At 67.0% G+C, this 54417-nt stretch carries 62 protein-coding genes (2 of these 62 only partly in view); 26 read left to right on the top strand and 36 right to left on the bottom strand.

Annotation, left to right across the window (positions count from 1 at the left end):
• Positions 1–556 carry the 3' portion of a hypothetical protein gene (locus tag EAO27_RS04670; RefSeq protein WP_242777586.1) on the top strand. Its footprint begins 44 nt before the window's first position, so the window shows 556 of its 600 coding nt (coding positions 45–600); its start codon lies beyond the left edge, outside the window; it ends in the stop codon at positions 554–556.
• 59 nt (positions 557–615) lie between these two features.
• Here the strand turns inward: EAO27_RS04670 and EAO27_RS04665 are convergent, their stop codons facing one another.
• The 11 genes from EAO27_RS04665 to coxB all read right to left on the bottom strand — a co-directional run bounded on the left by EAO27_RS04665 (position 616) and on the right by coxB (position 9919).
• Complete coding sequence (locus EAO27_RS04665) at positions 616–987, bottom strand: PRC-barrel domain-containing protein (RefSeq protein ID WP_242777584.1); 372 nt, start codon at positions 985–987, stop codon at positions 616–618.
• Positions 988–1156: 169 nt separating this feature from the next.
• A complete protein-coding gene (locus EAO27_RS04660; RefSeq protein ID WP_242777581.1) occupies positions 1157–2047 on the bottom strand; it encodes a class I SAM-dependent methyltransferase in 891 nt (296 codons plus the stop codon).
• A complete protein-coding gene (gene thrC, locus EAO27_RS04655; protein ID WP_242777579.1) occupies positions 2040–3437 on the bottom strand; it encodes a threonine synthase in 1398 nt (465 codons plus the stop codon). Before thrC ends, EAO27_RS04660 begins: the two co-directional genes overlap by 8 nt.
• A 27-nt stretch (positions 3438–3464) precedes the next feature.
• Complete coding sequence (locus EAO27_RS04650; RefSeq protein WP_242777577.1) at positions 3465–4109, bottom strand: SURF1 family protein; 645 nt, start codon at positions 4107–4109, stop codon at positions 3465–3467.
• A complete protein-coding gene (locus EAO27_RS04645; RefSeq protein WP_242777575.1) occupies positions 4102–4497 on the bottom strand; it encodes a DUF983 domain-containing protein in 396 nt (131 codons plus the stop codon). The genes EAO27_RS04650 and EAO27_RS04645 overlap by 8 nt, the downstream gene beginning before the upstream one ends.
• Position 4498: 1 nt before the next feature.
• The gene (locus EAO27_RS04640; protein WP_242777573.1) at positions 4499–5374 is read right to left on the bottom strand and encodes a cytochrome c oxidase subunit 3; all 876 of its coding nucleotides are present in this window, start codon (positions 5372–5374) and stop codon (positions 4499–4501) included.
• 80 nt (positions 5375–5454) lie between these two features.
• The gene (locus tag EAO27_RS04635) at positions 5455–6003 is read right to left on the bottom strand and encodes a cytochrome c oxidase assembly protein (protein ID WP_242777571.1); all 549 of its coding nucleotides are present in this window, start codon (positions 6001–6003) and stop codon (positions 5455–5457) included.
• An 8-nt stretch (positions 6004–6011) separates the two neighbouring features.
• A complete protein-coding gene (locus EAO27_RS04630) occupies positions 6012–6161 on the bottom strand; it encodes a hypothetical protein (RefSeq protein WP_242777569.1) in 150 nt (49 codons plus the stop codon).
• On the bottom strand, positions 6158–7069 hold the full coding sequence (locus EAO27_RS04625) for a heme o synthase (RefSeq protein WP_242777567.1): 912 nt from the start codon (positions 7067–7069) through the stop codon (positions 6158–6160). The genes EAO27_RS04630 and EAO27_RS04625 overlap by 4 nt, the downstream gene beginning before the upstream one ends.
• A gap of 60 nt (positions 7070–7129) precedes the next feature.
• Positions 7130–8800 carry a cytochrome c oxidase subunit I gene (gene ctaD, locus EAO27_RS04620; RefSeq protein ID WP_242777565.1) on the bottom strand — a complete coding sequence of 557 codons (1671 nt, stop codon included), beginning with the start codon at positions 8798–8800 and terminating at the stop codon, positions 7130–7132.
• A 15-nt stretch (positions 8801–8815) separates the two neighbouring features.
• Entirely contained in the window at positions 8816–9919 is a 1104-nt protein-coding gene (coxB, locus tag EAO27_RS04615; protein WP_242777563.1) for a cytochrome c oxidase subunit II, read from the bottom strand.
• Between the two features lie 232 nt (positions 9920–10151).
• Between coxB and pyrE the strand changes: the two genes are divergently transcribed.
• The 5 genes from pyrE to EAO27_RS04590 are packed head-to-tail and all read left to right on the top strand — an operon-like array spanning position 10152 to position 13811.
• Positions 10152–10733, top strand: a complete 582-nt coding sequence (pyrE, locus tag EAO27_RS04610; RefSeq protein ID WP_242777561.1) for an orotate phosphoribosyltransferase — start codon at positions 10152–10154, stop codon at positions 10731–10733.
• Positions 10730–11461, top strand: coding sequence for a pyridoxine 5'-phosphate synthase (locus EAO27_RS04605; RefSeq protein ID WP_242777559.1), 732 nt, complete (start codon positions 10730–10732; stop codon positions 11459–11461). Before pyrE ends, EAO27_RS04605 begins: the two co-directional genes overlap by 4 nt.
• Positions 11458–11859 (top strand): holo-ACP synthase, encoded by a 402-nt coding sequence (acpS, locus tag EAO27_RS04600; RefSeq protein ID WP_242777558.1) that lies wholly within the window; start codon positions 11458–11460, stop codon positions 11857–11859. Before EAO27_RS04605 ends, acpS begins: the two co-directional genes overlap by 4 nt.
• Before the next feature lies 1 nt (position 11860).
• A complete protein-coding gene (gene lepB / locus EAO27_RS04595) occupies positions 11861–12718 on the top strand; it encodes a signal peptidase I (RefSeq protein ID WP_242777556.1) in 858 nt (285 codons plus the stop codon).
• A gap of 4 nt (positions 12719–12722) precedes the next feature.
• A complete protein-coding gene (locus EAO27_RS04590; RefSeq protein ID WP_242777554.1) occupies positions 12723–13811 on the top strand; it encodes an AI-2E family transporter in 1089 nt (362 codons plus the stop codon).
• Positions 13812–13915: 104 nt separating this feature from the next.
• Here the strand turns inward: EAO27_RS04590 and EAO27_RS04585 are convergent, their stop codons facing one another.
• The 4 genes from EAO27_RS04585 to EAO27_RS04570 form a co-directional block, all read right to left on the bottom strand.
• Positions 13916–14443 carry an FKBP-type peptidyl-prolyl cis-trans isomerase gene (locus EAO27_RS04585; RefSeq protein ID WP_242777552.1) on the bottom strand — a complete coding sequence of 176 codons (528 nt, stop codon included), beginning with the start codon at positions 14441–14443 and terminating at the stop codon, positions 13916–13918.
• Positions 14444–14619: 176 nt separating this feature from the next.
• Positions 14620–14826, bottom strand: a complete 207-nt coding sequence (gene rpsU / locus EAO27_RS04580) for a 30S ribosomal protein S21 (RefSeq protein WP_003047635.1) — start codon at positions 14824–14826, stop codon at positions 14620–14622.
• A gap of 185 nt (positions 14827–15011) precedes the next feature.
• Positions 15012–15587, bottom strand: a complete 576-nt coding sequence (locus EAO27_RS04575; RefSeq protein WP_242777550.1) for a hypothetical protein — start codon at positions 15585–15587, stop codon at positions 15012–15014.
• Positions 15588–15638: 51 nt separating this feature from the next.
• On the bottom strand, positions 15639–17552 hold the full coding sequence (locus EAO27_RS04570; protein WP_242777548.1) for a YadA-like family protein: 1914 nt from the start codon (positions 17550–17552) through the stop codon (positions 15639–15641).
• Between the two features lie 342 nt (positions 17553–17894).
• Here EAO27_RS04570 and EAO27_RS04565 point away from each other — a divergent pair, with 342 nt between their 5' ends.
• The 4 genes from EAO27_RS04565 (at position 17895) to EAO27_RS04550 (ending at position 21785) form a co-directional block, all read left to right on the top strand.
• Positions 17895–18662 carry a class II aldolase/adducin family protein gene (locus EAO27_RS04565; protein WP_242777546.1) on the top strand — a complete coding sequence of 256 codons (768 nt, stop codon included), beginning with the start codon at positions 17895–17897 and terminating at the stop codon, positions 18660–18662.
• A 150-nt stretch (positions 18663–18812) separates the two neighbouring features.
• A complete protein-coding gene (locus tag EAO27_RS04560) occupies positions 18813–19358 on the top strand; it encodes a (2Fe-2S)-binding protein (protein ID WP_242777544.1) in 546 nt (181 codons plus the stop codon).
• A 134-nt stretch (positions 19359–19492) separates the two neighbouring features.
• Complete coding sequence (locus tag EAO27_RS04555; RefSeq protein ID WP_242777542.1) at positions 19493–20395, top strand: RcnB family protein; 903 nt, start codon at positions 19493–19495, stop codon at positions 20393–20395.
• Positions 20396–20513: 118 nt separating this feature from the next.
• Positions 20514–21785, top strand: a complete 1272-nt coding sequence (locus EAO27_RS04550; protein ID WP_242777540.1) for an amidohydrolase family protein — start codon at positions 20514–20516, stop codon at positions 21783–21785.
• Positions 21786–21836: 51 nt separating this feature from the next.
• Here the strand turns inward: EAO27_RS04550 and EAO27_RS04545 are convergent, their stop codons facing one another.
• The gene (locus EAO27_RS04545; RefSeq protein WP_242777538.1) at positions 21837–24482 is read right to left on the bottom strand and encodes a GGDEF and EAL domain-containing protein; all 2646 of its coding nucleotides are present in this window, start codon (positions 24480–24482) and stop codon (positions 21837–21839) included.
• A 154-nt stretch (positions 24483–24636) separates the two neighbouring features.
• Here EAO27_RS04545 and EAO27_RS04540 point away from each other — a divergent pair, with 154 nt between their 5' ends.
• On the top strand, positions 24637–25677 hold the full coding sequence (locus EAO27_RS04540; protein ID WP_242777536.1) for a fatty acid desaturase family protein: 1041 nt from the start codon (positions 24637–24639) through the stop codon (positions 25675–25677).
• Here EAO27_RS04540 and EAO27_RS04535 read toward each other — a convergent pair.
• The 5 genes from EAO27_RS04535 to EAO27_RS04515 form a co-directional block, all read right to left on the bottom strand.
• Positions 25647–26444, bottom strand: coding sequence for a putative DNA-binding domain-containing protein (locus EAO27_RS04535; protein WP_242777534.1), 798 nt, complete (start codon positions 26442–26444; stop codon positions 25647–25649). The genes EAO27_RS04540 and EAO27_RS04535 overlap by 31 nt on opposite strands.
• Entirely contained in the window at positions 26437–27297 is an 861-nt protein-coding gene (locus tag EAO27_RS04530) for a DUF692 domain-containing protein (RefSeq protein WP_242777532.1), read from the bottom strand. The genes EAO27_RS04535 and EAO27_RS04530 overlap by 8 nt, the downstream gene beginning before the upstream one ends.
• Before the next feature lie 78 nt (positions 27298–27375).
• Positions 27376–27942, bottom strand: coding sequence for a hypothetical protein (locus EAO27_RS04525; protein ID WP_242777530.1), 567 nt, complete (start codon positions 27940–27942; stop codon positions 27376–27378).
• A gap of 195 nt (positions 27943–28137) precedes the next feature.
• Entirely contained in the window at positions 28138–28629 is a 492-nt protein-coding gene (locus tag EAO27_RS04520) for an asparaginase domain-containing protein (protein WP_242777528.1), read from the bottom strand.
• 153 nt (positions 28630–28782) lie between these two features.
• Positions 28783–30384, bottom strand: coding sequence for a lysine--tRNA ligase (locus tag EAO27_RS04515; protein WP_242777526.1), 1602 nt, complete (start codon positions 30382–30384; stop codon positions 28783–28785).
• 144 nt (positions 30385–30528) lie between these two features.
• On the opposite strand from EAO27_RS04515, the gene EAO27_RS04510 reads away from it, so the two are divergent.
• From EAO27_RS04510 to EAO27_RS04495, 4 genes are all read left to right on the top strand, one after another.
• A complete protein-coding gene (locus EAO27_RS04510; protein ID WP_242777524.1) occupies positions 30529–30900 on the top strand; it encodes a PilZ domain-containing protein in 372 nt (123 codons plus the stop codon).
• Positions 30901–31139: 239 nt separating this feature from the next.
• On the top strand, positions 31140–31499 hold the full coding sequence (locus EAO27_RS04505) for a hypothetical protein (protein ID WP_242777522.1): 360 nt from the start codon (positions 31140–31142) through the stop codon (positions 31497–31499).
• 97 nt (positions 31500–31596) lie between these two features.
• Entirely contained in the window at positions 31597–34341 is a 2745-nt protein-coding gene (locus tag EAO27_RS04500; protein WP_242777520.1) for an ATP-dependent DNA helicase, read from the top strand.
• Positions 34342–34399: 58 nt separating this feature from the next.
• The gene (locus EAO27_RS04495; protein WP_242777518.1) at positions 34400–34945 is read left to right on the top strand and encodes a histidine phosphatase family protein; all 546 of its coding nucleotides are present in this window, start codon (positions 34400–34402) and stop codon (positions 34943–34945) included.
• Positions 34946–35906: 961 nt separating this feature from the next.
• Here EAO27_RS04495 and EAO27_RS04490 read toward each other — a convergent pair.
• From EAO27_RS04490 to rpmF, 5 genes are all read right to left on the bottom strand, one after another.
• Positions 35907–36293, bottom strand: a complete 387-nt coding sequence (locus tag EAO27_RS04490; RefSeq protein WP_242777516.1) for a MerR family transcriptional regulator — start codon at positions 36291–36293, stop codon at positions 35907–35909.
• A 2-nt stretch (positions 36294–36295) separates the two neighbouring features.
• On the bottom strand, positions 36296–36589 hold the full coding sequence (locus EAO27_RS04485) for an integration host factor subunit alpha (protein WP_242777514.1): 294 nt from the start codon (positions 36587–36589) through the stop codon (positions 36296–36298).
• Positions 36590–36769: 180 nt separating this feature from the next.
• Positions 36770–37735 (bottom strand): beta-ketoacyl-ACP synthase III, encoded by a 966-nt coding sequence (locus EAO27_RS04480; protein ID WP_278190129.1) that lies wholly within the window; start codon positions 37733–37735, stop codon positions 36770–36772.
• Positions 37732–38766: a phosphate acyltransferase PlsX gene (plsX, locus tag EAO27_RS04475; protein WP_242777512.1), complete on the bottom strand. Its 1035-nt coding sequence runs from the start codon at positions 38764–38766 to the stop codon at positions 37732–37734. The genes EAO27_RS04480 and plsX overlap by 4 nt, the downstream gene beginning before the upstream one ends.
• Positions 38767–38788: 22 nt before the next feature.
• Complete coding sequence (gene rpmF, locus EAO27_RS04470; protein ID WP_011541714.1) at positions 38789–38968, bottom strand: 50S ribosomal protein L32; 180 nt, start codon at positions 38966–38968, stop codon at positions 38789–38791.
• Between the two features lie 413 nt (positions 38969–39381).
• Between rpmF and EAO27_RS04465 the strand changes: the two genes are divergently transcribed.
• Complete coding sequence (locus tag EAO27_RS04465; RefSeq protein ID WP_242777510.1) at positions 39382–39819, top strand: MAPEG family protein; 438 nt, start codon at positions 39382–39384, stop codon at positions 39817–39819.
• A gap of 36 nt (positions 39820–39855) precedes the next feature.
• Here the strand turns inward: EAO27_RS04465 and EAO27_RS04460 are convergent, their stop codons facing one another.
• On the bottom strand, positions 39856–40521 hold the full coding sequence (locus EAO27_RS04460) for an MBL fold metallo-hydrolase (protein ID WP_278190128.1): 666 nt from the start codon (positions 40519–40521) through the stop codon (positions 39856–39858).
• A gap of 137 nt (positions 40522–40658) precedes the next feature.
• Between EAO27_RS04460 and EAO27_RS04455 the strand changes: the two genes are divergently transcribed.
• The 3 genes from EAO27_RS04455 (at position 40659) to EAO27_RS04445 (ending at position 42479) form a co-directional block, all read left to right on the top strand.
• Positions 40659–41210 (top strand): GNAT family N-acetyltransferase, encoded by a 552-nt coding sequence (locus EAO27_RS04455; protein WP_242777509.1) that lies wholly within the window; start codon positions 40659–40661, stop codon positions 41208–41210.
• Positions 41207–41647, top strand: coding sequence for a DUF1330 domain-containing protein (locus tag EAO27_RS04450; protein ID WP_242777507.1), 441 nt, complete (start codon positions 41207–41209; stop codon positions 41645–41647). Before EAO27_RS04455 ends, EAO27_RS04450 begins: the two co-directional genes overlap by 4 nt.
• 85 nt (positions 41648–41732) lie before the next feature.
• Positions 41733–42479, top strand: a complete 747-nt coding sequence (locus EAO27_RS04445; RefSeq protein WP_242777505.1) for a hypothetical protein — start codon at positions 41733–41735, stop codon at positions 42477–42479.
• Between the two features lie 52 nt (positions 42480–42531).
• Here EAO27_RS04445 and EAO27_RS04440 read toward each other — a convergent pair whose 3' ends face one another.
• Together EAO27_RS04440 and lipA are read right to left on the bottom strand one after the other, a co-directional pair.
• Positions 42532–42987: a type II toxin-antitoxin system RatA family toxin gene (locus tag EAO27_RS04440; RefSeq protein ID WP_242777503.1), complete on the bottom strand. Its 456-nt coding sequence runs from the start codon at positions 42985–42987 to the stop codon at positions 42532–42534.
• Between the two features lie 8 nt (positions 42988–42995).
• Positions 42996–43928, bottom strand: coding sequence for a lipoyl synthase (gene lipA / locus EAO27_RS04435; RefSeq protein WP_242777501.1), 933 nt, complete (start codon positions 43926–43928; stop codon positions 42996–42998).
• Between the two features lie 62 nt (positions 43929–43990).
• On the opposite strand from lipA, the gene EAO27_RS04430 reads away from it, so the two are divergent.
• From EAO27_RS04430 to EAO27_RS04415, 4 genes are all read left to right on the top strand, one after another.
• Positions 43991–44629, top strand: coding sequence for a carbonic anhydrase (locus EAO27_RS04430; protein WP_242777499.1), 639 nt, complete (start codon positions 43991–43993; stop codon positions 44627–44629).
• A 13-nt stretch (positions 44630–44642) separates the two neighbouring features.
• The gene (locus tag EAO27_RS04425; RefSeq protein WP_242777497.1) at positions 44643–45224 is read left to right on the top strand and encodes a DUF2846 domain-containing protein; all 582 of its coding nucleotides are present in this window, start codon (positions 44643–44645) and stop codon (positions 45222–45224) included.
• 104 nt (positions 45225–45328) lie between these two features.
• Positions 45329–46045 carry a DUF899 family protein gene (locus tag EAO27_RS04420; RefSeq protein ID WP_242777495.1) on the top strand — a complete coding sequence of 239 codons (717 nt, stop codon included), beginning with the start codon at positions 45329–45331 and terminating at the stop codon, positions 46043–46045.
• 57 nt (positions 46046–46102) lie between these two features.
• The gene (locus tag EAO27_RS04415; protein WP_242777493.1) at positions 46103–46954 is read left to right on the top strand and encodes a TauD/TfdA family dioxygenase; all 852 of its coding nucleotides are present in this window, start codon (positions 46103–46105) and stop codon (positions 46952–46954) included.
• Between the two features lie 22 nt (positions 46955–46976).
• Here the strand turns inward: EAO27_RS04415 and EAO27_RS04410 are convergent, their stop codons facing one another.
• The 3 genes from EAO27_RS04410 to EAO27_RS04400 all read right to left on the bottom strand — a co-directional run bounded on the left by EAO27_RS04410 (position 46977) and on the right by EAO27_RS04400 (position 49454).
• Positions 46977–47690: an SDR family oxidoreductase gene (locus tag EAO27_RS04410; RefSeq protein ID WP_242777491.1), complete on the bottom strand. Its 714-nt coding sequence runs from the start codon at positions 47688–47690 to the stop codon at positions 46977–46979.
• 89 nt (positions 47691–47779) lie between these two features.
• On the bottom strand, positions 47780–48430 hold the full coding sequence (locus EAO27_RS04405) for a lysoplasmalogenase (RefSeq protein WP_242777489.1): 651 nt from the start codon (positions 48428–48430) through the stop codon (positions 47780–47782).
• A 37-nt stretch (positions 48431–48467) separates the two neighbouring features.
• Positions 48468–49454 (bottom strand): hypothetical protein, encoded by a 987-nt coding sequence (locus EAO27_RS04400; protein WP_242777488.1) that lies wholly within the window; start codon positions 49452–49454, stop codon positions 48468–48470.
• Between the two features lie 58 nt (positions 49455–49512).
• On the opposite strand from EAO27_RS04400, the gene trmFO reads away from it, so the two are divergent.
• Positions 49513–50865: a methylenetetrahydrofolate--tRNA-(uracil(54)-C(5))-methyltransferase (FADH(2)-oxidizing) TrmFO gene (gene trmFO, locus EAO27_RS04395; RefSeq protein WP_242777486.1), complete on the top strand. Its 1353-nt coding sequence runs from the start codon at positions 49513–49515 to the stop codon at positions 50863–50865.
• Between the two features lie 143 nt (positions 50866–51008).
• Here trmFO and EAO27_RS04390 read toward each other — a convergent pair whose 3' ends face one another.
• Entirely contained in the window at positions 51009–51476 is a 468-nt protein-coding gene (locus EAO27_RS04390) for an EF-hand domain-containing protein (RefSeq protein ID WP_242777484.1), read from the bottom strand.
• Between the two features lie 136 nt (positions 51477–51612).
• On the opposite strand from EAO27_RS04390, the gene EAO27_RS04385 reads away from it, so the two are divergent.
• A complete protein-coding gene (locus tag EAO27_RS04385) occupies positions 51613–52518 on the top strand; it encodes a hydrogen peroxide-inducible genes activator (protein ID WP_242777482.1) in 906 nt (301 codons plus the stop codon).
• Positions 52519–52625: 107 nt separating this feature from the next.
• Here the strand turns inward: EAO27_RS04385 and EAO27_RS04380 are convergent, their stop codons facing one another.
• On the bottom strand, positions 52626–52808 hold the full coding sequence (locus EAO27_RS04380) for a CsbD family protein (RefSeq protein ID WP_242777480.1): 183 nt from the start codon (positions 52806–52808) through the stop codon (positions 52626–52628).
• 215 nt (positions 52809–53023) lie between these two features.
• On the opposite strand from EAO27_RS04380, the gene EAO27_RS04375 reads away from it, so the two are divergent.
• Positions 53024–53764 (top strand): pentapeptide repeat-containing protein, encoded by a 741-nt coding sequence (locus EAO27_RS04375; RefSeq protein ID WP_242777478.1) that lies wholly within the window; start codon positions 53024–53026, stop codon positions 53762–53764.
• A 48-nt stretch (positions 53765–53812) separates the two neighbouring features.
• On the opposite strand, the gene EAO27_RS04370 is transcribed toward EAO27_RS04375, so the two are convergent.
• Together EAO27_RS04370 and EAO27_RS04365 are read right to left on the bottom strand one after the other, a co-directional pair.
• Positions 53813–54349 carry a J domain-containing protein gene (locus tag EAO27_RS04370; protein ID WP_242777476.1) on the bottom strand — a complete coding sequence of 179 codons (537 nt, stop codon included), beginning with the start codon at positions 54347–54349 and terminating at the stop codon, positions 53813–53815.
• A 62-nt stretch (positions 54350–54411) separates the two neighbouring features.
• Positions 54412–54417, bottom strand: the 3' portion of a protein-coding gene (locus tag EAO27_RS04365; protein ID WP_242777474.1) for a polyphosphate kinase. It continues 780 nt past the right edge of the window; 6 of the gene's 786 nt are visible here — the last part of the coding sequence; its start codon lies beyond the right edge, outside the window — the gene reads right to left on this strand; it ends in the stop codon at positions 54412–54414.

Here is a 54417-nt window from a genome sequence, read left to right as displayed (position 1 = left end):
CACGCAACGGGAGGCCGTCATCGACATCGGGCAGGCACAGGATGAATTGCGCGCAGCATGGCAAGGCGGCGCACCGGGGGTCTTCGTGTCGGGGCTCGCGTGGCTCGCGGCCGACGCCGCCTGGTATGTCGGCGGACCGCTCTATGCCTTTGCTGCACTGGTCATCGGCGGCGTGCTGATCGTTCCGCTGGCTTTCGCGATCGCGCGCGCCTTCCGCGCGCCGAAGGCGACCAGGGGCAATCCGCTGAACGCGCTCGGCTTCGAGACCACCGTCCCGCTCTTTGCCGGACTGCTGATCGCCTTCGCGCTGCTGCCCTTTTCCGAAACCTTCGGCTTTGCGGCGCTCGCGGTCGTGGTCGGCGCGCGCTATTTCGCCTTCGCGACGCTCTATCGCGAGCGGCTCTACTGGCTGCTCGGCGCGCTGCTGTTCGCCATCGGTACGGGCTTCGCGATCAAGGAGGGCGCCCTGCCCTTTCACATCACACTGGCGGTGGGTGCCGCCGAGCTGATCCTCGCCGCGTGGCTGTTCACGCGGTGGAACGCGGCTCAAGGCTGAGGATCGGGGGCTGAGGATCGGGGACGGCGGCCTCCCGCGCGTCCCCGATACCCGACCGATCAGAGCATCGGATAGCTCAACCCGTAATAGCCATAGATGGTACGGCCATATTCGTCGGTATATTCCGGGCTGTCGTCGCGCGCATGGCGCGGCGCACCTTCGACCTGCTCTTTGGTCAGATTGACGACATAGCCACCCTTGTCGGTGTCATAGGTCAGCATATCCCACGGGATCGGATAATGATCGCTGCCGAGGCCGAACAGGCCACCGAACTGGAGCACGGCATAATCCGCCTTGCCCGAATATTTGTCGATCATGACATTGGCGATCGATCCGAGCTTTTCGTCCTGCGGGTTGTAGACCGCGGTGCCTTCCACCTTGTCCGATGCGATCAGGCGGTGGGTTTCGGTTCTTTCGAGGGTATCGGCCATGACAGTCGCTCCTGTAAGTCGGAGGCGGACCGCAGAGCCGGAGGAGCCGGCCGCGCCGCCCCCATGCCAGGACAACGGAAGACGCAGCGCGGGGTTGCTCCGCTCACCGCAGGGGATCGTCCGGCGGGCTTGAAAGAACGGTTGCGGTGTAATTTGACCCGGACGGACGCTAGCGGCTCCAGCGGGCGAAGATCGCGGTCGGGAGCAACAGCCCCCGCGCCTCTTCGCGCACCGCAAGCTCGCCGCATTCGACCTTGCCCGGCAGGTCGGCAAAAAGCTGCGCGAGCAGTTCGCCGATCGCCAGCGCCGACATGCGCACCGCATAGACGGTGAGGAACAAGGCGCGGCTGTCGGCATCGAGCAGCCGGCGGCAATCGGCGAGCAGCGGCGCGAGCCCTTCCTCGATCTGCCAGCGCTCGCCCCCCGGCCCGCGCCCGAACTTGGGCGGATCGAGCAGGATCGCATCATAGCGTTTCTCGCGCCGCACCTCGCGCGCGGTGAATTTGCCCGCATCGTCGACGATCCAGCGCACGGGCTTGTCGCCCATGCCCGCCAGCGCGGCGTTCTCGCGTGCCTGCGCCACCGATTTCTTCGAGGCGTCAACATGCGTCACCGCCGCCCCCGCGGCGGCAAGCGCCTGACTGCCAACCCCGGTGTAGCCGAAGAGGTTGAGGAAGGCGGGGTCGGGCTTGTCGGCGACCTGCCCGCGCAGCCAGTCCCACACCGGCGCCATGTCGGGGAAGAAACCGAGATGGCGAAAGGGCGTGCAGCTTGCGGTGAAGCGCGTCTCGCGCCAGCCGAGCGGCCAGCCATCCTGCGGCACGGGCTTGCTATAATACCAGCGCCCGCCGCCGTCGTCGTCCGATGCCGGAATGAACTCGCCGTCGGCCTTGTCCCACTCGTCCTGCGGCAGCGCGGGTGCCCACATCGCCTGCGGTTCGGGGCGGATGAAGCGGTACGGCCCATAGCGTTCGAGCTTGCGCCCGCTCCCGCTGTCGACCAGCCCGTAATCGTCCCATGCCTCGCCGACGAGCGTAACGAGGGGCTGGAGCTCAGCCACGCGCCGCTTCCGCGAGGATGAACGCCTTCACCGCATCATAGTCGCCGGGCAGCTTGGTGTAGCGCTCTTCGCGCTCGAAGAGATTGCCGAGGCGCGCGGGCAGCGCCGGGCGCACGCCGGTGGCGCGCTCGACCGCTTCGCGGAACTTTGCGGGGTGCGCGGTGGCGAGCGTCACGACGGGAATGTCGGCGTCGATCTCGAGCGCGCGCGCGGCGGCAAGCCCGACCGCGCTGTGCGGATCGATGACCTGCCCGCCCCTTTCCTGCGCCCAGCGCAGCGCGAGCGCCATCGAGTCGCCGTCGATGCTGGCGCTGGAGAACAGGTCGCGCGCACCCGCGAGCATGTCGACGGGGATCGTCATCGCGCGCTTCGCGTCGAATTCGCCCATCATCGCGGTGATCGCCGCGCCGTCGCGGCCCGACAGGTCGAAGAGCAGCCGTTCGAAATTGCTGCTGACCTGGATGTCCATGCTCGGCGTCGCCGTGGGGGTGACGCTGCCCGCGCTGTAATCGCCGCTGGTCAGCGCGCGGTGGAGGATGTCGTTGACGTTGGTCGCGACGACGAGGCGGGCGATCGGCAGCCCCATGCGCGCCGCGACATAGCCCGCGAAGACGTCGCCGAAATTGCCCGTGGGCACGCTGAACGCAACCGGGCGATCGGGCGCCCCGAGGCGGACCGCGGCATAGAAATAATAGACGACCTGCGCCATCAGCCGCGCCCAGTTGATGCTGTTCACCGCCGACAGCGTGATCTGGCTGCGCGCTTCCGCGTCGCCGAACAGCCGCTTCACCATCGCCTGCGCGTCGTCGAAGCTGCCGTCGATCGCGATATTGTGAACGTTGGGCGCCAGCACCGTCGTCATCTGGCGGCGCTGGACGTCGCTGACCCGGCCTTCGGGGTGGAGCATGAAGATCTGGATATGTTCGCGCCCGGCGACCGCCTCGATCGCCGCCGATCCGGTGTCGCCCGACGTCGCGCCGACGATCGTGATGTCGGTGTCGCCGCCGCTCAGGAATTTCTCGAACAGCTGGCCGAGCAGTTGCAACGCAACGTCCTTGAACGCCAGTGTCGGGCCGTGGAACAGTTCGAGCAGCCAGTGGCGATGGTCGAGCTGGACCAGCGGCGTCACCGCGTCGTGGCCGAAACGGCCATAGGCGGCCTTGCACAGGCCGCGCAATTCATCCTCGGTCAGCACGCCCGCGACGAACGGGGCCATCACCCGTACCGCGGTCTCGACATAGTCCAGCGCCGCGAGCGCGCGAATCTCGCCCTCGGCCATCTGCGGCCAGGCCGCGGGGACATAGAGCCCGCCGTCGCCGGCGAGCCCGGCGAGCGTCGCGGCACGAAAGTCGAGGGTCGGCGCGGAGCCGCGGGTGCTGATATATTGCATGACGGAAAAGCGCCTAGCGGCGCGCCGTCATCGCTGCAAGCGGCGGCGGACCGCGAGGATATAGATAATCAGCGCCGCCGCGGCGAAGAGGAACCATTGCCCGGCATAGGCGAGATGGTTGTTCGGCGTGTCGGCGGCCGACGGCACCGCGCTGGGGCGCAGCCCGGGAACGGGCACGTCGGCGACCAGCATCGCGCGCGCGGGCATCGCCCTCCCGGTCAGCCGCTCGACCAGCGTCGGCTGTTCGGGGCCGGGTACGATCGTCCCCTGCACGATGCCGCCCTTCCACACCGGCGGCTTGAAGTCGTCCGACGAACCGACGTCGACCAGCACTCCCGGGCCTTCGGCACCGGTGCGGCAGTCGGCTATCATGCGAAAGCCCGGCTGCCCCTTCCGGTCGCTGCCGCTGCGCGGGTCCCAGCGCACGGGTTCGAGGCAGGTGACGCTGCTCTTGCGATAGAGCATCGCGTCGGGCACCGGCGGCAGTTCGGGATAGGCGACCGTGGCCGACATCGCCATGTTGCGCTGAAAGAGCGCAATGAGCGCCTCTTTCTCCGCCTTGCGCTGGAGCTGCCAGACGCCGAGTGCAACCATCGTCGCGACCGCGGCGAGGACGAGGATCGTCGGGATCACCGGCCAGCGGCGCGCCGCCGGCGTTGCTGCATCATTCATCGCCCGTCTCCGTCTCTCGTCCCTCGGCCGCCTGCCGCTGATGCTCGCTCGCCAGCAGCGCTGCCTTGGCGAGCCTGAGACCGTAGATCACCGCCGCGACGGTGAGCGGCACCCACAGGATCACATGCACCCAGAGGGGCGGGTTGAGCGCGAAGTCGAGCAGCAGCGCCGCGACGATCAGCAGCGCGCCGATGATCATCGTCAGAAAAGCCGCGGGGCCGTCGCCGACATTGTAGCGCCCGGTATCGAGCCCGCACGCAGGGCACCGGTCGCGAAACCGCGCTGCGCCCTCGAACAGCCCCGGTGCCCCGCATTCGGGACAGAGTGCAAAAAGGGCAGCACGCCAGATTGGCGGCTGCCCTTTTTGATTCGGGTTGGTCGCGGCCAACTCAGTGCGCGGCGACAGGTGCGCCCCAGCCGCCCCAGACGTAGACGACGGCGAAGAGGAACAGCCACACCACGTCGACGAAGTGCCAGTACCAGGCGGCCGCTTCGAAGCCGAAATGCTGCTTCGGGGTGAAGTGACCCTTGTAGGTGCGGACGAGGCAGACGATCAGGAAGATCGTGCCGACAAGGACGTGGAAACCGTGGAAGCCCGTCGCCATGTAGAAGGCCGAGCTATAGTTGCTCTGGCCGAAGGGGAACGGCGCGACGCCATATTCATAGGCCTGGATCGTCGAGAAGACCACGCCGAGGATGATGGTCGCCCACAGACCCTTTTTGAGGCCTTCGCGGTCGCCGTGGATCAGCGCGTGGTGCGCCCAGGTGATCGTGGTGCCCGAGCAGAGCAGGATCAGCGTGTTGAGCAGCGGCAGCGAAAAGGCGTCGATCACTTCGAGCCCCTTCGGCGGCCACATGGTGATCGCGTTGGCGCCGTCCTGTCCGAAGAGCGACGTCACGCCCTCGGGCGTGATTTCGATCGGCACCGGGAACAGCGAGAAGTCGAACCACGCCCAGAACCAGCCGACGAAGAACATGACTTCGGACGCGATGAACAGGATCATGCCGTAACGCATGTGCAGTTGCACCACCGGGGTGTGATCGCCGGCATGCGCCTCCGCGATCACGTCCGACCACCAGCTGAAGAAGGTGGCGATGACGCCCGCGACGCCGAGGCCGAAGACCCACTTGCCCGATGCGCCGAAATAATCGTCGTGCATCCACATGACGAGGCCAAAGAACATCACCATCGCCGCGATCGATCCGACCATCGGCCAGATACTGGGATTTACGAGGTGATAATCATGATTTTTGGCACCAGCCATATCGCTATTCCCGTTTTGCAGCCCCAGCATCGCGATTCCCCATCGCCAGCCGGTCCTTGATTAGACTCTTGATCGCGGCCTTAGCTCGCCTTTTTACCCTCGTCTACAGGGTGGAAGGTGTAGCTGAGCGTGATTTCCTGGATGTCGCGCGCGTCGGGGTCGTCCATGATCTTGGGATCGACGAAGAAGAGCACCGGCATGCGCATTTGCTGCCCCGGCTCCAGCCGTTGTTCGGTGAAGCAGAAGCACTGGATCTTGGTAAAATATTTGCCCGCGGCGTCGGGGGTGACGTTGAAGCTCGCCGTCCCGACCACCGCATTGGGCGAGTTGTTCTCGGCGATGAAGATCGCCATGTCGCGCGCACCGACGCTGACCGTGTCGCGCAGATGTTCGGGATAGAATTTCCACGGCAGCTTCGGCGAGACGTTGGCGTCGAAGCGGATCGACATCGTGTTGCTCAGCACCTGCGGCTCGGCCGCCGCGGCGACCGGATCGTAGCGCTGCGTCGTGCCGCCGAACCCGGTCACGCGGCAGAAGAGATCGTAGAGCGGCACCGCGGCAAAGCCGAGGCCAACCATCGAAAGCGCGAGCAGACCTGCCATGGTGGCGGTCTTCGCGTTGGGAGACATGCGCGACATCATTGGTAGATCTGCATCTTCGCGATAGTGATCAGGAAAAAGAGAATGGCGAGCCCGCCGAGCATCCACGCCATCATGTTGGCGCGGCTGCGCTGGCGGCGGCGATATTCCGCCTCGTCGAACGGTTCCTGCGGCGATTCGTCAGTCATAGGGGCCACCAATGGTCGGCGACGACCGCGCCGAACAGAATGAAGAGATAGGCGATCGAGAAGGCGAAGAGCCGCTTTTCGGGCTGCATCCGGTCGCCCTCGCCCGCGCGGCGCGTGCCGACCTGTGCCGACAGCAGCACGAAGACCGCCGACAGGATCGTCGCCGTCCAGCCGTAGAGCGCGCCGGTGTAGCCGAGCGGCCAGGGCGCGATCGCCGCGACCGCCATGATCAGCGCGTAGAAGAGGATCTGGCGCCGCGTCGAGGTTTCGCCCGCGACGACGGGCATCATCGGAATGCCCGCGGCGGCGTAATCCGAGCGCACGAACAGCGCGAGCGCCCAAAAATGCGGCGGCGTCCAAAGGAAGATGAGGAGGAACAGCAGCACCGGCAGCGGCGCGACACTGCCCGTCGCGGCGACCCAGCCGATCAGCGGCGGAAAGGCGCCGGCGGCGCCGCCGATGACGATATTCTGCGGCGTGCGCGGCTTGAGCCACATCGTGTAAACGAAGACGTAGAAGAGGATCGAGACGAGCAGCAGCAGCGCCGCCTGCCAGTTCGACGCGAACAGCATGAGGAAGACCGAGAAGGCGGCGAGTCCGACGCCGAACTGCAACGCGGTCTGCGGGTCGAGGCGACCGGCGGGCAGCGGACGCCCGGCGGTGCGCTTCATCTTGGCGTCGAGGCCAGCCTCATACCATTGGTTGAGAGCGCCCGACGCCCCTGCCCCCAGGGTGATCGCGAGAATCGAGGAAAAAGCGAGGATCGGGTTCACCGCACCCGGCGCCGCGAGCAGGCCGCAAAGCGCCGTGAACACGACGAGCGACATGACGCGCGGCTTGGTCAGCGCGAACAGGTCGCGCCAGTCGGCGGGAAGCGACGTTTCGCCATGGGTCAGGCTCTGCGCCATGATAACTCCGGCCGTACGGGAAGCGCCCCCCGCTGACGATCAGCGAGGGGCGGAATCCGGTCAGGCGATACGCGGCAGTTCGTTGAACTGGTGGAACGGCGGCGGGCTCGACAGCGTCCATTCGAGCGTCGTCGCGCCTTCGCCCCACGGATTGTCGGCGGCCTTCTTGCCGGCGACGAGCGACCACAGGATGTTCACGAAGAACACCAGCACGCCAACCGCCATGATGACATAGCCATAGGAGGAGATCAGGTGCCAGAAGGCATAGGCTTCCGGATAGTCGGGATAACGGCGCGGCATGCCCTGCTGGCCCAGGAAGTGCTGGGGGAAGAACAGGATGTTGACGCCGATGAAGAAGATCCAGAAGTGCAGCTGGCCAAGGAACTCGCTGTACATCCGGCCCGACATCTTCGGGAACCAGTAATAGAAGCCGGCGAAGAGCGAGAAGACCGCGCCCAGCGACAGCACATAGTGGAAGTGTGCAACGACGTAATAGGTGTCGTGCAGCGCGGTATCGACGCCGCCGTTGGCGAGCACGACGCCCGTCACGCCGCCGACGGTGAACATGAAGATGAAGCCGAGCGCCCAGACCATCGGGGTCTTGAAGGTCATCGAGCCGCCCCACATGGTGGCGATCCAGCTGAAAATCTTGATGCCGGTCGGAACCGCGATGACCATCGTCGCGGCGGTGAAGTACATCTTGAGGTTCACGCTCATGCCGACGGTGAACATGTGGTGCGCCCACACGATGAAGCCGACGACGCCGATCGCGACCATGGCATAGGCCATGCCGAGGTAGCCGAAGACCGGCTTCTTGCTGAAGGTCGAGATGATCTGGCTGACGATGCCGAAGCCCGGCAGAATCATGATGTACACTTCGGGGTGGCCGAAGAACCAGAAGAGGTGCTGGTAAAGCACAGGATCGCCGCCGCCCGTCGCATCATAGAAGGTGGTGCCGAAGTTGCGGTCGGTGATGAGCATGGTGATCGCGGCGGCGAGAACCGGCAGCGCGAGCAGCAGCAGGAAGGCGGTCACGAGCACCGACCACACGAACAGCGGCATCTTGTGCAGCGTCATGCCCGGAGCGCGCATGTTGAAGATGGTGGTGATGAAGTTGATCGCACCGAGAATCGACGCTGCACCCGCAAGGTGGAGCGAGAAGATCGCGAGATCGACCGCCGGACCCGCCGACCCGCTGGTCGACAGCGGCGCGTAGACCGTCCAGCCGGTGCCGGCGCCGAGGCCGCTGCCGCCCGGAACGAACATCGAGCTCACGAGCAGCACGAACGCAACCGTCGTGAGCCACAGGCTGATGTTGTTCAGACGCGGGAAGGCCATGTCGGGCGCGCCGATCATCAGCGGCACGAACCAGTTGCCGAAACCGCCGATCATCGCGGGCATGACCATGAAGAAGACCATGATCAGGCCGTGCGCGGTGATCATGACGTTCCAGAAATGCTTGCCCTGGACCTCGCCCGCGGCGGGGTCGAGAATCTGTGCCCAGCCGGTCAGATATTGCACGCCCGGCTCGGCGAGCTCGAGACGCATCATGCCCGACAGGATACCACCGACGATCCCCGCGATGATCGCGAAGATCAGGTAGAGGGTCCCGATGTCCTTGTGGTTCGTCGACATGAACCAGCGGACAAAGAAGCCCGGCGTGTCATGATCGTGATCATCGTGCACATGGCCGTGGCCGTGCGCGGGTGCAGTCGCTGCGATATCGGTCATCTATCGGACCCCTTGTTAATTCTTGGCGGCCGGCGCGGCGGCAGGCGCCGCCGCCGGAGCGGCTTCGGTCGTGGCGGCAGCCGGAGCAGCCGTCGCGGGAGCGGGTGCGGCGGCGGGAGCCGGCGCGGCGGCGTCCGCCTTGCCGGTGCCCGCGGGGTTGCCGCCCTTCGAGCGGACCCAGGCTTCCCACTTGTCGACCGGCAGCACTTCGACCGCGATCGGCATATAGCCGTGATCGACGCCGCAAAGCTCCGAGCACTGGCCGTAATAGACGCCGACCTTGTTGGCGGTGAAGGTCGTTTCGTTGGCGCGGCCGGGGACCGCGTCCATCTTGGTCCAGAAGGCGGGAACCGCAAAGCTGTGGATCACGTCGGCACCGGTGATGATCAGCTTCACCTGACGGCCGACCGGGACGACCATGCGGTTGTCGACGGCGAGGTGATAAGGCTCGCCCGCGGCCTTCGCCTGTTCTTCGGTCAGAATCTTCGAGACATATTCGCCGATGCCCTGGTCGGGATAGGCATAGCCCCAGTACCACTGGTATCCGGTGACCTTGATCGTCAGCGCGTCGGCCTTCGGCGGCTCGTACTGCGCGGCGAGCAGGCGGATCGACGGCACCGCGACGACCGCGAGGATCAGCACCGGGATCGCGGTCCAGATGATTTCGATAAAGGTGTTGTGCGTCGTCTTCGAGGGCACCGGGTTCGCCTTGGCCCGGTAGCGGACGACGACCCAGAGCAGCAGGCCGAGCACGAAGAGGGAGATCACCGTGATGATCGGCAGCAGGATATAGTGGTTGAAGCTGTAAGCCTGCTCGCCGATCGGGCTGACCTGCGGCTGGAAGTTGACCCCTGCGTCGACCGGCTGGCCGATGCCCGGCGTCGGCTTCATCGGCACATAGGTCGCGTCGCCCGCGGGAACCGCCGGAGCGGCCGCATCGGCGGCCGCGGTTGCCGGAGCCGCCGGGGCCGCCGCCGGAACAGCCGCATCGGCGGCAGCCGGAGCCGGATTCGCCGGGGCCGTCGCGGCGGGCGCCGCCGCGGGTGCCTGCGCCTGAACGGCGCCGACCGCGCCGAGCGACAAAGCCGCCGCGATTACAAGGGTTTTCAAGCTCTTCATAAGGATAGTGCCGCCCGTTGCCTGTTGTTATCTCGATGCCTCAACCCGCCGCTCCGAAGTGCCGGACATGCGTCGCGGCAGCCCTTCGGCGGGCTGAATCTCGCGGGCGCTATAGACCCGCTTGCCGCTTGCCTCAAGCATCTCTAACACTATTTTGCGGCTGGCAAATCTGCCCGCCCCAAACGCGACCGTTCCGTACGGACGGCTCCTTCTGCAAAAGACCCATTCTCCCATGACCGACGACGAAATCCTCGCCGAATTCCGCGCCGCGGACGCCCTGCTCCAGGGGCATTTCCTGCTCTCTTCGGGGCGGCACAGCGAATATTATCTCCAGTGCGCGCGCGTGCTGATGGACACCGAGCGCGCCGGCCGCCTCGCGATCGCCCTCGCCGCGAAACTGCCGCGCGACCTCAAGCAGGCGATCGACATCGTGGTCTCGCCCGCGATGGGGGGCGTCATCATCGGCCATGAAATGGGCCGCGCGCTCGGCAAGCCCGCGATCTTCGTCGAGCGTCCGACCGGGACCTTCGAACTGCGCCGCGGCTTCACGATCGCACCGGGCGCGAAGGTGCTGATGGTCGAGGATGTCGTCACCACCGGCCTGTCGTCGTGCGAAGCGATGGCCTGTGTCGCCGCGGCTGGGGGCGAAGTGGTCGCCGAAGCCGCGCTCGTCGACCGTTCGGCCGGAAAGGTCGAACTCGGCGTCCCCTTCTATCCGCTCGTCGCGATCAATTTCCCGACATATGACGCGGACGATCTGCCCGACCATCTCGCCGGGACCGCCGCGATCAAACCGGGGAGCCGGGCCGCTTGACCCGGCGCCTTCGCCTCGGGGTCAACATCGACCATGTCGCGACGATCCGCAACGCACGCGGCGGCGAGCATCCCGATCCGGTGCGTGCGGCCGAGATCGTCGCCGCGGTCGGCGGCGACGGCATCACCGCGCACCTGCGCGAGGACCGGCGCCACATCCGCGACGACGATCTTGCGCGCATCCAGGCCGCGACCGACCTGCCGCTCAACCTCGAAATGGCGGCGACCGACGAAATGCTCGCAATCGCGCTGCGCCATATGCCGCACGCGGCATGCATCGTCCCCGAAAAGCGCGAAGAGCGCACGACCGAGGGCGGGCTTGATGCCGCGGGGCAGCATAATCACCTCGCGCCGATCGTCGCCCGGCTGTCCGACGCGGGCATTCGCGTCAGCCTGTTCATCGAGCCCGACCCGCGCCAGATCGAGGCGGCGATGCGGCTGCGCGCGCCGGTGGTCGAGTTCCACACCGGCCGCTACGCGCACGTCGAGGGCGAGGAGCGCGCCGCCGAACTCCGCCGCATCGCCGACGCGGCCGCGCTCGCGTGGAAGAATGGTATCGAGCCGCACGCCGGGCACGGGCTCACCTATGACAATGTCATCCCCATCGCTGCGATCCCGCAACTCGCCGAACTCAACATCGGCCATTATCTTATCGGCGAGGCGATCTTTACAGGCCTCGAAGACGCGGTGCGCCAGATGCGCGACCTGATGGACGAGGCGCGCGGGTGATCATCGGCCTCGGCTCCGACCTGTGCAACATCGAGCGGATCCAGAATTCGCTCGACCGCTTTGGCGAACGTTTCGAGCAACGCGTCTTCACCGACGTCGAGCGCGCCAAGGCGGCGCGGCGGCCGTTCACCCGCGCAGGAACCTATGCCAAGCGCTTTGCCGCGAAAGAGGCTTTTTCAAAAGCCGTTGGCACCGGGTTCAAGCGCGGGGTGTTCATGAAGGACATCGGGGTCGTCAACGCGCCTTCGGGCGCGCCGACGCTGGCGCTGACCGGCGGCGCCGCCGAACGGCTGGCGGCGATGATCCCGGCGGGACACAGTGCGCACATCCATCTGACGCTGACCGACGACCATCCGTGGGCGCAGGCCTTCGTCATCATCGAAGCAATCAGGGACTGACATGGCGAAGGGCACAAGCAAGGACGAGGGCAGCTGGGGCAAATTGATCCGCGACATTGCGGTAATCCTGCTGCTCGTGCTGGGCATTCACAGCTGCGCGGCCAAGCCCTTCTATATTCCGTCCGATTCGATGATGCCGGTGCTGCGCAACGGCGACCGCCTGCTGGTGAGCAAATATCCCTATGGCTGGTCCTACGCCTCGGTCAGCTTCCACCTCGCGCCGAAGATCGAGGGCCGCCTGTTCGGCAAGCTTCCTGAGCGCGGCGACATCGTCGTGCTCGAGCATCCCGAAACGCGGGTCGACTATATCAAGCGCGTGATCGGCCTGCCCGGCGACACGATCGAGATGCGCCGCGGCGTGCTGATCATCAACGGCAAGCCGGTGAAGCGCGAACAGCAGCCCGACCTGCTGATCCCCGTCGACCCCAACACGCCCTCGCACGGCGACCGCGGCTTCAGCGCGCTCGATCGCTTTATCACGCGCGACACGCAGGGCCGCGAAACGCTGGCGCTGCCGATCGTGCGCGAAGCGCTCCCCGGCGGTGCGAGTTACGACACGATCGACATGGGCCCGACGAGCAACGACGAATATGGACCGAAGAAGGTGCCCGCGGACCATCTCTTCCTGATGGGCGACAACCGCGACGGCAGCGCCGACAGTCGCGTGCCCAGCGAGATGCTCGGCCTCGGCGGTCCGGTGCCTTTCGACACGATCGCGGGCCGCGCCGAAATCGTCACCTTCTCGACCGACGGCACCGCCCGATGGTATAATCCGCTGAGCTGGTTCCAGGCGCTTCGGTCGGGGCGCGCGGGAACCGATCTGCGCCCCGCGCGTCAGGAGACGAACAGCAGGGAGTGAGGCCATGGCGGAGAGCGACGCGAAAGCCAGGGCAAGCGCCGAAGCCCCCGGCCCGACCGAGATCCGCAGCCAGCTCGTCCGCACCGAATTGCTGAAGGCCAGCGCGTGGCTCGGCCTCGCGCTGCTGATCGGCATCTGCATCGTCCTGATCCAGCCGATCCTGCTGATCTTCGCCGGTATCGTCGTGGCCGCGATGCTCGATGGCGGCACGCGGCTGCTCGGGCGCATCCTTCCGATCGGACGCGGCTGGCGACTCGCGCTGGTCTGCCTTTCGCTCGTCGCCTTCCTCGGCTGGACGATATTGTTCGCCGGATCACAGATCGCCGACCAGGTCGCGACGCTGCAGACCGTCATCATGGCGCAGGTCGAACGCATCGCCGCCTGGGCCAGCGAGCACGGCATGGGTAATGTCCAGCTCGACGCCAAGACGATCACCGAAAATCTGGCCGGCACCGTCGGGCGCGTCACCGCCGCGGTCGGATCGGTGGTCGGCGCGCTGACCAGCCTGGTGATGATCGTCGTGCTGGGCATCTTCATCGCGATCGAACCGCGGCTCTACGAACGCGGGGTCGCGTGGATGCTGCCGCTGAAGAGCCGCGAGAATTTCTACATCACGACCGCGCGCATGGGGTTTACGCTTCGCCGGTTGATGGCGGGGCGACTGCTCGGCATGGCGGTCGAGGGGGTCGGAACATGGCTCGCGTGCCTTGCGGTCGGCATCCCGATGGCGGCGCTGATGGGGCTGCTCACCGGCCTGCTCGCCTTCATCCCCAATATCGGTGCGATCGTCTCGGGCATCCTGCTCGTGCTCGTCGGTTTCTCGGCAGGCACCGACACCGGCTTCTGGGCGATCGCCATCTATTTCGTCGTCCAGACCGTCGACGGCTACCTGATCGTGCCGATGGTCGCCAAGCAGACGGTCGACCTCGCCCCCGCGCTGGTGCTCGGCGCGCAGATCCTGCTCGGCGCGCTGCTCGGGCTGCTCGGCCTCGCGCTCGCCGACCCGATCGTCGCGATGATCAAGGTCGCGCTCGAACGCGAAGCCGAGCGCAACGCGCGATCGGGGACCGGAACCAGGGCGGGGGCCGCGTAAAGCCCGGCAGCCCGCAACCGGGGCGATTGCCAAACAAAAGAAAGCGGCGACAGGATCGATCGATCCTGCCGCCGCTTTCTTTTTCAAGTCTTGCGAATGCTGGCTCAGGGCTGCGGCGGAACCGCGCCCGGCGGCGGCGCCCCGGGCGCCCCCTGCTGCTGCATCATCATCTGCTGTTGCTGCATCATCTGCTGCATCGCACGAACTTCGGCTTCGGTCTTGAAGTCGATCAGTTCGACGTCGAAGTGCAGCGTGCTGCCGGCCGGGATCGGGCCATTGTCCCTGTCGCCATAGCCCAGCGCCGCCGGAATCACGATCTTGTACTTGCCGCCCTTCTTCATCCGCGTCAGCGCTTCGGAAAAGCCGGGAACGACCTGCGACACCTGCATCGGTGCCTGCTCGTTGGCGTCGAAGACGGTACCGTCGTCGAGCTTGCCTTCATATTTCACGAGCACGACATCGGCGCGCGTCGGGCTGTTGCCGGTGCCTTCCTTGACGACCTCGAAGCCGATGCGCGGGGTCGATTTGACCGCGAAGCCGATCGCCGCGACGATCAGCGCCGCAACGCCGAACCACATCAGCCACAACCCGCTCTTGCTCACCGGACGCAATGGAACCGTCGTCACGCTCATCGTCTGATCCTTCCCCTGCCCCCGCAAGATTTCCGGCGGAGCAAATATCGCGCTCGCCTATAGGCGGAGCGGCGCGGAGCGGTCCAGAGACATTCTGCGCCCCGGTGAAACGAAAAGGGGCGCCGCGTTGCCGCAGCGCCCCATTTTCGATCAGGATCCCGAACGGGATGGACGGCTTACTTGATGCCGTCGCGCTCCATCCGCTTGCGCTCCATCTTGCGGGCGCGGCGAACGGCGGCGGCGCGCTCGCGCGCACGCTTCTCGCTGGGCTTCTCGTAGTGACGGCGCAGCTTCATCTCGCGATACACGCCCTCACGCTGCAGCTTCTTCTTGAGCGCGCGAAGGGCCTGGTCGACATTATTGTCGCGAACGATGATCTGCATACGCCGTGTCGTCTCCTGTTCGTCAAACGGCCTACATCCCCGGCTCGTATCCGGTTCGCCATAGGTCGCCGATATTCGGGCAATAAAAAGAGCGCCGCAAGCAAGCGACGTTCCGATGGAGCGCCACTAGAGGGATTCGCGGCCGAATGCAAGCCCCTGCGCGGCGGCAGGGGCGCAAAACCGGCCTATTGCCCCCCGCGACGGCGCGCGTCGGGCACCTCTGGGGCGGCGCCCGGCTGCTGGGTCGCGAGCGGCAGCGGCGAGATTCCCACGCCGAACAGCCGCCACTTGCCGTTAAACCATTGAAATTCGAAATCGAAGGCAATCGCCGTCGGACGCAGGCCAAAGCTTCCGCGCACCCGGAGGACGTTCCCTGCCCCCACCTGCGCCGGTCCGTTGTACACGGGGGCAAGCAGCAGGCTGTTCGACAGGTCGACGCGATTCTCGCGCAGAGAGCCGAAGATCTGTGCCAGCCGCGCGGGATCGTTGGCGATCTGGAAGGCCGGCGAACTGATGTCGCGCAGCACCGAATAATTGCCCGACTGGTTGGCATGGTCGATCGCAGCGATCGTCGACCAGATCAGCTTCGCCAGTTCGAGGTCGCCCGGAACGGGCATCGCCGCAGCGGGCGGCGCGGCGGCAGCCCCGGTCTGCGCCTGCACCGGCCCGGCAAGCGCCAGCAGCGCAACGCCGGACAGCGAAAAGGCGGCCCGCTTCAAAGCGCGAGCCGAAAGAATGATGCTGTCCATAAATTCCATCATGAAAGGGCGATGCTCCCTTGGCAAGGAGCATCGCCCGTCTTCATTCGTGGCTTACCAGACGACCTGGAAGCCGCCGCGTGCGCCGATCTCGCCCGAGTCGAAGCCCGCGCCGACACCGGCCGAGAAGGTCGCCTTCTCGCTGATGCGCGCGGTCATCGCGATCGAGCCCGCGGTCCGGTCGTTATAATAACCGATACCGCCCGACATGCCGAACTTGGCGTCGGCGGGCAGCGCCGGGGTTTCCATCGACAGCGCCAGCGCGACGCCTTCGTTGGCGAGGCGCGCCTGGCGGCGGTTCTCGTCCGACTGCGCGAACAGCGTGCCAATCTGGCTGGTGTGCGTCGCGGTCAGCGTCTGCAGCGCAGCGATATTGGCGTTCTGCGTCGCGTTGACCCCCTGGATCGCCGTGATGGCGGCGCTGTTGGCGGCAACGCCCGCAGTGTTCGCCGCAATGGCGGTCCGCACCGTCGGGTCGCGGCCGACGACGCCGTTGGCATCGACGGTCATCACATCGGTCGCGCCGGTCTGCGCGGCGGTGCTGGCGGCGATGTCGCCGACGCGAACCGCGCTGCCCGCGCCGCCGAGTGCGACCTGGTTCGCCGCGGTCGCGGTGGCTCCGAAACCAAGCGCGGTCGAATTGTCGAACGCTGCATTGGCATTCTTGCCGACCGCCGTCGCGTTGACGCCGGCGGCATTCGCCTGATGACCGGCGGCAAGGCTGAGGTTGCCCGAGGCGACCGCCTGCCAGCCGAAGGCCTGCGCACCGCGGCCCGAGGCCACCGATTCGCCGCCGACGGCGGTCGAGTGGAAGCCCGAGGCAACCGCATTGTCGCCGACGGCGACGGCGTCCTCATCCGACGCGACGGCGAAATTGCCGATCGCGGTCGAGGTCAGACCCGACGCGCTCGCGCTTTTGCCGAACGCCGAGCTGTTATCGCCCGACGCGCTCGCCTGATGCCCCGACGCCACGCTCAGCGCGCCGGTAGCCGAAGCCTGCCAGCCGAACGCCTGCGCACCACGGCCCGAAGCCACCGATTCGGCGCCGACGGCGGTCGAATGGAAGCCCGAGGCATTGGCGAACTGGCCGAAAGCAGTGGCATCCTCATCCGTTGCCTGCGCGCCCGTTCCGATCGCCGAGGCGCCGGCGCCGCTCGCATTGGCGCTCACGCCAACGGCGATCGCTTCCGTCCCCGAAGCCGAGGAGTTCGAGCCGACGGCCGTCGACAGGTCGCCGGTCGCCGAGGCGAGTTCGCCGACCGCACTCGAGAACGCACCCGACGCAGTCGAGAAGGAACCGACCGCGGTGGACGCGAGACCGGTCGCCTGCGCGCTGCTGCCGTTGGCGACGCTGAACGACCCCGAGGCCACGGCGCCGGCGCCGGTTGCGGTGTCGTCCTGACCGGTGGCCTGCGCATTGTCACCCACTGCGACTGCGCGCGTTCCCGACGCCACCGCCTGACGCCCCGTCGCAACGCTGAAATCGCCCGAGGCGGCCGACTGCCAGCCGAACGCCTGCGCGCCGCGGCCCGAAGCCGCCGATTCCCCGCCAACGGCGGTCGAGTGAAAGCCCGTCGCTTGGGCGAGATCGCCGATCGCGACAGCATCTTCGTCCGTCGCCGATGCACCGCTGCCGATCGCGACGCTGGTCTGGCCGGTCGCGGTCGTGTTGCGGCCAACCGCAGTGCTGCGATTGTCGGCGGTCGCGTTCTGACCGACCGCGGTCGAACCGGTGTTCGTCGCCGATGCGTTCGAACCCACGGCGGTCGAACCGTTGCCGGTGACCGACGCATTCACGCCGCAGGCCAGCTGCGTATTGTTGCTGGATGACGCCCCGCCGTCGGTATCACCCGCCGAGGCGACGCCGTCGCCGTCGGTATCGAGCAAACATTCGGCCGCCTGCGCGGGCGCCGCCGCGAAAGCCGCATAGGCCGCCAGCGCCATCGCCGACGCGGACAGTTTTACCATATAACGCATTTCCCACACTCCCCATAAACACGGGCAGCAAGAGGGCTGCACCGTGAAATCCGATGCGCCGCATTACCGATATGGCGAGAATGGCCGGGTCGGACCACGCACAGACGCATGTCGGCGGACCACTTTGCCTCTGTTCGGACAAATGATGTGATCCCGCAGCTTCGACCCTGATTCGATGGTGGCCGCTAACGTCCCGCACGTCAACGCTTTATCGACATTCTCGACCAATTCGTCGCGCGTGACCCGCCGTGCGCAGCGGGATTGTGCCAGCCCCCGCGACTGTGGCATAGGTAGCGGAACGAAACCGACAGACCATGGACAGAGGATCAGGCGATGGCGACTCAGCTCAAGCGCAACAGCAAATATAGCGAAGCCGAATGGACCGCACGGCAGGAACTCGCCGCGTGTTACCGCATCTTTGCGATGATGGGCTGGGACGAGATGATCTTCAACCATATCACGGTGAAGCTGGAGGATCAGGAAGGCGCCTTTCTGATCAATCCCTATGGCATGCATTTCAGCGAAGTCACCGCGTCGAGCCTGATCAAGATCGACATCGACGGGAACAAGCTGGACGAGGACAATCCCTGGCACGTCAACAAGGCGGGCTTCGTCCAGCACAGCCTGTTCCACCGCGTCCTGCCCGACGCGCATGCGATCATTCACACCCACACCACCGCGACGATGGCGGTGTGCGGGCTCGAGGGTGGGTTGCAGCCGACGAACTTCTATGCCTGCAACTTCATGGGCCAGCTCGCCTATCATGACTTCGAAGGCATCACGGTGCGCGAGGAAGAAGGGGTGCGGCTCGTCGAGCATCTGGGTGACAAACGCATCCTGATGCTGCGCAACCATGGCCCCGTCGTGATGGGCAAGTCGCTGACCGACGCCTTCATCAAATATTGGGCGCTACAGCGCGCGTGCGAGATTCAGCTCGCGACGATGAGCATGGGAAAGCCGATCCTGATCAGCGACGACGTGGTCAAGGTCCACCAGCGCGACCTCTATATGGCGCAAATCCCTGGGCGTCAGTCGGGCAAGGCCGAATTCGACGCGATGGTACGCAAGGTCGACAAGATCGACACGAGCTGGCGCGATTGAAATCTTCACCGCGTCACTGCGAGCGCAGCCGACGAAGCAATCCGGAGCGGCGCAACGCCCGGGGGCCTTCGATCGCGTCGCTTCGCTCGCCGTGACCCGGTGGAAGAGGAGACGCGTGCTTTTGCATCGACCTTCGACTAGAGCGGCTGCATGACGCGCTTTTCGGTCAACGACCGCCCGGTCGAATATCGCATGGACCCCGAAACGCCCCTGCTGTGGGCGCTGCGCGATGCGTCGAACCTGACCGGCACCAAATATGGCTGCGGCACCGGCGAATGCGGCGCCTGCACCGTCGACATCGACGGCGAGGCGATCCGAAGTTGCCTCGTCACCATCGCCGAGTGCGAGGGACGTTTCGTCACGACGATCGAAGGCCTTGCCCGCGACCGCAGCCACCCGGTGCAGCAGGCGTGGGTGGCCGAACAGGTGCCGCAATGCGGCTTCTGCCAATCGGGTATGATCATGGCCGCCGCCGCCCTGCTGCGCACCAACAGCAGCCCCAGCGATGCCGAGATCGACGCGGCGATGACGAACATCTGCCGCTGCGGCACCTATCCGCGTATTCGCGGCGCGATCAGGCGCGCCGGGCGCGTCCTGCGCGGAGAAGAGCGGATCGCCGCCGCGCCGCCACCGGGTATCCGTCCGCAGGATGCCGCCGGCGCCGTGCCTGCGATGCGCGCCCCCCCGGAACGCTGACCATTGCCGTTCATCTAGCTGAACCGCAGGCAACATCGCGGTTCAGCGGTGACTCATCTTGTCCGCGGTAATTTTCCCTTCATCTTCCCGGTCGGCCGCCCGCCGCCCATGGGACCCGTGTTCGGAGAATGACGATGAAGAAGATTATCGGAGGGCTGCTGATCGCCGCGACGATGCTGACCCCGATCACGCCGGTGCTCGCACAAGCGCGCGAAGGCCAGCAATATGCCCAACGCGGTGACCGCGGGGATCGCGGCAATCGCGGCCCCAACGCCGACCGCAGCAACCGCGGCGGCGAACCGCGCGCGCAGCGCCAGCCGCGCACCGAGCGACCGCAGGTGCAACGCCAGCAAGGCCAGCAGCAACCGCGCCGCGACTGGTCCGGCAATCGTGACCGCGCCGCGCCGCAGGTGCGCCGCGACCGCAGCGGCGAGGTCCAGCGTCAGCAGGCGCAACGCCAGCAGTGGCAGCGCGACCGCAACCGCACCTATGATCGCAACCGCGACGGCCGGGTCGACCGCCAATGGGATCGCAACCGCAACGGTCAGGTCGATCGCCAATGGGACCGCAACCGCAACGGTCAGGTCGATCGCCGCTATGACCGTAACCGCAACGGCAACCTCGACCGACGCTGGGATCGCAACAACGACAACCGCGTCGACCGCCGCTGGGACCGCGATCGCAATGGCTATGTCGATCGCCGCTATCGCGACAACAACCGCGGCAATCACTGGAACCGCGACTGGCGCAGCGATCGCCGCTATGACTGGCGCAATTACCGCGACCGGAATCACAGCTATTACCGCCTGCCGCGCTATTACAACCCCTATCGCGGCCGTGGCTATTCGCGCTTCAGCATCGGCTTCACGCTCGGCTCGCTCTACTATGGCCAGCGTTACTGGATCAACGACCCCTGGTACTATCGCCTGCCGCCGGCCTACGGCAACTACCGCTGGATCCGCTACTATGACGACGCCCTGCTGGTCGACGTCTACTCGGGCCAGGTGGTCGACGTGATCTACGATTTCTTCTGGTAATTCCTTTCGGTTACCAGACGACAAACTGAAGGGGCCGGTTCGCCGGCCCCTCTTTTTATGCGCTTGCCCTCCCCCGCGTGCCGCGCCACCATGGCGCGACAAGACAGGGGAGAATTCCATGCGCAAACTGGGACTGGCCGCCGCGGCGACGCTGGCGCTGCTTGGCAGCGAGGCCGATGCCAAGACCACCGTCATCTACGCCGGCCGCGTGATCGTCGATCCCGACAAGCCGGCGCTCGGCGCCTCGACCGTGACCGTCACCGACGACCGCATCGTCTCGATCGACGCAGGCCGGACGCCAGCGCCCGCGGGCACCGAGGTCGTCGACCTCGGCGACAGGACACTGCTCCCCGGGCTGATCGACCTCCACGTCCATCTGACCGGCGATCCCGGGGGCGATTTCCGCAGCGAAGCGGTCGACCCCGACGAATGGGGTGTCGTCGTCGGCGTCAAAAACGCCGCGATCACGCTGCGCGCGGGCTTCACCACCGTGCGCGAGGCAGGATCGGCGCAATATAGTGCCTTCTCGCTGCGCCGCGGCACCACCGCCGGCTTCATCGAAGGACCGCGCATCATCGCCGCGGGCCCGGCACTGTCGATCGTCGGCGGGCACGGCGACGTCACCGGCTTTCGCGAGGACGTCCACGACGTGCTCGATCAAGGCTATACCTGCACCGGACCGGTCGAATGCGCCGAAAAGGTGCGCAAGGCCTCGCGCGCCGGCGCCGACATCATCAAGATCACCGCAACCGGCGGGGTCCTATCGCAGCAGGGTCGCGGGCTCGGCGGCCATTTCAGCAAGCCCGAACTCGAAAGCATCGCGACCACCGCGCATTCGCTCGGACTCAAGGTGATGGCACACGCCCACGGCGCGCGCGGAATCGAGGATGCAGCCGCGGCAGGGATCGACACGATCGATCATGGCACCTTTGCCGACGACGCGGCGCTCAAGGTGATGAAGGCCAAGGGCACCTATCTCGTCCCGACGCTGATGGCATTCGAGGGCGTTCGCGAGCGCCTCGGCAAGGGCATCTATACCCCGACGGTCGAGGAAAAGGTCCGCATGACAATGGGCATCGTCGGCCAGGCGGTCGGCAAGGCAAAGGCGCTCGGCGTCCCCGTCGCCTTCGGCACGGACGCCGGAGTGTTCGAGCACGGCCGCAATGGAGGGGAATTTGCGCTGCTCGTCAAGAACGGCCTGACCCCACGTGAAGCCGTCGCTGCCGCGACCACCGTGGCGGCGCGCGCGCTGTCGATGGAAAACGAGATCGGGCGCATCGCACCCGGCATGTCGGCCGACATGATCGCCGTGGCGGGCGATCCGCTGAGCGATGTCACGACGCTTGAAAAGGTCGACTGGGTGATGGCGCGCGGCCGCATCGCCGATTAGCTTTCGGCGGCGAAGGACGAGGCCCAACGGGTTTGGAACGAGGAGGAATCGTCAGGCGGCGCGGTCGATCCGCTGCGGCAATGTCGTGCCGGGACGCGGCGGCGGCACCCCGCCGATCAGCGCCGCGATCTCGACCGTTTCAGCAAAGCGGACGCCGACGCGGTGCTGCTCGGACCAGCGCGCCTCGGCGTCCAGCACCAGATCGGGTGCGAATTCGAGGCGGAATCCCGTCCCTTCGGGCACGTTCCACAGCCCCTCGATCAGCGCACCGCGCGTCGACACATTGCGCACGATCACTTCGTAGCGATGTCCGCCGCTTTCGGCGTGGATCGCGCGAAAGGTCCGGCTGCGCGGCTCGCGCGCGCTCTTGTACCCCTGTGCGATGGCGCGCCCCTCACCCGTACGGAGCAACGCCCTTGCTTCGGCAAGATCCATCGGCTTTCCATAGATATAACCCTGAACATGACTGCACCCCAGACCGCGGATCAGCTCGAGATCGTCGTGGGTCTCCACCCCCTCGGCAGTCGTCTCCATCCTGAGCGCGGCCGCGAGGCTGACGATCGAAGAGATGATCGCGGCATTCATGCCACCCGGATCGGCGGCGCCGCGCACGAAGCTCTGGTCGATCTTGATCTTGTCGAACGGCGCCTTTTTCAGATAGCCGAGCGCCGAATAGCCGGTGCCGAAATCGTCGAGCGCGAGCCGCACGCCGGTGCGCTTCAGTCGCTGGAACATCTCGAGATTCTCGGGACTTTCGTCGAGGAACACCCCCTCGGTAATCTCCAGTTCGAGCTGTTCGGGGCGGATGCCCGCCGCCGACACCGCACTCATGATCGTCGCGGGCAGCTTGTCGTTGGCAAACTGGCGCGGCGAGACGTTGACCGCGACGCGATACCCCGGCCCCAGCTGCGCGATCGCCGCGCAGGCCGAGCGGATGATCCATTCGCCGATCGGTACGATCAGGTTCGAATCCTCCGCCACCGGGATGAACTTCGACGGGCTGATCACGGCCTCGTTCCCCCGTTGCCAGCGGATCAGCGCCTCGAACCCCGTGATGCGCTCGCTCGCGACGTCGACGATCGGCTGATAGGCGAGCTTCAGCTCGTCCCTTGCCAGCGCTTCGCGCAGGGCATCCTCGATCGCCCTTCGCTCGCTCGCCTGATCGTGCATCGCATCGGCGAAGAAACGATAGACCCCGCGTCCCGCATCCTTGGCCGCATAGAGCGCGAGGTCGGCGTTGCGCACGAGCGCCGATGCGGACACGCCTGCTCCATCCGACACCGCGATGCCGATCGACGACCCGATGCGCACCTGCTCGCCTTCGATCGCAAAGGGCTGCGCAAGGCTGAGGATGATCGCATTGGCGATCGCGCCCAGCCGGTCGGGGTGAGTGACCTGCGGCAGCACGATCTGGAATTCATCGCCGCCGAGGCGCCCGACCTGCCCCGTGTCGCCGATGACCTGCGTCAACCGGCCTGCGACCTGCCGGAGCAGCTGGTCGCCGACCGGGTGACCGAGCGTGTCGTTGACAGCCTTGAAGCGATCGAGGTCCATCAGCAGCAGCGCGCAGGGCTGCGGCTGGCCGATGTGTCCCTTGAGCGCACGTTCGAGCAGGTCGGTGATGTGGAGCCGGTTGGCGAGCCCGGTGAGGACGTCGTAGCGCGCGAGCTGGTTGATCTCGCGCTCGGACTTTTTCTTTTCGGTGAGGTCGGTGCCACTGCCGCGAAAGCCCTGGAAATTGCCGAGCTCGTTGCTGATCGGATGGCCCGAGATCGACCACCAGCGTTCCTCGTCGGACAAGGCCGCCTGCACCGTCAGCTCCTTGAAGGGCGTGCGCGAGGACAGGCTGAAGCCGAGCGTGCGCTCCTCACTCTCGTCGTTGCCGACGCGCTTGCGGATGAGGTCGGTGAAAGGCTTGCCGATCAGCTCGCCCGACGTCCGGCCAAGCTTCGCAGCGACGGTCGGCGAAAGATAGACGAGGTGGCCGTGGCGGTCGGTTTCCCAGAACCAGCCGCGCCCGGCACGCTCGAAATCGCGGACGAGGTTGAGCGCGCGCTGCTGGTCGCTGACCAGCTTCCGCTGGGCACGCCGCGAACGCTGCTGATGCCGCGTATCCTCGCGCACCATCACGATCAGAAGCGCAAGAAAGATCATCGCAGCGAGCGCGAAAGGCACCGATCCCTTGCCGATCGCCCCGCCGAGCGCGGTGGCGCCCGCAAAGGCGAAGAAGGCGGGACGCGCGATCGCGACCGCCGCCGCCGCAACGAGGATCGCACCGACCCGGATCGCCGAAAAGGCATCGAGATAAGGCATGCCGTCGTCGAGCCCCGAGGTCGTGAACATCGCAATGCTGGTCGCCAGCGTTCCGGCGGCAATCAGCAGCATCGCGGCAAGACACCAGAGTCCGATGCGCCCCGGCGGACCGCGCCGCCGGGCGCGCGACAGCTGTCCCATCACCGTCAATATCAGGTCGCAGGCAATGCCGAAGCCGAGCAGCAGCCATTGCGACGGCCGGTCGAAAAAGCCGGGGAGCCCCGGAAAGAAGGCGCAGGCGAAATAGACGACGACACGACTGACGAGGACGTAGTGCCAGAGTTCGGCGACGCGCGTCAGGCGCGCGACGAATTCCGGCGAATCGAAAAGCGATTCATCGGCTTGCGCATCGCTGACCACCGGCCGCACTATGACCCGCTTCAACCCCAATCCCGCCATTCCCGTCATCTCGGTCTTCGTGCGATTCTGTGTCAGACAGTGGTTTCCAAAACCTTATCTCGCTCGCCCCGTAAAATCCCGCGATTGCTCCATAATGGGAGGGATTGGGTTTTTGTTCGAAACGGGTTATGCTCGCCATATGCCAGCCGTACGCCTCTTGCCGCCGAACCAGTTTTTCGACCGTGACGAATGGGCCTCGATCACGCGCGTGTCGCCGTGGCGCGGCATATGGCTCGTTGCGCATGGCTGGATCGTCAGTATCGCGGTGGTCGGCGTCGCGGCCTGGCTGGCGAATCCGCTCGGCTGGCTGGCAGCCGTCATCCTCGTCGGCGGGCGCCAGCTCGGCTTCGCCATCCTGATGCACGACGCGGCGCATGGCGCGCTGCACCCGAATCGCAAGGTCAATAATCTCCTCGGCGACTGGCTGACCGGCGCGGCGGTAGGATCGGACCTGATCGCCTACCGCACCTATCACCTCCAGCACCACAAATTCACCCAGCAAGCCGAAGATCCCGACCTCGCGCTCTCGAAACCCTTCCCCACCACCCGCGCCAGCCTGGGACGCAAGGTGCTGCGCGACCTGACCGGCCAGACTTTTTTCAAGCAGCGCGTCGCTCAGTTCGGCTTTGCCATCGTCGGGCTGAAGGCGATGCTGCGCGGCGAAAAGGCAGACCGGAAGGGCGCGAGCACGCGCGCCGGCACGCCGTTCAACAAACAGTCGGACGACGGCGTCACCGCGCCGACGGTCGATGCCGCAGGCGCGATCGCTGTGACGCGCGCGGTCGGGCGCTTTCTGATCGTGCAGGCTGTGCTGCTCGCGCTCTCACTCGCGTTTTACGGCTGGGCGCCGTATTTGTTGTGGTTGGGGGGACTGGTGACGACGTTCCAGCTTTACCTGCGGATCCGCAACATCGCCGAGCATGCGTGCACGACGACGGGCAGCGACGATCCGTTCAGCCACGCGCGCACGACGCGCGCCGGCTGGCTGGCGCGCGCGACGGTCGCGCCCTATTGGGTCAATTACCACGCCGAGCATCATCTGTTCATGGGCGTGCCCTGCTATCGCCTGCCCGCGGTGCACGCCGCGCTCGGGCGCGCGGGCAAGCACGGCGCGATGACGATCGCGCCAAGCTACGCCGCGGTGCTGCGTCAGGTGACCGCGGTCCCCGCCCCCGCCTGACCGGCGCGGCGCAGCAGCCCTTCGGCGAGCCAGCATCCGAGCCAGCCGCCCAGCGCCGCCATCGCCGCCGCCTCGCCCAGACGGCCGAGCACGGCTTCGCTGAGCCCGGTGAAGCTGGCGCCTGCCGCGACCAGCGCGAGCGCATCGGCCTCGTCGCCGGAGAGGCTGCGGAACTGCGGCTGGTCCGCGTGCCGCCAGACGAGGATCGTCGCGGGTTCGCCGAGGCGCGCCGCCGCAGGCGGTTCCTCGCCCGCCTCGAGCGCGTTCCAGATCGCCGCGATATTGAAGGAGACGCCCACGACCTGCGCCGACGGGACGAGCGCCAGCGGCGCGTCGATCCAGCCGTCGCCGAGCGCGCCGACGGCTGCGGCATCGAGCGGATCGGCATCGGGCGCATCGAAGGCGTCGCGCAACGCCCAGTCGAGCCGCGCCAGTTCGGCGAGTTCGCCGTCGCCCGGATAGCGAAGCGCGAGGAAATCGGCGAAACCACCGCCATAATAGCGCAGATTGCGCGTCGTCGACGGATGGGCATCGACGAAGGCGCCGGCGAGCCGTCCGAACTGCTCTTCGCCGAGATAAAGATGCAGCCGCTCGTAATGGTCGGCGAGAATGCCGGTGACGCTGGCGCGGTAATTGTTGCGGTAGATGTCGAGCCGCCGCGCCGCGCCGACGCGATTGTCGTCGACGATCAGCCGTTCGGCCGCCGCGTCGCCGCGCATCACCCCGGCAAGGAACAGCGCCTGCATATCGCGCAGCGCCTCAGCCATGCGCGGTCGCCGGGCTGCGCAGCGCTTCATCGGCCACGGCGCGCGCGCGGTCGAGTTCGCCGACGACCTCGGCGAGCGGCGGGATGTCGTCGTCGCGCTCGATCATCGTCGCGACCGGCCCGAACATCGCGATCGCGCGCGCATAGAGGTCCCACACGGCATCGCACACATCATGATCGTGGGTGTCGATGACATAGTCGCCCATGTCGCTGTGTCCCGCCAGATGCACCTGCTGGATGCGGCCCGCGGGCAACCCGGCGAGATAGTCGACCGGATCGAAGCCGTGATTGCGCGCGCTGACGTAGATATTGTTGACGTCGAGCAGCAGCAGGCAGTCGGCGCGTTCGGCCATGTCGGCGAGAAAATCCCATTCGGTGCGGTCCGACGAACGGAAGGTGACGTAACTCGACGGGTTTTCGATGAGGATGCGCCGGCCGAGACGGTCCTGCACGCGCGCGATATTGTCGACGACGCAGGCAAGCGCAGGGGCATCATAGGGCAGCGGCAGAAGGTCGTGCGTGTTGTGCGCGTTGAGCCCCGTCCAGCACAGATGGTCGGACACCCACAGCGGCTCGACGCGGTCGGCCAGCGCCTTGAGGTCGGCGAGATAGGCCATGTCGAGCGGCTCGTCCGAGCCGATCGACAGCGAAACGCCGTGCAGCGCGATCGGATAGTCGCAGCGGATGCGGTCGAGCATCGCCATCGGCCGGCCGCCGGGAACCATGTAATTTTCGGAGATGACCTCCAGCCACTCGACCCGCTGCGGGCCCGCGAGGAAGTCGGGATAGTGGACGGGGCGCAATCCCAGCCCGAAACCGGGCGAGGCGATGGTCCTGCAATCGGCGTCACGCATGGCCTGTTCCGTTCGAACGGGGACCCCGGCGGCCGCCTCGCGAACGCCGGGGTCCCCCTCGATCATCGATCGCCGCGCTCAGAGGCTCGCGATCGTCTTGAAGCCCGAAGCGCCGCAGCCGCCCCCGGCCTTGCAGCTGCTCGCGTCTTCCTTGGCGTCGGCCTTGCCCTTGCAGCTGTTGGCGTCGGTCTTTTTCGCGTCGGCCTTGCAGCCCGAAGCGCCCTTGCAGCTATTCGCGTCGGTCTTCGTCGCGTCGGCCTTGCAGCCCGAAGCGCCCTTGCAGCTGTTCGCATCGGTCTTCGTCGCGTCGGCCTTGCAGCCCGCGGCGCCCTTGCAGCTGTTCGCATCGGTCTTCTTCGCGTCGGCCTTGCAGCCCGAAGCGCCCTTGCAGCTGTTCGCGTCGGTCTTCTTGGCGTCGGCCTTGCAGCCCGAAGCCCCCTTGCAGCTGTTCGCGTCGGTTTTTGCCGCATCGGTTTTCGTCGCGTCGGTTTTGGCCGCATCGGTCTTCGCCGCGTCGCCCTTGCAGCTGTTGGCATCGTAATAGGCGCCGCCGGCGGCCGAAGCGTCGGCGGCAATCGCGGCGCTCGAAAGCGCGATGGCGGTCGCCGATGCGGCGATCAGCCCGGCAAGCTTGTTGCTGGTCATGAAATTTCCCTTCCCTTTGGTTGTCCAATCAAGGTGGAGCGGCGACTCACCGTTCCCCGGTCTTTTTTCACACGAGCCCGGGGCATAGTGGCATGATCGCGATCACAGGCGAAACAATATTCGGCCGGCCCCGCGAGCACAGGCCCGGGCCCGGCGAAGCGGCCTCACGATCAAGCGTCGTTCGGCCCGAAGGGGCTATTGCCCCTGCCCGTCCGAGCGAAACCGGCCCGCCGCGCGGTCCTTGGTCGTCGTCGCGGGGTCGAAGATCATGCCGTTCATCGCGACATAGACGCCCGGCGGCAGCGTCTGCACCGCGGCGAGCGCGAAACCGACGTTGAATTCGGCATCGCTCGCGCGCACCGACGCGGGCTGCATCGCGCCGGTCAGTACGATCGTCTTGCCCGCGATTCCCGCCAGCACGCGCCCGGTGACGACCATCGTGTCGGTGCCATGGGTGACGAGGATATGCGCCGCGTCGCTCGCCGCGACCGCAGCGCGGATCGTCTCGCGATCGGCGTCGTCGAGTTCGAGGCTGTCCTTGCGCATCAGCTGCGTGACGCGGTGCGCGACGTGGACATTGTTCTCGCGCAGCATGTCGGGGATCGCCGCGGGCCCGATCTGGAACTCGCTGAGCGCGTCGAAATAGACCTTGTCGATCGTTCCGCCGGTGGTGAAGATGTCGATCATTGCTTTCGTCCTGTCTGCCTGGGCATCCAACCCACCCCGTTCGCCCTGAGCTTGTCGAAGGGCCGTTCTTTCATTCCACGCGGCAAGAAGGACGGTGCTTCGACAAGCTCAGCACGAACGGAGCATGGGCAACTCCGTTCGGGCCGTATCGGCTTATGCCAAAGCCTCGGCAATCAGCCGCCGCGTATTGTCGATCCCGAACAGCGCGATGAAGCTGCCCATGCGCGGGCCCGCGCTCGACCCGAGCAGCGTTTCGTAGAGCGCCTTGAACCAGTCGCGCAGCGCGGCGAAGCCATAGGCTTCGTCCTTGCCGATCTCGTAGACGATATTCTGGATATCGTCGGCCGAGGCGTCCGCGGGCAGCGCCGCGAGCCGCTCGTCGAGCGTCCTCAGCGCCGCGCCCTCGCCGCCCTGCGGCTTGCGGCGCTTGAGCGTCGGCGCGACATAGTCGCGGTTATACGCCATCGCATTGTCGATCAGGCGATCGAGTTCGGGATATGTGGCGGCATCGGCGCCCTCGACATATTGGCCGAGATAGCGCCAGATCTGCTCCTTCGACGCGTCGGCGCCCATCACCCCGACAAGATTGAGCAGCAGGCCGAAGGTCACCGGCAGCGCCGCCGCCGGCACATCCTCGCCGCGCGCGACATGGACATGATGCACGGGGTTGCCGAGCTTCTTGTCGCCTTCCTGCGCCGGATAATTGCCGCGCATCTGGAGATATTCGTCGACCGCCTTGGGAATGACGCCGATGTGGAGCTGCTTCGCCGCCTTGGGCTCGCGGTACGCGAAAAAGGCGAGGCTTTCCTCGCTGCCGTACGAGAGCCATTGTTCGAGGCTGAGGCCATTGCCCTTCGACTTCGAAATCTTCTCGCCCTTTTCGTCGAGGAACATTTCGTAGATCAGACCTTCGGGCTTTTGCCCGCCCAGCGCGCGCGCGATCTTGCCCGACTGCGTGCCGCTGTCGGTCAGGTCCTTGCCGTACATTTCGTAATCGACGCCCAATGCGACCCAGCGCATCGCCCAGTCGACCTTCCATTGCAGCTTGGCGCCGCCGCCGAGGATCGAGTGGGTGATCGTCTCGCCCTCGTCCTCGAACGACACCAGCCCCTTGTCGGCGTCGACAACGGTCACCGGCACCTGCAGCACGATGCCCGACTTCGGGCTGACCGGCAGGACCGGCGAATAGGTGGCAGCGCGCTCGGCGCGCAGCGTCGGCAGCATGATGTCGAGGATGTCCTGATTGTGGCGCAGGACATTCTTCAGCGCCTCGTCGAAGGCGCCCGACCTGTAGCGCTCGGTCGAGCTGACGAATTCATAGTCGAAGCCGAAGCGGTCGAGAAATTCGCGCAGCATCGCATTGTTGTGATGCGCAAAGCTTTCATACTTGCCGAAGGGATCGGGGATCGCGGTCAGCGGCTTGCCGAGATGGCTCGCGAGCATCTCCTTGTTCGGGATATTGTCGGGGACCTTGCGCAGCCCGTCCATGTCGTCGCTGAACGCGACAAGGCGCGTCGGGGTGCCACCGGTCAGCGTCTCATAGGCGCGGCGGACCATCGTCGTGCGCAGCACTTCGTTGAAGGTGCCGATGTGCGGCAGGCCCGAGGGACCATAGCCGGTCTCGAACAGCACCGGATCGCCACCGGGCTTGCCCTGCGGATAGCGTTTGACCAGCTTGCGCGCTTCCTCGAACGGCCAGGCCTTGGACGTTTGCGCGGGTTGGCGCAGCGAAGGGTCGAGATGCAAGTCGGTCATGCCGCGCGCCATAGCGGCAAGCGGCGACGAATCGAAAGCCAAATTTGCGCAGCAGCCCCCGCCGGCGCGGCATCATCGCCGCGCGCGCCGTACCGGAAATCATGGTTACCGGAAATTTACCATGCCGGGCCTATGTCCGGGAGCATGACCAGCACCCCTTTCCGCAACCCGCGCCAGCACAAGCGCGCCGCCGTATCGATCGACGTCACCGTAAACGGCGTGCTCAACGTCGTCGAGGGGCGCATCACCGACCTGTCGGAGGGCGGCGCACGGATCGAGGGCGGCGCGATCCTGCCGGTGCGATCGCGCTGCGAGATCCATTATGCGGGGCAGACGGTCTATGCCACGGTGATGTGGGCCGAAATCGACCGCATGGGGGTGCGCTTCCCCTATGAGCTGGTCGACGGCCCGCTGTACAAGGCGCTCGAACGCGCGCGCGACGCCTGGCCCACCGAACCCGCGCAGATCTTTCGCACGATGCGGCCGGCGAGCTTCGGACGACGCGGGCTGAACTGAGTTCGCGCTGCCCGGCGTAAGCCCGGCGCCGCAAGGAAATCGCCACATATTGGTTCATTCCGGACCGGACCGCCCGGCCAGCCGGTCGAATCGTGCCGCTTTGCGCACAGACGCCCGGCGACCCGCCGGCTTCGCTCCACAGTGGTCCCCCTTCGGACGAGGACCGCCGCCGCCCGCCGCCCCGGTCCCCTATGCAGGCCTGCCCCGAACCGGGGCGGTCACTGCATGGGAGAGAGACGATGACGACCTATCATGAGTTCAGTGCGCAGGCGGTCCAGCAGGCGCTCGATACGGCGCGGATGCACAATGACACCGTCGGGCTGAAGGCGGCCGACGGTTCGCCCAACATCGCCGGCGGCGGCGAATTCGCGGTGCTCGCCGAATGCGTCAGCGTGACGGTGAGCGGCGGCCGCGTGTGCCTCAACCTGCCGCTCGGGATCGGCAGCGTGTGCATCCCGATCCCGATCTCCTTTCCCGACGGCACCGTCGCGCAGGCGTGCCTCAGCATCTGCACGACATGGGGCTTTCCGACCGGGGTCAAGGTCACCGTGTCGGTCGCCGGACAGACGATCGTCGAAAAGAGCTTCGGCAAATGCTGATCTGAGCGCGAACGGCGGCGATGCGCGGACCTCGCTTCGCCGCCATTTTCGTTCATGACCTGTTCCCGGCGGCGGCGAAATGCGATAGAGACCGCGCGTGCGCCCCGACACTCCGCCTCCCCCGACCCTGCCCGCGATCCATGCGAGCCATGTCGGCATCTGGCTGTCCGACGCGCGCGGCACGGCGCGGCGCGTCGATCGCGGCGAGGCGATCGCGGCGGTCGCGGCGACCCCGCACCTGTTCCTCAACGCGCCGCTGACCGGCGACCGGCTCGGCTACCCCGACCTGTCGGGGCTCGACCTGCTCGAGCTTTTCGCCTTCCTCTTCCCCGCGCGCTTCGCGGTGCCGACCCCGGCGGGCATGGCCGCCGCGCTGGGGCTGGCCGCGCCCGCGAACGAACCCGCGGTCGCCGCCTTCCTGCCGCAGATCGCGGCCGCGATACTCGCGTGCCTCGACGATCCCGCCTGGCCCGAACGCGAGGGCGCGTGGCACGGGATGCAGGCGCTGGCACGCCAGCGCTGGCCGTGGGCGCCGCTCGTCCAGCCGCGCCTGCCCGCGCCGGCGGGCGACGAACGCTGGCTGTTCGCGCGGCTGCCCGAATGGGAGGAAGCCCCGCCGCGCCCGCAGCCGCGGCAGGTGACGATCGCCGAGGCCGACGTCACCGCACGGCTCGCCCGGCTGACCGGCGACGGGGCCGAACAGCGCCCGGGGCAGCAGGATTATGCGCGCGCCGTCGCGGCGATCTTTGCCGCGCGCGAACGCCGCGACGCACCGCAGATGCTCGTCGCCGAGGCGGGGACCGGGATCGGCAAGACGCTCGGCTATCTCGCCCCCGCGAAACAATGGATCGACCAGTCGGCGGGGGCGGTGTGCATCTCGACCTTCACCAAGGCGCTGCAACGCCAGCTCGCGCGCGAGACCGAGAAACTCTATCCCGACCCCGCGATGCACCGCGAAAAGGTGGTGGTGCGCAAGGGGCGCGAAAACTATCTGTGCCTGCTCAACCTCGAGGATGCGCTGCAGGGCGGCTTTTCGGGGCGCGCCGCGATCCTCGCGCAGCTCGTCGCGCGCTGGGCGGCGTACAGCCGCGACGGCGACATGGTCGGCGGCGACCTGCCCGGCTGGCTGCCCGCGCTGTTCCGCCGCAACGGCACCACCGCGCTCACCGACCGGCGCGGCGAGTGCATCTATGCGGGCTGCCCGCATTTCCGCAAATGCTTCATCGAACGCTCGGCGCGCGCCGCGGGGCAGGCCGACATCGTCATCGCCAACCACGCGCTGACGATGGTCCAGGCGGCGCGCCCGCGCGATGGTGGCGCACCCGCGACGCGGCTGATCTTCGACGAGGGCCACCATCTGTGGGACGCCGCCGACAGCATGTTCGCCGCGGCGCTGACCGGGCAGGAGGCGATCGAGATCCGCCGCTGGGTGCTCGGCCCCGAGGGCAAGGCGCGCGGGCGGCGCCGCGGGCTCGCCGCAAGGCTCGCCGACGTCGCGAGCTATGACGAGGCGGGCGACAAGGCGATCCAGGCGGCGATCCACGCCGCGGGCGAGCTTCCCGGCGACGGCTGGCTCGGCCGGCTCGCCGAGGGGCAGCCGTGGGGCGCGGTCGAGGCGCTGCTCGCCGCAGTGCGCGGCCATGTCTATGCGCGCGGCACCGACCCGAAGAATGCCGACGCGGGCTATGGTCTCGAAACCGAACTCGCCGACCCCGACGCCGACCTCGTCGCCGCAGCCGCGGGCGCGGGCGATGCGGTCGAGGCGCTGCTGCGCCCGCTGATGGCGCTCGGCAAGCGGCTCGAGGCGCTGATCGAGGACCCGCCCGACTGGCTCGACGGACAGGCGCGCGCGCGCGTCGACGGCGCGCGGCACAGCCTCGGCAACCGCATCGACACGCTCGGCGCGTGGCTGTCGCTGCTCGGGCGCGTCGGCGGCCCCGCCGACCCCGATTTCGTCGACTGGCTCGCGGTGAACCGGATCGACGGGCGCGAGGTCGATGCCGGGCTGCATCGCCACTGGCTCGACCCCGCGCGGCCGGTCGCCGACATCGTCTATCGCCCCGCGCACGGCGTGCTCGTAACCTCGGCGACGCTGGGCCACGGCGGGCGCGGCGAAGGCGGCTGGCACGACGCCGACGTCCGCACCGGCGCGCGCCACATGGACGGCGGGGTGCAGCATTTCGCGGTGCCGAGCCCGTTCGACTATGCGCGCCAGTCGGAGGTGCTGATCGTCACCGACATCGCGCGCGGCGACCTGCCCGCGCTCGCGGGCGCCTACAGCCGGCTGATCGAGGCGTCGGGGGGCGGCGCGCTCGGGCTGTTCAGCGCGATCCGCCGCCTGCGCATCGTCCACGCGCGCATCGCCGACCGCCTCGCGCGCGCGGGCCTCCCGCTCTATGCCCAGCATGTCGACCCGCTCGACACCGGCACGCTCGTCGACATCTTCCGCGCCGACCCGCACGCCTCGCTGCTCGGCACCGATGCGCTGCGCGACGGGGTCGACGTCCCCGGCGATTCGCTGCGCCTCGTCGTCATGGAGGGCGTGCCCTGGCCGCGCCCGACGATCCTGCACGCGGCGCGGCGCGCCGCGCAGGGCGGCGCGCGCTACGACGACATGGTCATCCGCGGCCGCATCGCCCAGGCGTTCGGACGCCTGATCCGCCGCACCGACGATTATGGCCAGTTCGTGATGCTGTCACCCAGCGTGCCCTCGCGGCTGCTCTCGGCCTTTCCGGCCGGGACCCCGATCCGCCGCCTGCCGCTCGACGAGGCGGTCCATCACGTCCAGGCGGCGAATGTCGAAAGGCGCAAAAGCGCATATCCCGCCTTTTCACCGTCATGAGTTTGGGCCACAAGGCCTGCGAACACCGGGGATGGCGCGACACGCGCGGGGAGATGATTTGAAGACGCTGACGATCCTGCGCCATGCGAAATCGGGTTGGGACGCACAGGTCGAACGCGATTTCGACCGTCCGATCAACCCCCGCGGCCGGCGCGGCGCCGAACTGATCGGCCAATGGCTGAAGCGGCAGGGGCTGCCCGTCGAGCGCATCATCGCCTCGCCCGCGGTCCGCGTGACCGAAACGCTCGACCTGTTCCAGCCCGCCGCCGGGCTCGACGCGATCGAACCCCACTGGGACCGCCGCATCTATCTCGCCTCGGCGGCAACCCTCATCGACGTGATCCGCGACACCGGCAAGGACGCGACGCACCTGCTGATCGCCGGACATAATCCGGGGCTCGAGGACCTGATCCTCGAACTCGTCCCCGAAAGTGCCGGCGACGAACTGCGCGCGCGGGTCGAGGAAAAACTGCCGACGTCGGCGATGGCACGGCTCGAACTCGACATCGCCGACTGGCGCGACCTCGACACGCGGCAGGCGCGCTTCGCCCAGTTCATCCGTCCGCGCGACCTCGACCCGACGCTGGGCCCGGCGATCGACTGAATCCTGGCAGGCGACGGCGGCGCGAACGCGAGGCGCGGCGGCGGTTTTCGACCGGTTGACGACTTGGATCCTCCCTGTGGCCGCAGGCCATGGGGAGGTGGCAGCGCGCAGCGCTGACGGAGGGGCGAAGGACGCAGCGTTGCTGGCCCCTCCACCATCCGCTGCGCGGACGGTCCCCCTCCCCATCGCTGCGCGACAGGGAGGATCTGGATATCCACTAACGACCGTTAGTCGCCGCTAGAGATGTGCACCCCGGCGAAAGCCGGGGCCCAGAATGCCGACACGAACCCGGCGTGTTTCTGCAATGGACCCCGGCTTTCGCCGGGGCACACGGAGGGCTGGATTCGGTCATGTTCCGTCATCCCGGCGAAGGCCGGGATCCCGCCCTGCAAGCCATGATGCACCGGTGAGATCCCGGCCTTCGCCGGGATGACGACGGAAAAAGGACGCGGTCCGCTCCCCACCCCATGAGAGACAGACAATTCATTTCTTCGTGGTGGGATCGAGGATACCCGAAGGCTTACCCGGTCCAGGCGCTCGCACAGGATACGGATAGCCCTTCAAAACGAAGGCAAACGGTTTCTGGCCATCGCAGAATCTAATTGATGCCATTATTCGCAGCCCATCGGTTGCCACGACTCTTTCGTAGCGACGAAACCAACATTCCGGGTCATCGCGCCGCGGCCCAAATCCGGCCAGCGTCATGGCTCCTTGTAGTGCGTCGGGATCGTCAGCGTGGGCATCAAGCCATGCTTGAACGCCGCTCATTGCGTCGTTCCCAGGCACCAAGATGAGTCGTTCCAATTCATTACGGGGTGCCGCTATGGGCACCAATGCCGCCTGCTGAGCGAGGGCGGTCACGAGCAAAATGCTGGAGAGAGATATTGTCATATGTATCCCCAGATTCTGCGGCGTGTTTGTGGGCGCGGAGAGCGTAGACCGGGCGCGCCATGCGAACGGTTCAGACCAGCACTCCGATCGCCGCCGCGAGGCGCTGACGAAGCCGGATCAGCGCTTCGACGGGCACGCCCCCCTGCCCGGTCGCCGCGGTGCCGGGCGCATCGGCGGCGGCGGGTGCAGCCACCGGAGGCGCCGCGCCGTCGGCGAGCGCCTTGCGCGCGCCGTCGACCGTATAGCCCTCCACGTGCAGCAGCATGTGGATCCGCTCGGCGAGCGCGACATCCCCGGCCCGGTAATAACGACGGCGCCCCGAACGCTGCAGCGGCTTCAGTTCGGGAAAGCGCGTCTCCCAATAGCGCAGGACGTGCGTCGGCACGCCGATGCGGTCCGCCAGCTCGCCGATGGCGAGCATCGCGCCATCGGCCTTGGAGCCGTCGTTTTCTGCCATCGCTATCCGCCCGCGACCCGCCCGCGCATCGACTGGCTGGCACGGAAGGTCATTACCCGGCGCGGGAGGATCGGCACCTCGACGCCCGTCTTGGGATTGCGGCCGATGCGCTCCGCCTTGTCGCGCAGCACAAAGGTCCCGAACCCCGATATCTTTACATTCTGTCCCGCCGCGAGCGCGTCGGACATGTGCGCGAGAATCGATTCGACGATCGCCGCCGACTCGTTGCGCGACAGGCCAATCTGATGATTGATCCGGGCCGCAATATCCGCGCGGGTGAGCGTGCCTGCTGCCATAACCAGTCCCTCCCATGACAAAGCAAATCGCTATCGGGTCTCGCTGGTCCCCCACCAGTGCGAGTCCCGGACCCATATGTAACAAAAGCGAATTAATCCGCCAAACTGAAACGGATGGAGCGTGGAGTTCATGCGGTGGACGTTTGGCGCGCCCCGCGCCTCAGCGCGGAAGCGGCCGGATCAGACGCGCAGGACCGCGGCGCCCCAGGTGAAACCGCCGCCCATCGCCTCGAGCACGACGAGGTCGCCACGCTTGATGCGCCCGTCGCGGACCGCGAGGTCGAGCGCGAGCGGCACCGATGCCGCCGAGGTGTTGGCGTGCTGGTCGACCGTCAGCACGACGCGGTCGGCGGGCAGGCCCAGCTTCTTTGCGGTCGCGTCGATGATGCGCTTGTTCGCCTGGTGCGGGACAACCCAGTCGATCTGGTCGGCCGACAGGCCGACGTCGGCCATCACCTCGCCGAGCACCGAGGCAAGGTTGGTGACGGCGTGGCGGAAGACCTCGCGCCCCTGCATGCGGACATGGCCGACGGTGCCCGTGGTCGACGGCCCGCCGTCGACGTAGAGCATGTCGCAATATTGGCCCTCGGCATGGAGCCGCGTCGCGAGGATGCCGCGGTCGTCGTCGACCTCCTCGGCCGACAGCACCACCGCGCCGGCGCCGTCGCCGAAGAGGACGCAGGTCGTGCGATCCTCCCAGTCGAGGATGCGGCTGAAGGTTTCGCTGCCGATGACCAGTGCATGTTTGGCGGCGCCGGTGCGCAGCATCGAGTCGGCGACCGACACGGCGTAGAGGAAACCCGAACAGACCGCGGCGACGTCGAAGGCGATGCAGTCGGGGGCGCCGATCAGCGCCTGAACCTTGGTCGCGCTCGCGGGGAAGGTGTTGTCGGGGGTCGCGGTGGCGACGATGATCAGCCCGATATCGGACGGTTCGAGCCCCGCCGCCCCCAGCGCAGCCTTTGCGGCATCGGCGCCGAGCGTCGCGGTCGTCTCGTCGGGTTCGGCGATGTGGCGGAAACGGATGCCCGTCCGCTCGACGATCCATTCGTCGCTGGTATCGACGCGCGCCGCGAGTTCGGCGTTCGACACGCGCGTGCGCGGCAGCGCCGACCCGGTGCCGGCAAGGATGGCACGCAGCGTCATGCCGCGGTGTCCCGGCGGAAATTGGCAAGATCCTCGGTCACCTGACGCGTAATATCCTTTTCGACGAGTTCGGCGCACAGATGCACCGCATTGGCGACGCCCTTGGCATCGGCGCTGCCGTGGCTCTTGAGCACGACACCGTTGAGGCCGAGGAAGACCGCGCCATTGTGATTGTTCGGATCGAGATGGTGGCGCAGCAGTTCGGTCGCGGGGCGCGAGATCAGGAAACCGATCTTCGAACGCACCGACGACGTGAAGGCACGGCGCAGGAGGTCGGTGACGAAGCGCGCGGTGCCCTCGATCGTCTTGAGCGCGATATTGCCCGAAAAGCCGTCGTGAACGACGACATCGACGTCGCCGCGCGACAATTTGTCGCCTTCGATGAAACCGGTGAACTCCATCGGCAGATGCGTCGCGGTGCGCAGCAGCGCCGCCGCGTCGCGAATCTCGTCGGTGCCCTTGAGCTCTTCGGTGCCGATATTGAGCAGCGCGACGCGCGGGCGCTCGAGCCCCATCGCGGTGCGCGCATAGGCGGCGCCCATGACCGCGAACTGCGTCAGATTGTTGGCGTCGCACTCGGTATTCGCGCCGAGGTCGAGCATGACCACGTCGTTGTCGCCGAGCGACGGCAACAGCGCGGCGAGCGCCGGCCGGTCGATGCCGGGCATGGTGCGTAGCGCGACCTTGGCCATCGCCATCAGCGCGCCGGTGTTGCCCGCCGACAGCGCGCCGCCGGCATCACCGCGTTTCACCGCGTCGATCGCCAGCCCCATCGAGCTGTTGCGCGCCTTGCGCAGCGCCTGACTCGGCTTGTCCTCGCCCGAAACGACGCCGTCGGTGTGGATGATATCCGACGCCGCGCGCAGGTTCGGGTGGTTGTCGAGGGCAGCCTTGATCCGCTCCTCGTCGCCGACGAGGAGGAAACGCAGGCCGTCGTGGCGATGGCGTGCCATCGCCGCGCCGGCGATCATCACGCGCACGCCGACGTCACCGCCCATCGCATCGATCGCGATTCGCGGTGCCAGGCCCATCAAACTGCCCTTCGCTCGGGAATCAGGCGCCGACCGACACCACTTCACGGCCGTTGTAGTGGCCGCAAGCGTTGCAGAGGTTGTGCGGACGCTTCAGCTCGCCGCAATTGGGGCATTCCTGAAAGGCTTCGACCTTCAGGCTGTCGTGGCTGCGACGCATGCCGCGCTTCGAGGGCGAGGTTTTTCGCTTGGGGACGGCCATGATATTTCCTGCTTATTCAAATGTTTATACGAATCGGCAAACCCGGATTTGTCGCCCCCGTCGCCGGGAATGACTGGCCCGCCCGCCGCGCCGAAGATGGGTTCCTGCCCTGGATAAGGGCCGAAAATCTTCCGCCGGAAGGTGCCTCAACGCCAGAAGGTGTCGGGTGCCGGATCGGGCGCGGCTATAGCGTTTTTGCCCGCAAAGGCAAGCCCCGTGGCGCATGGCAAAATGGACGGGCGCGACTCCGCCGCGCACCGCACCGCGCCCCGGCGCCTTCGCTTCTGGCGGCGGTGCGACGGGTGCGGAACGGGTTCGCGGCCGGCGCCCGCGAAACGGCGGCTTGCCCTGCTTCCCCGGCGATGCCACATCTCCGCCGGGGCCGGACAACGGCCGGAAAGAGGGGAAGCAAAATGATCATGTTGCCGGTAAGCCTGACGATCGCCGCGGGGGCGGCGCTGCTCAACCTGTGGCTGTCGATGCGCGTCGGCCGGGTGCGGACCAAGGAAAAGGTCTTTATCGGCGACGGCGGCAACGAGATGGTGACGCGCCGGATGCGCGCGCACAGCAATTTCGTCGAAAACACCGCCTTCGTCCTGATCCTGCTCGCGCTCGTCGAACTCGGCGCCGGTCCGTCGACCTGGCTGTGGGCGATCGGAGCGCTCTATCTCGTCGGGCGCGTGCTGCACGCGATCGGCATGGACGGGATGATGTGGGGCCGCATGGCGGGCACGATCATCACCATGCTCACCCAGCTCGGCCTTGCGGGCTATGCGCTGTTCCTCGTCTATTCGACGCCGGTGGGAACCACCGCGACGCTCGTCGAGGAAACCGTGCTGGTCGACCGGTAAGCCCCCTCGCCCGTCCGCTCTGCGCCGGGCGCGCGGTCAGGCGCCCATCGCCATGTCGCTGACATAGGGATTGGTGCGCCGTTCGGTGCCGAACTTGCTGTGCGGGCCGTGCCCGGGCAGAAAGACGGTGTCGTCGCCGAGCGGCCACAATTTCTGCGTGATCGAATCGAGCAGCTGCTGGTGGTTGCCGCGCGGGAAGTCGGTGCGGCCGATCGAACCCTGGAACAAAACGTCGCCGACGATCGCGAGCTTCGACGGCTCGTGATAGAATACGACATGGCCGGGCGTGTGCCCCGGGCAATGGATGACGTCGATCGTCAGGTTGCCGACGCTCACCGTGTCGCCGTCGACCAGCCAGCGGTCGGGCTCGAAGGGCTCGCCCTCCATGCCGAAGCGCTCGCCCGCGGTCGCCAGCCCCTCGATCCAGAAGCGGTCGTCCTCGTGCGGTCCCTCGACGGGTACGCCGAGCTCCTTCGCGAACACTCCGGCGAGCCCGCAATGGTCCATATGGCCGTGGGTGACGAGGATCTTCTCGACCTCGACCCCGGTCTGGCGGACCGCCTCGCGCAGCTTGTCGAGGTCGCCGCCGGGATCAATGAAGGCCGCCTTGTTGGTCTCGGTGCACCAGAGGAGGGTGCAATTCTGCTGAAAGGCGGTGACGGGCACGATCGCGGCGCGCATCGGGGGATTGGGAGCGTTCATGGCGGGTGATGTGGGGAAAATCGGGGCGGTTGGCAAGGCCGGGCGGCCGCGGGCGAACGCGGCCCCGGCGGTTTGGCTTGCCCTGCCGCGCGTCATGCCGCAGAAGCGTCGCGCTGTCGCCAAGGGAGGGATTTGCGATGCTCAACGGCCCGTTGCTCGTCACCGAACGGCTGATCCTGCGCCCGCCCGCCGCCGAGGATTTCGACGCCTTCGCGGCCATGTGCACCGAAGAGGACACGATGCGCTTCATCGGCGGCACCTGTCCGCGCCCGCAGGCGTGGCGGATGTGGTGCACGCTCGCCGGCGCATGGCATATCCGCGGCTTCTCGATGTTCTCGGTGATCGAGCGCGACAGCGGCGAATGGGTCGGCCGGCTCGGCCCGTGGGAGCCCGACGGCTGGCCGGGGCTCGAGATCGGTTATGGCGTGCGCGCCAGATTTGCGGGCAAGGGCTATGCCTTCGAAGGCGTGGTCGCGGCGTGCGACTTTGCGGTCGACTTCCTCAAATGGCCGAGCCTGCTCCACACGATCGACCCCGCCAACACGCGCTCGCAGGCGCTGGCGAAGCGGCTCGGCGCGACGAACAGCGGTCCGACGCGGCTGCCCGAACCCTTTCACGAGGCCCCCGTCGAGGCATGGACGCAAAGCGCCGAGCAATGGCGCATCAACCGCAAGGGGTTCGCGGCATGACCGATCGCCATGTCGATCCCGAACGCGCGCAGTTCGACGCGTTCAAGGCGCTGCCGCGCGACCGCGTCATCCACATGCTCAACCTCGTCCGCTTCAGGGACAGGGCCGACTATGCCGACGATCACGAGCTCGCGGGCCAGGGGCTGAGCGGCGCCGAAGCCTATGCGCTCTATGGCCGCGACAGCGCCGCGACCTTTCGCCGCGTCGGCGGCCGCATCGTCTGGCGCGCGGCGATGGAGGCGATGGTGATCGGCCCCGACGGCGAACGCTGGGACGCGATGTTCATCGCCGAATATCCGACCGGCGGCGCCTTCATGGACATGGTCACCGACCCCGCCTACCGCCAGGCGGTGAAGCATCGCCAGGCGGCGGTCGAGACCTCGCGCCTGATCCGCTGCGCGCCGAATGCGTCTCAGGACGGGACAGGTTTCGCCTGACAAAGGCGGCGGATTAACGCTCTTTCTTTGCCCCTTTTTAACCAGGATCGGGCATCCCTGCGGATATGTTAAGGGAGTGTTAGCGATGATCTTGCGCGGAAAATGGCTGGTCGCGGGCCTGATGATGGCGGCGGCACCGCTCGCGGGGTGCCGTGACAATCCCAACGCCAAGGCCGAACTGTCGCCGCTCGACGACGGACTGACCAACGCCGATCCGGCGGTCAAAAGCTCGCTCGAAGACAAGATCATGGTCGATCCCAAGCTGACCGGGCAGGCCAACCAGAATGCCGTCACGCCGGGCAACAAGCCGGTCGATGGCGGCGTCCCCGGCATCGCCGGCGCCAAGGCGGCGACCGCGGCCGAAGCCGAAGCCGCGCTCAAGGCGGGCAAGCTGCTCGCCGCGCCCCGGGCGCTGCCCTTCGAGGCGGGCTGCGACGGCTGCGAGGCGAAGCGCCCGGTGACCATCGGCGCGCTGGCGAAGGAACAGGCGAAGGGCGCGTGCGACGGCAAGCTGACCTATGGCAATGACTGGGCGAACCGCCTGCCCCCGGCCTTCAAACTCTATCCGCGCGCGACGCTGCGCGAGGCCGCGGGCATCGCGGGCGGCCAGTGCAACATCCGCGTCGTCAATTTCCAGACCGCCGCGTCGCTGCAGGCAGTGCTCGACTATTATCACACCATGGCGGTGCGCGCGGGCTATTCGAGCGACCACCGGCTCAACGGCGACGAGCATATGCTCGGCGGCACCAAGGGCGAACTCGCCTATGTCGTGATGGCGCGCCGCGACGGCGGCATGACCGACGTCGACCTGGTGGCATCGGGCGGCCGCTGAACACCGGAATGGCCGGCAGCCCCCCCTCCGGGCGGCGGCCTCTATGCCCGGATCAGACCCGCGGCGGCAGAGACGCCATCGCGTACAGTTCGCCGGCGCGCGTTTCGAAAGCGGCGATCATCTTGCGCAGCGCCTTGTCGAACATCTGCCCCGCGAGCGCCTCGAACATCCGGTTGCGGAACGAGAAGTCGACCATGAAGTCGACGCGGCACCCGCCCTCTTCGAGCGGAACGAAATGCCATTCGTTGGTCAGGTGGCGCATCGGCCCGTCGATGTAGCTGACCGTCACGCTGTTTGGCCGGTCCTTGTGGACGCGGCATGAGAAACTCTCGCGCAGCCCCTTGAAGCCCACGATCATGTCCGCGACCGCCTCATGCTCGCTGTCGCTGCGGATGCGCAGCGCGACGACCCAGGGCAGGAAGTCGGGATAATGCGCGATGTCGGTGACGAGCGCGAACATCTGTTCGGCGCTGTACGGGAGGACGCGGCTTTCGTGGTGCCTCGGCAAGTCGGTCGTCAGCCTGCCGCGCGGGCAAGCTGCGCCTCGCGCGCCGCGCGCATCCGCTCGAAATCGTCGCCCGCGTGATAGCTCGAGCGGGTCAGCGGCGACGAAGCGACCTGCAGGAAACCCTTGGCGCGTGCGATCTGGGCATACGCGTCGAACGCCTGCGGGGTGACGAAGTCGATCACCTTGGCATGCTTCGGCGTCGGCTGGAGATACTGGCCCATCGTCATGAAATCGATGTCGGCGCTGCGCATGTCGTCCATCACCTGATGGACCTCCATGCGTTCCTCGCCCAGCCCGAGCATGACCCCCGACTTGGTGAAGATCGAGGGATCGCGGCGCTTGACGCTTTCGAGCAGGCGCAGCGACGCATAATAGCGGGCACCCGGACGGATAGTCGGATAGAGCCGCGGCACGGTTTCGAGATTGTGGTTATAGACGTCGGGGCGCGCATCGACGATCGCCGCGACCGCGCTTTCGGGCTTGTTGCGGAAGTCGGGGGTCAGGATCTCGATCGTCGTCTGCGGCGTTTCGCGGCGCAGCGCGTTGATCACCTTCACGAACTGGCTCGCGCCGCCATCGGGCAGGTCGTCGCGGTCGACCGAGGTGATGACGATGTGCGTCAGCCCCATCTTCGCCGCCGCGATCGCCGTATGTTCGGGTTCGAGCGGGTCGACCGCGCGCGGCATGCCCGTCTTGACGTTGCAGAAGGCGCAGGCGCGCGTGCAGGTGTCGCCGAGGATCATCACCGTCGCATGCTTCTTGGTCCAGCATTCGCCGATGTTCGGACAGGCCGCTTCCTCGCACACCGTATTGAGGTTGAGCTCGCGCATCAGCTTGCGCGTTTCGGCATAGCCCGGGCTGGTCGGCGCCTTGACGCGGATCCAGTCGGGTTTGCGCGAGCGGTAGCGGGGTTCGGCGGGCGGCGGAAGAGGCGCGTTCATCGCGCTCACATAGGCGCGCGCGACGCTCTTCTCAACCGGTCATCTTGTGCTAAGGCGCGCGCATGACTCGCTTTGCAGAACTGATCGAAGGTTACCGCCGTTTCCGTAGCGGCGGATGGCAGGAACAGCGCGAACGCTGGGAGCAGCTTGCCGAGGGGCAATCGCCCAAGGTCATGGTCATCGCCTGTTCGGACAGCCGCTCCGAACCGTCGCAGATTTTCGACACCAATCCCGGCGAGATCTTCGTCGTCCGCAACGTCGCCGCGCTGGTGCCGCCGTTCGAGACGACGCCCGGGCGGCACGGCGTCTCGGCCGCGCTCGAGTTCGCGGTGCAGTTCCTGAAGGTCGAGGAAATCGTCGTCATGGGCCACGGGCTGTGCGGCGGCTGCCACGCCGCGCTGCACCGGTCGATGGACGGCGCCGAACCGGGGCGCGGCGGCTTCATCGCCGACTGGATCGCGATGCTCGACGACGCGAGCAGCGAGGTCCGTGCCGAATATCCCGATTTCGACAATCGCGACGCGGGGCGCGCGATGGAGATGGCGGCTGTGCGCGTGAGCATAGCGAATCTGCGCACCTTCCCCTGTATCCAGGAGAAGGAAAAGCGCGGCACGCTGAAGCTGCGCGGCGCCTTTTTCGCGATCGCGGACGGGATGCTGCACGTGATGGACGACGATACGGGAGAATTTTCTCCCGCCTGACAGGGAGAGCGAGATGAGCGGCAAGAACGCAATGTGGCTGACGATCATCGTGATCGCAGCCTTTTTCGGCGCCTTCATCGGCCCGCCGATCTTCGAAGCGCTCGGCGACACGGTGATGATGATCGTCGCACCCATTCTCCTCATCCTCCTGATCGGTGTCTGTGTCTGGGCACTGTCGAGCAACAAGCGCGGCGTGAAGGCCGATGCCGCCACCCTCGCCGACGCGCGCGCCATGCAGGCTCCCGCGGGCAAGGCACGCATCTACATCTGCCGCCGCGGCTTCGTCGCCGCGATGCAGGGAATGGACGTGACCCTCGACGAAACGCTGCAGGGCCAGATCAAATCGGGCCAGATGCTGATGGCCGACGTCGAACCGGGGGCGCACCATATCCACGTCACCACCGCCAAGAAGAGCCTTGCCCGCCCGGCCGGGTTCGACATCGACGTCGGCGCGGGAGGGGTCGTGGTGATCCATGCGATGATCGAGATGGGCGCGCTCAAGGGCGACCTGAAGCTGACGCGGCTCGACGCCCGCGCGGCGCGCGAGAATGTCCACGCGACGAAGCTGATCCTGTGGGAGGGCGCGACCGCCTGAACGGCTCTTCGCGCGACGGGCCGGGGCAGGCCCGCGAGCAGCCGAGGCACGGCGACGCAACAATGGCGGCGGTCGCAAGTTGCTCTCCGAAAAAGGAGACATGAATGGCCCTTCGCCAACCGTTATTGGCCGCCCCGGCGCTCGCGTCGCGCCGGCGCGCTTTTCCTGGCGAGGACGACGCTTACGCAAGGGCCCGAAAATCGCTCCTCGCCGAGGAGATCGACCTTCGCCGCAAGATCGCGCGCGTCGCGGCGCAGCGGCGTGCGCTGCCACCCGGCCCGCTGGTGAAGGATTATCGCTTCCGCGATGCCGAGGGCACCGAGGGCGGGCTTGCCGACCTGTTCGGCGCGCACGATACGCTCGTCGCCTATTTCTGGATGTACGGTCCCGAACGCGAACGCCCCTGCCCGATGTGCACCAACTGGCTGGGTGCGGTGAACGGCAATGCCGCCGATATTGCGCAGCGCGTCGCGCTGCGGGTCGTCGGGCGCAGCCCGGTCGACCGGCAGCAGGCGTTCGCGCGCGAGCGCGGGTGGCACGCGCTCGATTTCGTGCAGACGGTCGGCGACGACTATGCGCGCGACTTCCACCTGCTGAACCCCGACGGCAGCGAAAATCCGGCGCTCGCGGTGTTCCAGAAAGGCGCCGGCGGCGTGCGATTGTTCTGGAAGAGCGACATGACGCGCGACATGGCCGACCCGGGACAGGACCCGCGCGATGCCCCCGACGTCGCGAGCCTGTGGACGATCCTCGACCTCACGCCCGGGGGACGCGGGACCGGCTGGTATCCGTCGCTCGACTATGGGGTGCGGACCGGCTGAGCCGCGGCACGGCCGCACCCGATTGACCTCGCGCCCCGAACGGCGCAGCATCGCCGCATGACGCTCACCATCACCCCCAGCGGTCAGGCGTGCGGCGCGCGCGTGACCGGCGTCGATCTGACGCGGCCGCTCGCTCCCGAAACAATCGCCGCGATCCGCGCCGCATGGCTCGACCATCATGTCCTCGCCTTTCCCGGGCAGGCGATGAACGACGACGATCTCGAACGCTTTACCGGCTATTTCGGCGGGTTCGGCGACGATCCATTCATCCGCCCGATCCCGGGTCGCGACCATGTCATCGCGGTGCGGCGCCGCGCCGACGAGACCGCGCCGCTCTTCGCCGAAAACTGGCACAGCGACTGGAGCTTTCAGGCGCGCCCGCCCGCGGGCACCTGCCTGTTCGGCATCACCATCCCGCCGGTCGGCGGCAACACCGAATTTTCGAACCAGCACGCCGCGCTCGATGCGATGCCCGCCGAGCTCCGCGCGCGGATCGAAGGGTTGCAGGCGATCCACAGCGCCCGCGGCGGTTACGCCCCCTCGGGCATGTACGGCGCGAAGGACCCCAAGGGACCCGGGGGCCGCAGCATGGACATAAGCCCGGGCGAGGAGGCGCTCGCCACGCAGCGCCACCCGTTCGTGCGTGCACATCCCGAAACCGGCCGTCCGGGCCTGTTCGGCTGCGCGGGCTATATCATCGGTTTCGACGAGCTCGACGATGCCGAAGCGCTGCCCCTCCTCTACGAACTGATCGAGTGGCAGGGACGCGAGGCCTTTCGCTACACCCATGCCTGGGAACCCGACATGCTCGTGATGTGGGACAACCGCTCGGTGCTGCACCGCGCCACCGGCGGCTACGACGGATATGATCGCCTGCTCCACCGCACGACGATCGCGGCGTCGGCCTGACACCGCGCGCCGCGCCCTTCCGTCACACCAACGCCATGCCGCCGTCGATATCGATCACGCTTCCCGTCATATAGGGATTGAGCATGCACGCGAGGAACTGGAACGCGATTTCGGCGGGATCGCCGACCCGCGCCACCGGCTGTTGCGGCGCGGCACTCGCCGGATCGCGGACAGCGCGCAGCATCGGCGTGTCGACGAGGCCGGGCGAGATGCAATTGACGCGGACCGGGGCCAGTTCGCTCGCCAGCACCCTGGTCAGCACCTCGGTCGCGGCGCTGCTCGCTGCGACGGGCGCGCGTCCCGCGCGCGGACGCCGGGCGCCCGCGCCCGATGTCAGTACGATCGAACCGCGCTCGGTGATCCGCGCGTGGCGCGCGATCAGATAGGGGCCCCAGAATTTGGACTCGAAGGTCGCGCGCGCCAGTTCGATCGGCAGGTCGCGCACCCTGCCCCCGTGAAGCTGCGCTGCGGTCACCACGACATGGTCGAAGGGCGGGTTCGCCGCGAAAAAGGCGGCGACCGCGGGTTCGTCGGTCATCTCGAAGGTCACCGCTGCGGCATCTCGCCCCAGCGCTGCAGCCGCCGCGGCCGCCTTTGCCGGATCGCGACCGGTGATGGTCACCGACGCGCCGTGCTGCGCCGCGCCTTCGGCCACCGCAAACCCGATGCCCGAACTGCCGCCGACGACGAGGATGCGCTGCCCGGCGAGCGCTTCGAACCGCAGATGCTCCGCCATGCCTCATCCTCCCGAGGCGCTAATGGTTAGCACACTAACCATTAGCGCGACAAGACATGCGGCGCGGCCCGTGCCCCTGCTTCCGATCATCAGGCCCGCGCGTCAGCCCTGGCGAGCGTGCTCACCACGCCCCACGCGATCAGCGCCTGCCCACCGAAATAGAGCGGCCAGACGAGCCACATCGTCACCGATTTGGCGAGCGTGCCGCCTTCGCCCGCAAAGATGAACAGGTCGCTCGCAAGGAACAGCATCGCGCCGATTCCGGTGCGATAGCGCGGAAAGCGGCTCGCCCAGGCGGTCGCCGCCATCACCGCAACCCCGCCGGTATAGGCGATCGCGGCGCCCATCAGCATCGGTTCGGCCGCCCGCGTCAGCCCCCAGGCGATGGCGAGCGCGAGCGGCACCGTGCCGAAGACGAGCAGTTTCTGCGACCCCGACAGGCTGGGCCGGCGGTTGCGCAGATAGAGCGCGATCGCGATCAGGTGCCCCGTGGCAAAGGCGGCCGCGCCCTGCAGCATGCCGACCGCATCGAGCAGCCAGTCGCCGAGCGCGCCGAACCCCAGCGCCGCGGCGATCAGCCGTCCGTCGGTCCCGCGCGCATTGGCCGCAGCCCATAGTGCGAGCAGCGCGACGCCCGAGGTCTTCCAGATATGAACCGCGTCGCCGTCCCATCGCCCCAGTACCGCGATGAAATAGCTCGCCCCTGCCACCAGCGCCGCCCACCAGATTGCCCTCGCCATACGCCCTTCACCTACATTCTGGCCCGCGCCAGATTACTCAGCCTATTGCTCCGCCGATCTCGACACCCTCGCCTATACCGCCCGCGAAATCACCCCAGCGCATGTGCGGTGTCTGCGCGCGAAAAGAGCATCCCTTGGTTCCGTGAATAACCGCGAATCCCATCACGATGCGAATCATGTCCCAAAAAAGCGCGCTGTCCGTGTCCGCTGGCGTGACGAGTTCGGGATTAAATCTCTTTCCACTCTCGGGATCATGACACGGCGCGTCGAGCGCCATCACACGATAGGATTGAGGAGCCGGATCATCGGCGGCCAGATTTCCCGCAAATCGTCGTTCGAACCATTTTGCGATCTTTTCGACCTCCTCCTGATCCTCCTCAACCCAAACCGTTTCGCGCAGCGCGCACGCCGTCACGATCGGCCCGGAAAGCCAGTTCAGCTTGGTCAGATTAATCAGGATCATCACCCAATAATTGGCATTCCGGCGTATGCGGCGCGCCCTGTCCACGGGCTCGCAAAGGAAATCGACATGGGTGAAAGCCGGTTGCAACATTTTCTCGGGCTGGCCGTCGCCGGTCGCGAGCAGTGCCAAGCCTCGTGCGGGGCGATCTTCATGGGGAATAATCGCGATAAGCAAACCGCCGGCCGGATCGACAGCAAGCGCCCGCATTGTCGGATTTACCTTCAAAATCCGGCGCTTGTGCCACTCGAACGCCCGGCGCGCTTTACCGTCGACCCGATAGCGATAAAGCTGGTGTCCGATCAGCATTGCGATCAGGGCTAATCCTCCGACGATCGTCATCCAGCCAAACAGCCAGAGCAACCAGTTCATGGCTGTCGCACACCATTGCACGATCGGACTCGACGATTTCGCCGCTTCCGTCATCAGCCAAGTGAATGACCAGAACAGCACAAAGACCACCAGCGTGGCCATTGCCGACACAATATAGATTCCCGCCAACTGACCCGCCGCCGCAACCCAACGGCTCGCGGACAGTCCGGTGACCTTGTCATTTCCCATCATTGCCCCTCCCCCCATTCCCCACCTTGCGTCAGTCTGATGCAAAGGCCAAGGGGCGATCATGCAGAAGACATACGACATCCACATCATCGGCGGCGGGCTCGCGGGCTCCGAAGCGGCGTGGCAGCTCGCCGAAGCGGGCTTTCGCGTGCGCCTGTCCGAAATGCGCGGGGGCGGCGACATGACCCCGGCGCATCAGGGCGACACGCTCGCCGAAATGGTCTGCTCGAACAGCTTTCGCAGCGATGACGGCGACAGCAATGCCGTCGGCCTGCTCCACCGCGAGATGCGCGCGCTCGGCTCGATCATCATGCGCGAGGCCGACGCGACGAAGGTGCCCGCTGGCTCGGCGCTCGCGGTCGATCGCGACCTCTTCTCGGGCGGTGTGACCAAGGCGCTGTCGGAGCACCCGAACATCACCATCGTCCGCGAACGCGTCGATACGCTGCCCGGCGAGGGACTGACGATCGTCGCCACCGGCCCGCTCACCGCCGCGGGGCTCGCCGACAGCATCGGCGCCGCCACCGGCAAGGACGCGCTCGCCTTCTTCGACGCGATCGCCCCGATCGTCTATCGCGACAGCATCGACATGGACGTCGCATGGATGGCGAGCCGCTGGGACAAGGTCGGGCCGATCGGCGACGGCAAGGACTATATCAACTGCCCGATGGACAAGGACCAGTATCACGCCTTCGTCCAGGGGCTGGTCGACGGCGAAAAGACCGACTTCAAGGATTGGGAGACCGACACCCCCTATTTCGAAGGCTGCATGCCGATCGAGGTGATGGCCGAACGCGGCCCCGAAACGCTGCGCTTCGGCCCCATGAAGGGCGTCGGCCTCGACAATCCGCGCACCGGCCGCTGGCCCTATGCGGTGGTCCAGCTGCGCCAGGACAATGCGCTCGGCACGCTGTGGAACATGGTTGGCTTCCAGACCAAGCTCAAGCACGCGGCGCAGGTCGAACTCTTCCGCACCATTCCGGGACTCGAAAAGGCCGAGTTCGCGCGGCTGGGCGGGCTCCACCGCAACAGCTTCATCCGTTCGCCCGAACTGCTCGACGGCCAGCTGCGCCTCAAATCGGCGCCGCATATCCGTTTCGCGGGGCAGATCACGGGCTGCGAGGGTTATGTCGAAAGCGCCGCGATCGGGCTCGTCGCCGCGCGCTTCGCCGCCGCCGAGCTGGCAGGCCGCACCCTGCCCCCGCCGCCGCCCGAAACCGCGCTCGGCGCGCTGCTCGGGCATATCACCGGCGGCGCCGACGCCGCGAGCTACCAGCCGATGAACGTCAATTTCGGCCTCTTCCCGCCGCTGGCCGAGGATGTCCGGAAGAAGGACCGCAAATTGGGCTATACGCAGCGCGCGGGAACGAAGCTCGCCGAATGGATCAAGCTCGCAGAGGGCATCTCGGCCTAAAAATTCTCCCTGTGGCGAAGCCATGGGGAGGGGGACCGCTCGCGAAGCGAGTGGTGGAGGGGCCGGGTGATGTCAGCACATCGCCCCTCCGTCAGCGCTTCGCGCTGCCACCTCCCCATGCCTGCAGCACAGGGAGGATCACCTCAGCATTTGCACTTCGGTTTCGCCGCCGGTTTCGGCGCCGTCGTAGCGAACTCGAGCCGGCTGAGGTCACCCGACTTGTCCCGGTCCGCCCCCGCAAAGCGTTCGCCCGTCGCGGCCGCCCATTCCTCGAACGTCAGCAGGTTGTTGCCGTCCTTGTCGAGTTTGCGAAAGGCGGCGGTGCGCGTCGACATCATCTCGACGCGGCTCACGCGTTCGTTGCGGTCGCGGTCGTAGCGGTTGAAACGACGCTCCTCGCGCGACGCCTCCCTGGCGGCCGGCAGTTCGGGCGGCGGCGCGCCGCGGCGGGGGGCGCCCGCACCCGCAACGGGGATCGGCCCGGGGTCGGGCGGCGGGTCGGGGATGACCTCTTCCTCGGCGACCTGCGTATAGCCCTTCCACAGGAAGACCCCGCCGGTGAGCAGCAGCGCGCTGGCGATACCGCCGATCAGGAACCGCGAAAGCGCCATATCTGCCCCCCCTGCCCAGAAAGGCAGGGCTATCATGACGCCACCGCGGCAGGCAAGCCGGTCGCCGCCGGAACGGACACACCAAATAATCGGTCGGCTTGTTCAAATTTGCGACCATAATTGCTATATTCGATCAATGCACAATTACCTGCCGACGCTCAAACAGATGCAATATCTCGTCGCACTGCACGAGCATGGCCATTTCGGGCGCGCCGCCGACGCGTGCAACGTCACCCAGTCAACGCTGTCGGCGGGGGTACGCGAACTCGAAACGCTGCTCGGCCAGACGCTCGTCGAGCGCACCCGCCGCGTCGTGCGTTTCACGGCGCTGGGCGACGCGATCGTTGCCAAGGCTCACCGCGTGCTTCGCGAAGCCGAAGAACTTGCCGACATGGCGGCGGCCGCCGCGGCGCCGCTCGTCGGCGAGCTCCGCATGAGCGTCATCCCGACGATCGCGCCTTTCCTCCTTCCGGGCCTGCTGCCGCGGCTGCGCAAGGAACGCCCGTCGCTCAAGCTCTTCCTTCGCGAAGAGCCGAGCGCGCAGGCGTGCGAGTCGCTCCATCACGGCACGGTCGACTGCGTCCTCCTCGCCCTCCCCTATGCCTGCGGCGACGTCGAGGCCGAGAATCTGTTCGACGACGCGCTGTTCGTCGCCTTTCCCGGCGACCAGTCGGAGGAACTGCCCGCGATGGTCAGCGCCGACCAGATCGACCCGGCGCAGATGCTGATGCTCGAGGACGGCCATTGCCTGAAGGATCACGCGCTCGCTGCGTGCAACCGCCCCGAACTGCGCGCCGGCGCACGGATGATGGGGACGTCGCTGCACACGCTGGTCCAGATGGTCGACAACGGCCTCGGTATCACCATGCTGCCGCAGATGGCGATCGAAGCGGGCATCCTCGACCACACCGACATCGACACCCGCCCGCTCGATTCGGAGCACGACTGGCGCACGATCGCCCTCGTCTGGCGCAAGGGCAGCCCGCGCGCCGACGAATTCCGGATGCTAGCCGACATCTTCCGTCAGCACCGGGTGAATTGAGCCCAAGCCGTAGCCCGGCACCCCGGCATCAGCTCGCCAGCCCCGCAAGAAAAAGGCCCCGGATCGCTCCGGGGCCTTTTCCGTGCGGGACGAAACGAACCGCCGTGTCAGATCTTGTCGCCGAGCGCGCCCGCGACCTTGCCCTTGAGATTCTGGGCCTCGCCCTTGCGCTCCTGTGCCGCGCCTTCGGCGCGCAGCCGTTCATTGTCGGTCGCCTTGCCGATCGCCTGCTTGGCGTTGCCGGCGGCTTCGTTGGCGAGGCCTTTGGCCTTTTCCGTGAATTCACCCATGGGACATCTCCTTGGCTGGGGCATTGGGGCTTGAGACAGAGGCGCGACCGCCTCTCCTCCAACCAACGGTGCGGCGGCGCGACCGTTCCGATGCATGGGACGAGCCGTTCGCTGGCGCGGTTCACCGGCGCAGCGCAGGAAATGTTCTTGATATGTCCTTATTCATCGCCCACCCACGGGATCGGCGCGGCGCGGCGGCGCAACGGAGGAAAGCGATGACGATTTTCGAACCCGGAGGCCGCCTTCGCGACCTGGACCTGTCGGGGCACGATTTCACCGATGTCGATCTGGCGGGCGCGACGCTGAGCGGCTGCGTGATGCGCGGCGTCCATTTTACCGGCAGCTGCCTTCAGGATGCCCGCCTGACCGAGTGCCGCTTCATCCGCTGCCGCTTCGCCAACGCCGACCTGCGCGACGCGCTTTTCGACGCTTGTTCCTTCCTCGACGACGAGGGTCACGCCGGCGCGCAATTCGCCTTCGCACGCCTCGAGCAGGCACGATTCGTCCGCTGCGACCTGTCGTTCGCCAAATTCGACCGGTCGGCGCTGTTCGGGATCGAATTCGACGCGTGCAACCTGCGCGGCGCGGCGTTCCACAAGGCGGATTTCAGCCGTATCTTCGGACGCAAGCAGGTCATGACGGCGGCGACCTTGCGCGGCTGCAACCTCGAATATGCCGATCTGAACGGCGTCCGGATGCCCGGTTGCGACCTGTCGGGCTCGATCCTGCGCGAAGCGGTGCTGTTCGATGCCGATCTGGAGGGCGCGGACCTGCGCGGCTGCGACCTCGTCCATGCGCCGGTCGCGGGCGCCAAACTCGCGCGCGCCGACCTGCGCGGCGCCGATCTGGCCGGGTTCGACCTCAAGACCCCCGCGAGCATCGAGGGAATGATGGTGTCGGCCGACCAGCAATCGGCGCTGCTCGCCGCAATGGGGCTGGAGGTTTCGATCGAATGATCGGCGGACCGATCGAGCGGCGACGGTCGCCGGATGCGGGTCGGGATGCTAGGACGGTTTCCAGCTCTTGCGCTCTTCGGCCTGCTTGAGCACCTCGAACGCCGCCTGCCCCGCCGCGAAACGCTTCGCCGCCCCGGCATCGCCGGGCTTCACGTCGGGATGCGTTTCCTTGGCCAGGGCGCGCCACGCCTTTTTTGCCGCCTCGAAATCGGCATCGGGTTCGAGGTCGAGCACTTCGAGCGCGCGCATCTCGTCGGCGCTGCGGGAGCCGTCGCCCGAGCCGCCCCACGCATAATGCTGCGCCTTGGCATAGCTGCGCGCGCCGCGCGCTTCCTCTTCGGCGCGCGCCGCCGCATCCTCGGCCGACAGGCCGGCGAAATAGTCCCAGCCGCGATTGTATTCGGCGGCGTGCGTCTCGCAGAAATACCAGCGTTCGGGGCTGTTCGGCGATTTGGGCGCGGGGCAGTTTCCGGGATTTGTGCAGCCGTGCCGGTCGCAAAGCCGCACTTTCTGCGCCTCGCGCGACGCCCCATAGGGGCGCCAGCGAGGGAAACCCCAGTCGTCGGATCTCTTGGCGCGGCTCATGCCCCCCATGTAGCGAGCGGGTGTCGCAATGGCTAGCCGAGCGGACCGAAAATCCGCCGCCGCTAGTC

The organism is Sphingopyxis sp. YF1 (assembly GCF_022701295.1).
Taxonomy (GTDB): domain Bacteria; phylum Pseudomonadota; class Alphaproteobacteria; order Sphingomonadales; family Sphingomonadaceae; genus Sphingopyxis.
This window is presented reverse-complemented; position numbering and strand designations above follow the sequence as displayed.

Excerpts from the sequence above, each read along its gene's own strand:
- EAO27_RS04460 (WP_278190128.1), bottom strand. The coding sequence starts at position 40,521 with ATGAACGCTCCCAATCCCCCGATGCGCGCCGCGATCGTGCCCGTCACC.
- EAO27_RS04560 (WP_242777544.1), top strand. The coding sequence starts at position 18,813 with ATGACGCGCTTTTCGGTCAACGACCGCCCGGTCGAATATCGCATGGAC.
- EAO27_RS04630 (WP_242777569.1), bottom strand. The coding sequence starts at position 6,161 with ATGACTGACGAATCGCCGCAGGAACCGTTCGACGAGGCGGAATATCGC.
- coxB (WP_242777563.1), bottom strand. The coding sequence starts at position 9,919 with ATGAAGAGCTTGAAAACCCTTGTAATCGCGGCGGCTTTGTCGCTCGGC.
- EAO27_RS04640 (WP_242777573.1), bottom strand. The coding sequence starts at position 5,374 with ATGGCTGGTGCCAAAAATCATGATTATCACCTCGTAAATCCCAGTATC.
- EAO27_RS04375 (WP_242777478.1), top strand. The coding sequence starts at position 53,024 with ATGACGATTTTCGAACCCGGAGGCCGCCTTCGCGACCTGGACCTGTCG.
- plsX (WP_242777512.1), bottom strand. The coding sequence starts at position 38,766 with ATGGGCCTGGCACCGCGAATCGCGATCGATGCGATGGGCGGTGACGTC.
- EAO27_RS04455 (WP_242777509.1), top strand. The coding sequence starts at position 40,659 with ATGCTCAACGGCCCGTTGCTCGTCACCGAACGGCTGATCCTGCGCCCG.
- EAO27_RS04550 (WP_242777540.1), top strand. The coding sequence starts at position 20,514 with ATGCGCAAACTGGGACTGGCCGCCGCGGCGACGCTGGCGCTGCTTGGC.
- EAO27_RS04445 (WP_242777505.1), top strand. The coding sequence starts at position 41,733 with ATGATCTTGCGCGGAAAATGGCTGGTCGCGGGCCTGATGATGGCGGCG.
- lepB (WP_242777556.1), top strand. The coding sequence starts at position 11,861 with ATGGCGAAGGGCACAAGCAAGGACGAGGGCAGCTGGGGCAAATTGATC.
- EAO27_RS04540 (WP_242777536.1), top strand. The coding sequence starts at position 24,637 with ATGCCAGCCGTACGCCTCTTGCCGCCGAACCAGTTTTTCGACCGTGAC.
- thrC (WP_242777579.1), bottom strand. The coding sequence starts at position 3,437 with ATGCAATATATCAGCACCCGCGGCTCCGCGCCGACCCTCGACTTTCGT.
- pyrE (WP_242777561.1), top strand. The coding sequence starts at position 10,152 with ATGACCGACGACGAAATCCTCGCCGAATTCCGCGCCGCGGACGCCCTG.
- EAO27_RS04510 (WP_242777524.1), top strand. The coding sequence starts at position 30,529 with ATGACCAGCACCCCTTTCCGCAACCCGCGCCAGCACAAGCGCGCCGCC.
- EAO27_RS04570 (WP_242777548.1), bottom strand. The coding sequence starts at position 17,552 with ATGGTAAAACTGTCCGCGTCGGCGATGGCGCTGGCGGCCTATGCGGCT.
- EAO27_RS04410 (WP_242777491.1), bottom strand. The coding sequence starts at position 47,690 with ATGGCGGAGCATCTGCGGTTCGAAGCGCTCGCCGGGCAGCGCATCCTC.
- EAO27_RS04585 (WP_242777552.1), bottom strand. The coding sequence starts at position 14,443 with ATGAGCGTGACGACGGTTCCATTGCGTCCGGTGAGCAAGAGCGGGTTG.
- rpsU (WP_003047635.1), bottom strand. The coding sequence starts at position 14,826 with ATGCAGATCATCGTTCGCGACAATAATGTCGACCAGGCCCTTCGCGCG.
- EAO27_RS04390 (WP_242777484.1), bottom strand. The coding sequence starts at position 51,476 with ATGGCGCTTTCGCGGTTCCTGATCGGCGGTATCGCCAGCGCGCTGCTG.
- EAO27_RS04380 (WP_242777480.1), bottom strand. The coding sequence starts at position 52,808 with ATGGGTGAATTCACGGAAAAGGCCAAAGGCCTCGCCAACGAAGCCGCC.
- EAO27_RS04415 (WP_242777493.1), top strand. The coding sequence starts at position 46,103 with ATGACGCTCACCATCACCCCCAGCGGTCAGGCGTGCGGCGCGCGCGTG.
- EAO27_RS04665 (WP_242777584.1), bottom strand. The coding sequence starts at position 987 with ATGGCCGATACCCTCGAAAGAACCGAAACCCACCGCCTGATCGCATCG.
- EAO27_RS04555 (WP_242777542.1), top strand. The coding sequence starts at position 19,493 with ATGAAGAAGATTATCGGAGGGCTGCTGATCGCCGCGACGATGCTGACC.
- EAO27_RS04530 (WP_242777532.1), bottom strand. The coding sequence starts at position 27,297 with ATGCGTGACGCCGATTGCAGGACCATCGCCTCGCCCGGTTTCGGGCTG.
- EAO27_RS04520 (WP_242777528.1), bottom strand. The coding sequence starts at position 28,629 with ATGATCGACATCTTCACCACCGGCGGAACGATCGACAAGGTCTATTTC.
- rpmF (WP_011541714.1), bottom strand. The coding sequence starts at position 38,968 with ATGGCCGTCCCCAAGCGAAAAACCTCGCCCTCGAAGCGCGGCATGCGT.
- ctaD (WP_242777565.1), bottom strand. The coding sequence starts at position 8,800 with ATGACCGATATCGCAGCGACTGCACCCGCGCACGGCCACGGCCATGTG.
- lipA (WP_242777501.1), bottom strand. The coding sequence starts at position 43,928 with ATGAACGCGCCTCTTCCGCCGCCCGCCGAACCCCGCTACCGCTCGCGC.
- EAO27_RS04515 (WP_242777526.1), bottom strand. The coding sequence starts at position 30,384 with ATGACCGACTTGCATCTCGACCCTTCGCTGCGCCAACCCGCGCAAACG.
- EAO27_RS04535 (WP_242777534.1), bottom strand. The coding sequence starts at position 26,444 with ATGGCTGAGGCGCTGCGCGATATGCAGGCGCTGTTCCTTGCCGGGGTG.
- EAO27_RS04385 (WP_242777482.1), top strand. The coding sequence starts at position 51,613 with ATGCACAATTACCTGCCGACGCTCAAACAGATGCAATATCTCGTCGCA.
- EAO27_RS04485 (WP_242777514.1), bottom strand. The coding sequence starts at position 36,589 with ATGGCAGCAGGCACGCTCACCCGCGCGGATATTGCGGCCCGGATCAAT.
- EAO27_RS04565 (WP_242777546.1), top strand. The coding sequence starts at position 17,895 with ATGGCGACTCAGCTCAAGCGCAACAGCAAATATAGCGAAGCCGAATGG.
- EAO27_RS04590 (WP_242777554.1), top strand. The coding sequence starts at position 12,723 with ATGGCGGAGAGCGACGCGAAAGCCAGGGCAAGCGCCGAAGCCCCCGGC.
- EAO27_RS04420 (WP_242777495.1), top strand. The coding sequence starts at position 45,329 with ATGGCCCTTCGCCAACCGTTATTGGCCGCCCCGGCGCTCGCGTCGCGC.
- EAO27_RS04525 (WP_242777530.1), bottom strand. The coding sequence starts at position 27,942 with ATGACCAGCAACAAGCTTGCCGGGCTGATCGCCGCATCGGCGACCGCC.
- EAO27_RS04465 (WP_242777510.1), top strand. The coding sequence starts at position 39,382 with ATGATCATGTTGCCGGTAAGCCTGACGATCGCCGCGGGGGCGGCGCTG.
- EAO27_RS04425 (WP_242777497.1), top strand. The coding sequence starts at position 44,643 with ATGAGCGGCAAGAACGCAATGTGGCTGACGATCATCGTGATCGCAGCC.
- EAO27_RS04430 (WP_242777499.1), top strand. The coding sequence starts at position 43,991 with ATGACTCGCTTTGCAGAACTGATCGAAGGTTACCGCCGTTTCCGTAGC.
- EAO27_RS04400 (WP_242777488.1), bottom strand. The coding sequence starts at position 49,454 with ATGATGGGAAATGACAAGGTCACCGGACTGTCCGCGAGCCGTTGGGTT.
- EAO27_RS04405 (WP_242777489.1), bottom strand. The coding sequence starts at position 48,430 with ATGGCGAGGGCAATCTGGTGGGCGGCGCTGGTGGCAGGGGCGAGCTAT.
- EAO27_RS04490 (WP_242777516.1), bottom strand. The coding sequence starts at position 36,293 with ATGGCAGAAAACGACGGCTCCAAGGCCGATGGCGCGATGCTCGCCATC.
- EAO27_RS04625 (WP_242777567.1), bottom strand. The coding sequence starts at position 7,069 with ATGGCGCAGAGCCTGACCCATGGCGAAACGTCGCTTCCCGCCGACTGG.
- EAO27_RS04575 (WP_242777550.1), bottom strand. The coding sequence starts at position 15,587 with ATGATGGAATTTATGGACAGCATCATTCTTTCGGCTCGCGCTTTGAAG.
- EAO27_RS04505 (WP_242777522.1), top strand. The coding sequence starts at position 31,140 with ATGACGACCTATCATGAGTTCAGTGCGCAGGCGGTCCAGCAGGCGCTC.
- trmFO (WP_242777486.1), top strand. The coding sequence starts at position 49,513 with ATGCAGAAGACATACGACATCCACATCATCGGCGGCGGGCTCGCGGGC.
- EAO27_RS04450 (WP_242777507.1), top strand. The coding sequence starts at position 41,207 with ATGACCGATCGCCATGTCGATCCCGAACGCGCGCAGTTCGACGCGTTC.
- EAO27_RS04370 (WP_242777476.1), bottom strand. The coding sequence starts at position 54,349 with ATGAGCCGCGCCAAGAGATCCGACGACTGGGGTTTCCCTCGCTGGCGC.
- EAO27_RS04480 (WP_278190129.1), bottom strand. The coding sequence starts at position 37,735 with ATGACGCTGCGTGCCATCCTTGCCGGCACCGGGTCGGCGCTGCCGCGC.
- EAO27_RS04635 (WP_242777571.1), bottom strand. The coding sequence starts at position 6,003 with ATGTCTCCCAACGCGAAGACCGCCACCATGGCAGGTCTGCTCGCGCTT.
- EAO27_RS04650 (WP_242777577.1), bottom strand. The coding sequence starts at position 4,109 with ATGAATGATGCAGCAACGCCGGCGGCGCGCCGCTGGCCGGTGATCCCG.